General features: G+C 44.1%; 45 protein-coding genes, 4 tRNA genes and 1 rRNA gene (2 of these 50 running past the window's edge). 21 read left to right on the top strand and 29 right to left on the bottom strand.

Annotated features, from left to right (window positions below; all coding sequences use genetic code 11):
• Nucleotides 1-730 carry the 5' end (the start) of an ABC transporter permease gene (locus THEBA_RS07935; RefSeq protein WP_014731150.1) on the bottom strand. The gene continues 1,445 nt to the left of window position 1, outside the view, so only the first 730 of its 2,175 coding nucleotides appear in the window; the start codon lies at nucleotides 728-730; the stop codon falls past the left edge of the window.
• Nucleotides 723-1,391, bottom strand: coding sequence for an ABC transporter ATP-binding protein (locus tag THEBA_RS07930; protein WP_014731149.1), 669 nt, complete (start codon nucleotides 1,389-1,391; stop codon nucleotides 723-725). Before THEBA_RS07930 ends, THEBA_RS07935 begins: the two co-directional genes overlap by 8 nt.
• Before the next feature lie 194 nt (nucleotides 1,392-1,585).
• Between THEBA_RS07930 and THEBA_RS07925 the strand changes: the two genes are divergently transcribed.
• The 6 genes from THEBA_RS07925 (at nucleotide 1,586) to THEBA_RS07895 (ending at nucleotide 9,783) form a co-directional block, all read left to right on the top strand.
• The gene (locus tag THEBA_RS07925; protein ID WP_014731148.1) at nucleotides 1,586-2,155 is read left to right on the top strand and encodes a 5' nucleotidase, NT5C type; all 570 of its coding nucleotides are present in this window, start codon (nucleotides 1,586-1,588) and stop codon (nucleotides 2,153-2,155) included.
• A 19-nt stretch (nucleotides 2,156-2,174) separates the two neighbouring features.
• A complete protein-coding gene (locus THEBA_RS07920) occupies nucleotides 2,175-4,685 on the top strand; it encodes an alpha-amylase family glycosyl hydrolase (protein WP_014731147.1) in 2,511 nt (836 codons plus the stop codon).
• A gap of 38 nt (nucleotides 4,686-4,723) precedes the next feature.
• Nucleotides 4,724-5,059: a DUF4258 domain-containing protein gene (locus THEBA_RS07915; RefSeq protein WP_014731146.1), complete on the top strand. Its 336-nt coding sequence runs from the start codon at nucleotides 4,724-4,726 to the stop codon at nucleotides 5,057-5,059.
• 100 nt (nucleotides 5,060-5,159) lie between these two features.
• Nucleotides 5,160-6,740: a tetratricopeptide repeat-containing diguanylate cyclase gene (locus THEBA_RS07910; RefSeq protein WP_014731145.1), complete on the top strand. Its 1,581-nt coding sequence runs from the start codon at nucleotides 5,160-5,162 to the stop codon at nucleotides 6,738-6,740.
• 14 nt (nucleotides 6,741-6,754) lie between these two features.
• A complete protein-coding gene (locus THEBA_RS07905; protein WP_014731144.1) occupies nucleotides 6,755-8,320 on the top strand; it encodes a tetratricopeptide repeat-containing diguanylate cyclase in 1,566 nt (521 codons plus the stop codon).
• A gap of 626 nt (nucleotides 8,321-8,946) precedes the next feature.
• Nucleotides 8,947-9,783 (top strand): MBL fold metallo-hydrolase, encoded by an 837-nt coding sequence (locus THEBA_RS07895; protein ID WP_006487176.1) that lies wholly within the window; start codon nucleotides 8,947-8,949, stop codon nucleotides 9,781-9,783.
• A gap of 547 nt (nucleotides 9,784-10,330) precedes the next feature.
• Here THEBA_RS07895 and THEBA_RS07885 read toward each other — a convergent pair.
• A complete protein-coding gene (locus tag THEBA_RS07885) occupies nucleotides 10,331-11,533 on the bottom strand; it encodes an alpha/beta hydrolase family protein (protein WP_236609124.1) in 1,203 nt (400 codons plus the stop codon).
• 154 nt (nucleotides 11,534-11,687) lie between these two features.
• Between THEBA_RS07885 and THEBA_RS07880 the strand changes: the two genes are divergently transcribed.
• Nucleotides 11,688-14,459 (top strand): HD domain-containing phosphohydrolase, encoded by a 2,772-nt coding sequence (locus THEBA_RS07880; RefSeq protein WP_014731142.1) that lies wholly within the window; start codon nucleotides 11,688-11,690, stop codon nucleotides 14,457-14,459.
• 302 nt (nucleotides 14,460-14,761) lie between these two features.
• Here THEBA_RS07880 and THEBA_RS07875 read toward each other — a convergent pair whose 3' ends face one another.
• The 6 genes from THEBA_RS07875 to THEBA_RS07850 all read right to left on the bottom strand — a co-directional run bounded on the left by THEBA_RS07875 (nucleotide 14,762) and on the right by THEBA_RS07850 (nucleotide 23,394).
• Nucleotides 14,762-15,766, bottom strand: a complete 1,005-nt coding sequence (locus THEBA_RS07875; RefSeq protein ID WP_014731141.1) for an alpha/beta hydrolase family protein — start codon at nucleotides 15,764-15,766, stop codon at nucleotides 14,762-14,764.
• Complete coding sequence (locus THEBA_RS07870; protein ID WP_014731140.1) at nucleotides 15,757-17,103, bottom strand: ATP-binding cassette domain-containing protein; 1,347 nt, start codon at nucleotides 17,101-17,103, stop codon at nucleotides 15,757-15,759. Before THEBA_RS07870 ends, THEBA_RS07875 begins: the two co-directional genes overlap by 10 nt.
• Nucleotides 17,104-17,198: 95 nt before the next feature.
• Complete coding sequence (locus THEBA_RS07865) at nucleotides 17,199-18,245, bottom strand: hypothetical protein (protein ID WP_014731139.1); 1,047 nt, start codon at nucleotides 18,243-18,245, stop codon at nucleotides 17,199-17,201.
• Between the two features lie 8 nt (nucleotides 18,246-18,253).
• Nucleotides 18,254-22,492, bottom strand: coding sequence for a PolC-type DNA polymerase III (locus THEBA_RS07860; RefSeq protein ID WP_014731138.1), 4,239 nt, complete (start codon nucleotides 22,490-22,492; stop codon nucleotides 18,254-18,256).
• Complete coding sequence (gene ruvC, locus THEBA_RS07855; protein ID WP_006487163.1) at nucleotides 22,489-22,995, bottom strand: crossover junction endodeoxyribonuclease RuvC; 507 nt, start codon at nucleotides 22,993-22,995, stop codon at nucleotides 22,489-22,491. Before ruvC ends, THEBA_RS07860 begins: the two co-directional genes overlap by 4 nt.
• A 321-nt stretch (nucleotides 22,996-23,316) precedes the next feature.
• Nucleotides 23,317-23,394 (bottom strand) — tRNA-Asp (locus tag THEBA_RS07850).
• Nucleotides 23,395-23,865: 471 nt separating this feature from the next.
• Here THEBA_RS07850 and THEBA_RS07845 point away from each other — a divergent pair.
• From THEBA_RS07845 to THEBA_RS07835, 3 genes are all read left to right on the top strand, one after another.
• A complete protein-coding gene (locus tag THEBA_RS07845; RefSeq protein WP_014731137.1) occupies nucleotides 23,866-24,294 on the top strand; it encodes a hypothetical protein in 429 nt (142 codons plus the stop codon).
• A 25-nt stretch (nucleotides 24,295-24,319) separates the two neighbouring features.
• Nucleotides 24,320-25,606, top strand: a complete 1,287-nt coding sequence (locus tag THEBA_RS07840) for a peroxiredoxin (protein ID WP_014731136.1) — start codon at nucleotides 24,320-24,322, stop codon at nucleotides 25,604-25,606.
• A gap of 359 nt (nucleotides 25,607-25,965) precedes the next feature.
• Nucleotides 25,966-26,042 (top strand) — tRNA-Cys (locus THEBA_RS07835).
• On the opposite strand, the gene THEBA_RS14045 is transcribed toward THEBA_RS07835, so the two are convergent.
• The gene (locus THEBA_RS14045; RefSeq protein WP_014731135.1) at nucleotides 26,021-26,539 is read right to left on the bottom strand and encodes a nucleoside-triphosphatase; all 519 of its coding nucleotides are present in this window, start codon (nucleotides 26,537-26,539) and stop codon (nucleotides 26,021-26,023) included. The genes THEBA_RS07835 and THEBA_RS14045 overlap by 22 nt on opposite strands.
• A gap of 483 nt (nucleotides 26,540-27,022) precedes the next feature.
• Between THEBA_RS14045 and THEBA_RS07830 the strand changes: the two genes are divergently transcribed.
• On the top strand, nucleotides 27,023-28,030 hold the full coding sequence (locus THEBA_RS07830) for a glycosyltransferase (protein WP_014731134.1): 1,008 nt from the start codon (nucleotides 27,023-27,025) through the stop codon (nucleotides 28,028-28,030).
• Nucleotides 28,027-29,037 (top strand): lysylphosphatidylglycerol synthase transmembrane domain-containing protein, encoded by a 1,011-nt coding sequence (locus THEBA_RS07825; RefSeq protein WP_014731133.1) that lies wholly within the window; start codon nucleotides 28,027-28,029, stop codon nucleotides 29,035-29,037. Before THEBA_RS07830 ends, THEBA_RS07825 begins: the two co-directional genes overlap by 4 nt.
• Here the strand turns inward: THEBA_RS07825 and THEBA_RS07820 are convergent.
• The gene (locus THEBA_RS07820; RefSeq protein ID WP_006487151.1) at nucleotides 29,021-30,178 is read right to left on the bottom strand and encodes a glycosyltransferase family 4 protein; all 1,158 of its coding nucleotides are present in this window, start codon (nucleotides 30,176-30,178) and stop codon (nucleotides 29,021-29,023) included. The genes THEBA_RS07825 and THEBA_RS07820 overlap by 17 nt on opposite strands.
• Nucleotides 30,179-30,236: 58 nt before the next feature.
• On the opposite strand from THEBA_RS07820, the gene THEBA_RS07815 reads away from it, so the two are divergent.
• Nucleotides 30,237-30,311, top strand: a tRNA-Gln gene (locus tag THEBA_RS07815).
• Between the two features lie 15 nt (nucleotides 30,312-30,326).
• On the opposite strand, the gene THEBA_RS07810 is transcribed toward THEBA_RS07815, so the two are convergent.
• The 7 genes from THEBA_RS07810 to surE form a co-directional block, all read right to left on the bottom strand.
• A complete protein-coding gene (locus THEBA_RS07810) occupies nucleotides 30,327-30,956 on the bottom strand; it encodes a ComF family protein (RefSeq protein ID WP_014731132.1) in 630 nt (209 codons plus the stop codon).
• On the bottom strand, nucleotides 30,956-33,508 hold the full coding sequence (locus THEBA_RS07805; protein ID WP_014731131.1) for an ATP-dependent DNA helicase: 2,553 nt from the start codon (nucleotides 33,506-33,508) through the stop codon (nucleotides 30,956-30,958). The genes THEBA_RS07810 and THEBA_RS07805 overlap by 1 nt, the downstream gene beginning before the upstream one ends.
• 42 nt (nucleotides 33,509-33,550) lie before the next feature.
• Nucleotides 33,551-33,639, bottom strand: a tRNA-Leu gene (locus tag THEBA_RS07800).
• Nucleotides 33,640-33,706: 67 nt separating this feature from the next.
• The gene (locus tag THEBA_RS07795; RefSeq protein WP_006487148.1) at nucleotides 33,707-33,922 is read right to left on the bottom strand and encodes a heavy-metal-associated domain-containing protein; all 216 of its coding nucleotides are present in this window, start codon (nucleotides 33,920-33,922) and stop codon (nucleotides 33,707-33,709) included.
• A gap of 2 nt (nucleotides 33,923-33,924) precedes the next feature.
• Nucleotides 33,925-34,857 carry a methionyl-tRNA formyltransferase gene (fmt, locus tag THEBA_RS07790; RefSeq protein WP_014731130.1) on the bottom strand — a complete coding sequence of 311 codons (933 nt, stop codon included), beginning with the start codon at nucleotides 34,855-34,857 and terminating at the stop codon, nucleotides 33,925-33,927.
• A complete protein-coding gene (gene def, locus THEBA_RS07785) occupies nucleotides 34,858-35,349 on the bottom strand; it encodes a peptide deformylase (protein ID WP_014731129.1) in 492 nt (163 codons plus the stop codon).
• Nucleotides 35,350-35,351: 2 nt separating this feature from the next.
• Nucleotides 35,352-36,110: a 5'/3'-nucleotidase SurE gene (surE, locus tag THEBA_RS07780; protein WP_006487144.1), complete on the bottom strand. Its 759-nt coding sequence runs from the start codon at nucleotides 36,108-36,110 to the stop codon at nucleotides 35,352-35,354.
• 96 nt (nucleotides 36,111-36,206) lie between these two features.
• Between surE and THEBA_RS07775 the strand changes: the two genes are divergently transcribed.
• Nucleotides 36,207-36,866 carry an HD domain-containing protein gene (locus THEBA_RS07775; protein WP_006487142.1) on the top strand — a complete coding sequence of 220 codons (660 nt, stop codon included), beginning with the start codon at nucleotides 36,207-36,209 and terminating at the stop codon, nucleotides 36,864-36,866.
• 6 nt (nucleotides 36,867-36,872) lie between these two features.
• Here THEBA_RS07775 and THEBA_RS07770 read toward each other — a convergent pair whose 3' ends face one another.
• The 4 genes from THEBA_RS07770 to THEBA_RS07755 all read right to left on the bottom strand — a co-directional run bounded on the left by THEBA_RS07770 (nucleotide 36,873) and on the right by THEBA_RS07755 (nucleotide 38,521).
• The gene (locus THEBA_RS07770; protein ID WP_006487135.1) at nucleotides 36,873-37,139 is read right to left on the bottom strand and encodes an acylphosphatase; all 267 of its coding nucleotides are present in this window, start codon (nucleotides 37,137-37,139) and stop codon (nucleotides 36,873-36,875) included.
• Nucleotides 37,136-37,777 carry a lactate utilization protein gene (locus THEBA_RS07765; RefSeq protein WP_006487134.1) on the bottom strand — a complete coding sequence of 214 codons (642 nt, stop codon included), beginning with the start codon at nucleotides 37,775-37,777 and terminating at the stop codon, nucleotides 37,136-37,138. The genes THEBA_RS07770 and THEBA_RS07765 overlap by 4 nt, the downstream gene beginning before the upstream one ends.
• Nucleotides 37,778-37,855: 78 nt before the next feature.
• On the bottom strand, nucleotides 37,856-38,206 hold the full coding sequence (locus THEBA_RS07760; RefSeq protein ID WP_014731128.1) for a hypothetical protein: 351 nt from the start codon (nucleotides 38,204-38,206) through the stop codon (nucleotides 37,856-37,858).
• The gene (locus THEBA_RS07755) at nucleotides 38,207-38,521 is read right to left on the bottom strand and encodes an SCP2 sterol-binding domain-containing protein (protein WP_006487132.1); all 315 of its coding nucleotides are present in this window, start codon (nucleotides 38,519-38,521) and stop codon (nucleotides 38,207-38,209) included.
• A gap of 90 nt (nucleotides 38,522-38,611) precedes the next feature.
• On the opposite strand from THEBA_RS07755, the gene THEBA_RS07750 reads away from it, so the two are divergent.
• Nucleotides 38,612-40,861, top strand: coding sequence for a glycoside hydrolase family 31 protein (locus tag THEBA_RS07750; protein ID WP_014731127.1), 2,250 nt, complete (start codon nucleotides 38,612-38,614; stop codon nucleotides 40,859-40,861).
• On the opposite strand, the gene THEBA_RS07745 is transcribed toward THEBA_RS07750, so the two are convergent.
• Complete coding sequence (locus tag THEBA_RS07745; protein ID WP_014731126.1) at nucleotides 40,850-43,318, bottom strand: gluzincin family metallopeptidase; 2,469 nt, start codon at nucleotides 43,316-43,318, stop codon at nucleotides 40,850-40,852. The genes THEBA_RS07750 and THEBA_RS07745 overlap by 12 nt on opposite strands.
• Before the next feature lie 121 nt (nucleotides 43,319-43,439).
• Here THEBA_RS07745 and THEBA_RS07740 point away from each other — a divergent pair, with 121 nt between their 5' ends.
• Nucleotides 43,440-44,369, top strand: a complete 930-nt coding sequence (locus THEBA_RS07740) for a DMT family transporter (protein WP_014731125.1) — start codon at nucleotides 43,440-43,442, stop codon at nucleotides 44,367-44,369.
• The gene (locus tag THEBA_RS07735; protein ID WP_006487125.1) at nucleotides 44,366-46,390 is read left to right on the top strand and encodes a glycoside hydrolase family 13 protein; all 2,025 of its coding nucleotides are present in this window, start codon (nucleotides 44,366-44,368) and stop codon (nucleotides 46,388-46,390) included. The genes THEBA_RS07740 and THEBA_RS07735 overlap by 4 nt, the downstream gene beginning before the upstream one ends.
• 53 nt (nucleotides 46,391-46,443) lie before the next feature.
• Here THEBA_RS07735 and THEBA_RS07730 read toward each other — a convergent pair whose 3' ends face one another.
• From THEBA_RS07730 to THEBA_RS07705, 6 genes are all read right to left on the bottom strand, one after another.
• Nucleotides 46,444-48,216 carry a glycoside hydrolase family 36 protein gene (locus tag THEBA_RS07730; RefSeq protein WP_014731124.1) on the bottom strand — a complete coding sequence of 591 codons (1,773 nt, stop codon included), beginning with the start codon at nucleotides 48,214-48,216 and terminating at the stop codon, nucleotides 46,444-46,446.
• A 197-nt stretch (nucleotides 48,217-48,413) separates the two neighbouring features.
• A complete protein-coding gene (locus THEBA_RS07725; protein WP_014731123.1) occupies nucleotides 48,414-49,556 on the bottom strand; it encodes a trans-sulfuration enzyme family protein in 1,143 nt (380 codons plus the stop codon).
• Nucleotides 49,557-49,563: 7 nt separating this feature from the next.
• Nucleotides 49,564-50,565 carry a Gfo/Idh/MocA family protein gene (locus THEBA_RS07720; protein WP_006487120.1) on the bottom strand — a complete coding sequence of 334 codons (1,002 nt, stop codon included), beginning with the start codon at nucleotides 50,563-50,565 and terminating at the stop codon, nucleotides 49,564-49,566.
• Nucleotides 50,566-50,638: 73 nt separating this feature from the next.
• Entirely contained in the window at nucleotides 50,639-51,742 is a 1,104-nt protein-coding gene (gene galK, locus THEBA_RS07715) for a galactokinase (protein ID WP_236609123.1), read from the bottom strand.
• A gap of 111 nt (nucleotides 51,743-51,853) precedes the next feature.
• On the bottom strand, nucleotides 51,854-52,093 hold the full coding sequence (locus THEBA_RS07710) for a glutaredoxin family protein (RefSeq protein ID WP_006487118.1): 240 nt from the start codon (nucleotides 52,091-52,093) through the stop codon (nucleotides 51,854-51,856).
• A gap of 117 nt (nucleotides 52,094-52,210) precedes the next feature.
• Nucleotides 52,211-53,812: a DUF2207 family protein gene (locus tag THEBA_RS07705; protein WP_014731122.1), complete on the bottom strand. Its 1,602-nt coding sequence runs from the start codon at nucleotides 53,810-53,812 to the stop codon at nucleotides 52,211-52,213.
• 61 nt (nucleotides 53,813-53,873) lie between these two features.
• On the opposite strand from THEBA_RS07705, the gene THEBA_RS07700 reads away from it, so the two are divergent.
• The 4 genes from THEBA_RS07700 to THEBA_RS07685 all read left to right on the top strand — a co-directional run.
• Entirely contained in the window at nucleotides 53,874-54,662 is a 789-nt protein-coding gene (locus THEBA_RS07700) for an HAD-IIA family hydrolase (protein WP_014731121.1), read from the top strand.
• Nucleotides 54,663-54,686: 24 nt separating this feature from the next.
• The gene (locus tag THEBA_RS07695) at nucleotides 54,687-55,250 is read left to right on the top strand and encodes a LemA family protein (protein ID WP_014731120.1); all 564 of its coding nucleotides are present in this window, start codon (nucleotides 54,687-54,689) and stop codon (nucleotides 55,248-55,250) included.
• Nucleotides 55,251-55,255: 5 nt separating this feature from the next.
• Nucleotides 55,256-56,263 carry a M48 family metalloprotease gene (locus tag THEBA_RS07690; protein ID WP_014731119.1) on the top strand — a complete coding sequence of 336 codons (1,008 nt, stop codon included), beginning with the start codon at nucleotides 55,256-55,258 and terminating at the stop codon, nucleotides 56,261-56,263.
• 193 nt (nucleotides 56,264-56,456) lie between these two features.
• A 16S ribosomal RNA gene (locus THEBA_RS07685) occupies nucleotides 56,457-57,671 on the top strand; it runs 314 nt beyond the window's last position.

Genomic DNA, 57,671 nt, shown 5'->3' with positions numbered 1-57,671 from the left:
AACCGGAATAACTTCTTTCGATATTCTCTCTTGAAGAGATGGGACCTTGAACCCCTACTTTGAGTTCTTCACCGGCTATTCTTGACCTCAACTCACTTTCGACCGCTATTGAAAAACCTCTTTCCGAAAGCACTATGAATCCATAAGCGCCTTTTCCTCCTGAAATCCCGGACGGACCGATTCCAAAAACCGAAGGGCCTTTAAGTGCAGCAACAACATTATACAGCCCTGTGCTCGCCGTCTCGAAGATCTCCTCGTATACTAGTCCTATGCCGACTCCGGAGGCCTTTAAGAACGAGTCGGAAACCATTATTTCATTTGTTTTAGGGGAGAAAATCCTTCCGTCGACTATGTAAGACTGGCTCACCTGCAAAATCCGTGCAATGTCGGTTTGCTTTATTCCGTAAACAGGAAAATTCGCTCTCGCGCTTCCAAAAAGATTGTAACCAAGATAAGCGATATCTACCTGGATCACATCTGAAATGCCAGATACGTCTGCAAAAATCTCTTTGAGGCTGTCATCGATCTCTTCTTTTCTACCGGTATCGGAAAGGTACTGCACAGTAATCCAGTTTTCGTTGATCTTCGAGATCCTGCTTCTGGTCTCTCCAAAAGATAGAAATATCGAGCTCAAAACGATACTTACAGCGACTCCTAAAGCAACAACAATTATGAAGACTAGAATTCTCCCGGGCCTTCTCCTGAAATAAAGCCAAATGTACTTAAGCATTCACAGTATCCTCGTATACCTGCCCGTTTTCAACTTTGATCCTTCTCTTAAAATCAGCGATAATTTCCGCTGAGTGAGAGACCAGGACTAGAGTCGCTCCTGATTTCGAGCAGTAAGATCTCAACAGGTTGATTACTTTTCGACCGTTTTCATCATCGAGTGAAGCGGTCGGTTCATCGGCAAAAACGACCTTAGGATTTCCTATCAAAGCTCTCGCTACAGCTACCCTTTGGCTCTGCCCCACTGAGAGTTCATAAGGAAACCTCTTCAGCAAGTCTTCAAGTCCAAGCGCAGTAGTAATCTCCTCGACTCTCCTTTTGATTCCTCGTTTATCTCTTATAGGAACCAGGATGTTTTCTCTCACAGTTAAATGATTAATCAAGAAGTGTTCCTGAAAGACAAAACCAAACTCCTTCCGCCTTAGTTCCGCCTTCGCCGATGGAGTAAGAGCGGTAATTTCCTTACCTTCATATTTAACTTCGCCGCGACTTGGCTCTTTCAGAGTACTCATGATGAAGAGAAGGGAAGACTTTCCTGAACCGGAAGGGCCGAAAACTCCTACCTCTTCTCCTTGTTCTATAATTAGGTTTGTTGATTTTAGCGCTGCCAGAGCTTGTTTCTTTGTTTCATATATCAGTGCGACTTCCTTGAGTTCGAACATTCTTCTTCCTCCTTGAGAGAAGACCTTGTCTTGATTATCCCACAAACGTCATTTGGTGACAAAGCTTGGTGAATCCAGAATGAACGGAAACAAATTAACGGCAGGTATTGACGATTAGAGTTGCAAGAGTACTTTGGTGATTACTAGAACAGACACTTGAATGATATATACTTTTTCTATGCGGAGGTGAAGCGATGAAAATCATGATAGACATAGATGATATTCTCACAAACTTCAATCTTGCATTTCTTAGAATTGCCCATGAAATGTATGATGAAGTACCGATAGAAGTCGAAGTCAAGATCTGGGATTTCTGGAAAAGCGTGCCCAACTTGACGCTTGAAATGGAAGAAAGGGTCTGGGAAAGGATTAGAAACACACCAAACTTTTACGAATCACTACCTTCATACGCAAACGATGAGGATCTTAGGAGATTAGGAGAACTAATAGGCGAAGGTCAGCATGAGGTCTATTTCATTACTTCTCGCTTTCCCACCAAAGGGAGAAATGTTCAGACCCAATCTCAAAGATGGATTCAGGAAGAGATTGGTCAACCAGTTTCGGTAATAGTCAGTTCAAGAAAGGGCGAACTATGCGAAGTACTTGGCATTGAATTCGCGGTCGACGACGCCCCCCATCACATAGAGAACCTACTTGATCACGGGATCAATACGTACATAATGGACTGGCCGTACAACAGACATATAGACCACAGACTCCGGGTCAAGAGCCTTGGCGAATTTCTCGATAGCGTTTTGATCTAATACTCAGGAGGTTAAGTGTATGAAGAAAGTATTCATCGCTCTTCTATTAATGCTTTTCGTAACACCAATCTGCCTTTCGTCAGCTGTCTGGGAGGATCAAGTAGTCTATTTTTTAATGATTGATCGGTTTTCAAATGGTGACCCATCCAACGACGACATGGGATTAGGAGAGGCTGGTAGTGATAACTCAAGATACAATGGTGGGGACTTGAAGGGAATAATCGATAAGCTAGATTACATCAAAGGACTCGGTGCGACTGCAATCTGGATTACGCCTCCTGTTGCCAACCAGTGGTGGAATCCTTGGGTCAACTACGGTGGCTACCACGGTTACTGGGCGAGAGATTTCAAAAGGATCGATGAACATTTCGGCGACATAGCTCTATATAAGGAGCTGGTAGAAAAAGCCCATGAGAAAGGTCTGCTAGTAATACAGGATATAGTTCCTAATCACGTGGGTGACTATTTTAGATTCGTGGACGGCGAATTTGAAATGAATTCGGGAAGCGTTCCATCGGATTCTCCGGAGCAATACCCTTTCTCTCTGAACAATTTTGTGGAGCACAGAGACGAGAACATTTATCACTGGACACCTGACATATCAAATTTCAACGACCAGGATCAGAAGTTCAACTATCAGATGTCGGGACTCGATGACTTGAACACGGAAAACCCTTCAGTAATCTCTGCGTTGAAGGATTCTTATACTTTCTGGATAGATGAGGCTGACATCGATGGATTCAGAATAGACACCGTGATCTACGTGCCCCACGAATTCTGGAGGGAATTCTTGAATGGAGAGTCAGGTGTTTACGAAATCGCCAGCAAGAACGGCAAATTGAACTTCCTGACATTTGGTGAAGCCTGGGTAAGAAGCGACCCATTTGAAGACACTGGAGAAAGAGTTATTGGGGAGTTCTTCGAATCTGGCATGAATGCAATGCTCGATTTTCCTCTGAATATTGAGCTCCGAAGTGTTCTCAAGGAGGGAAAACCTACTGCCAATTTAGGGTACAGACTCGAGACAAGGCAGAGTTATTTCGACCATACTAGACTCTTAACCTTCATAGATAATCATGATATGGAGAGGTTTCTTAAGGGAGCGGGATTAGCAAGCCTCAAGCAGGCGCTGGCCTTCATCTTCACTGTTCCTGGGATACCAGTTGTATATTACGGTACGGAACAGGGCTTCGTTGAAACAAGAGCGGCAATGTTTGAAGACGGCTTCCAATCTGGCGGACTGAACCACTTTGAAACGCAATCTGAGTTGTATAAGTACACGAGCGATTTGGCCAAACTCAGGCTTGAGCATCCTGCATTAAGATACGGAAGAGTTGAAGTCCTGAAATCAGATCCCAACGGGCCGGGGATCTTTGCTTACAGCCTGGAGCATGACAACGAAAAAATCTACGTCATAATGAATACCGCTGGTGAGCGGCGGATTCTAGCAAACATGGAGTCAGGCTTGGCTGAGGGTCAGGTAATCAAGCCAATTTACACCTTCAACTCACTTTCGAAAAGTTATCCGGTAGATGAGGACGGAAAACTCCTAATGACAATGAATCCCCGCTCAGTATATGTTGGCGTGGCTTCAGAGGAATATCAGTCGGTTGAATCCCCCGAAATCCAGTTCATTGCCAATCTAGAATATGCTCAGAAGATTGCTTCGACATATACGATCACAGGAACTGCCTCAGGAGCTTCTTCTGCAAGGATAATCTTTGATGCAAGGATTGAGGAGGCCGAAGATATAGAAATCGAAGATGGACAGTGGTCTTACGAGTGGGACATATCGAAGTTCGATCCTGGAATTCACTCGATTCTCTTTAAAGTTTACGGAAGAACGAAAAGGGAGTCAATTTACAGTGAAGACTATACAGTTGTCCTCGACATACCGGAATTGCTCTTGTCTTCGCTTTCCGATCCAGAAGGAGACGACAAAGGACCGGAGGGAAGATACGAGTATCCAACGGATATCTCTTTCAAGAATCAGATGGACCTGTTGGGAGTTGAATTGAGACAGATAGGAGCATCGCTTTCTCTTAACATGAGAATCAAGGACTTGACTGACACGTGGGGACCACAAAACGGATTCGATCATGTCACTTTCCAGATATTCATCGATGATCCCCACAAAACCGGCTCAACGGTCCTACCTTTCTTGAATGCAACTATGCCAGCAGGACTTGACTGGGATTATTTCATTTTTGCAAACGGTTGGTCGATTGTTGCGTATTCTGCAGAAGGAAGCGGCCCCAAGTCATTCGGCACAGCAATATCTCCAACTCCTCTTGTACAGACAAATAAGATGAAGAGCGAGGTAGTACTAAGGATTCCCGGTGAAACCATCGGGAGACCAGAAAGCCTAAATGGATTCAAAGTATACATAACAACCTGGGATTTCGATGGTATCGAAGCCGTTTACCGGGACATCTATCCGGAACCTAAAAGCTACCATTTCGGAGGCGGTAGTAAGGAGGATCCGTATATAATGGATGACATACTTCTAAAGATTGGGGAAAGCGACTAGATCTAAAAACCACAGAGCAGAACATCTTGGAGGCAGATATGTTCTTCACCTTAGCGGTGATTATTGCGGTTGTAGTTGTTGCATTTCTCATAAAAGGTTTAAGCGAGAAAGATGAAGTAGCAAAGAGAGAAGAGGAACGGGAAATCTCTTTCAGTCAGCATGCCGTTCAAAGAATGGATGAAAGAGGAATCGAAACGGATAGGGTAATTAGAGTCCTTGAAGAAGGCATAAGGGTACAGATAGCAAACTACAACAGACTGAAAGTGTCGGACGATGAAATGACGGTTATACTGGAAAAGAGGCTTGATAATTTCGAAGTGATCACGGTATATTGGAATGATGATGATCACAAAGATGCGGACTTAATTCCTTGATTAAGCTTCCACTTACCATATTCAGGGAGGCGCTTTAGCTCTATCTCGTGAATAATTAGAAGCACTTAAATCCAGAGAAATACAAGAAATGGAGACAGTGATGGAAGACAATACGGAAATCAAAGATAGAGTTGTTGAGTTGCTGACGGAATACATGTCGGTGCCAGAAAGCGATCTTTCCCTAAAGATAACTTATCTGAATAAAGCTATCTCCAGCCTTAATCACCAGGGAAATACACTTGCCGCCCACGGAATCGTTGAAAGGGAGATAAGAAGATTCGATAATTGTGATTCTTTGGAAATGGCAGTGCTTTTGAACTCCATGATTAAACTGAGTGCGCTTGTAGGAGATTTCGCGGGCGCAGTCGAGTATTCCAGAAGGGCTCAGACAATCTGCAGAGAAAAAGAGGAAGAGGGATTGCTAACCAGAGTCTTGATTAACACCTCAGGGATCTACTTCAAAATGAAAGAGTATGATAAGGCTTTTTCGAATGCGAACAAAGCGCTGCAAATGGCCAGAAAAAATGGTGACGAGACTAATACAGCCTGTTGTTTGAACAATATTGCGGTGATTCTTGAGAACTCGGAAACTGATAAATCCGGCATTCCGTATCTTGAAGAAGCGATTTTAATCAAAGAGAAGAACAACATGAAGGATGAATTGCCCAACAGCTATTTGAATCTGGCAGAGCTCTATTACAATTCGGGAAAGAAGAAAGAGGCCTCTGAATTACTCCAAAGAGCAACTACTATGGCAAGGGAAAACGGGGATGAGCGAGCTCTGACAGAGACAATGAAGTACAGGGCACGCTTTTTGAAGGCCGAAGGTGAGCTCTTCTCAGCACTGGAGCTGTTGACAGGAGTAAGCGAGTATCACCAAAAAAACGGAAACAATACGGAGCTGCTAGACATACTGAATGAGATCTCTTCAATACATGAGTTAATGGGTAATGCGAATGAAGCTTTGCAAACATTCAAACTGATAACGGAACTGAATCGTACAATATTCAAAGAAGAACAAGCGCGTTCATTAGCACAACTCGAGTCATCTTTTGAAGCAAGAGAAAACCTCAGAGAAATGCACTCTCTTCTTGAGCAGAACAGTGAACTCAGAAGAGTAAATGAAGAAATATCAGAGAAGAACAACGAACTGCATGACATGAAACGCAGGCTTGAGAAAACCAATAAGCTTCTCGAAAGGCAGGCCGAAACCGATTCGCTAACCGGTTTGCTTAACCATAGAAAGATGCGGACTACAGTGGAAAACGAAATCGCAAGAGCAGAGAGATACGGCACTCCTCTTACGATGATAATGATCGATCTGGACAACTTCAAATTCGTGAACGACTCATACGGTCATCTAAAGGGTGACGAGGTTCTTTCGGAAATTGGAAGAATCATCAAGTCTTCTATTAGAAAAAATGATTTTGCCTTCAGGTATGGAGGAGAAGAGTTCCTCGTTCTGCTGCCGTTAGCTGATCTAGACAAGGCAACCGAAGTCTATTCAAGGTTGAAGGAATCCTTTCGGGAAGAACTGGAGATAACGGTTTCATTCAGTGCAGGTGCTAGAGAGTGGAATGGCGAGTCGGCAGACAAATACATTGCCGTTGTGGATAAGCTACTCTATGAAGCCAAAACAAAGGGAAAGGACAGATTGGAAACAAGCCAGGCTACTTCTTGAAAAGGGTGGATGAGATGGATCATATAAAACAGGAAAAGAGTTTTGCAGACTTGTATGAAGAATATCTGTCCAAAGATGAATCGGAGTTTGATTCGAGAATTTCGTTTCTCAAAAGGATTCAGAGATCCCTCGTTGATTCTGGAGAAACCCAGATTGCTTTTGAAATTGTTGGCAGAGAGTTGGAAAAAATCGGAAATCAATGCAGTTCTGAACTTGGCTTTGTCTATAATTCAATGATAAGAATTAGCTGTCAATCAGGCGAGTTTTCGAAGGCTCTGGAGTATGCTGCCAGCGCGATATCTGTCTTTGATGAGCTTGGGGATGATTCACGATTGCCTATGATCTATAACAACATTGCCGGCGTATACCTCAAAATGGGAGAATTCGAGACTTCTCTCGAATATATTGATAAAGCTATCGATCTCTCTCAGAGAAATAATGACAATCACTCTCTCGCCAAATATCTCAACAACAAGGGAATCGCAGTTGAGAATATTAAAGGTGATGGTTCAGGAGCGGTATTTATCGAGAAGGCCATTGAGCTCAAAGAAGAGAACTCACTCAAAAGCGACCTACCCAACAGCTACATGAATCTTGCTGATATTTACACATATACGGGCAAAGAGGATGAAGCACATTCTCTGCTGAAAAGAGCTAGAGAGGTTGCCAACGAGATTGAAGATGAGTTTTCTCTTGCAGAAGTCTGCCGTTATGAGGCGAACTATTACAGAGCTGTTGGTGAATTAGGTTCGGCCCTAGAGTCCCTGAACACTTCTCTCGAATATCACAAATCAAAAGGCAACAAATCGGAGATTCTTCAGAGACTTACAGTCATTTCGGAGATACAGGAGATTGTAGGTGACGTTAAAGGAGCTCTGGAAACCCATAGAGAAATATCTAAGCTGAACGCAGAGATTTTCAAAGAAGAGGAAGCGAGAATGGTCGCAAAGTTGCAATCATCCTTCTCCACGATGCAAAAACTCAAAGAAATCGAAAGTATGGCAAGGAGAAATCGACAACTCGATGAAGCGAACAGATTGATAGTCCAAAAGAACGAAGAACTATTAGAAATGCAAAGTCAGCTTTCATCTGCAAATCAGTTGTTGAAGGAAAGGGCTGAAACCGATTCGCTGACTGGGCTGATGAATCAAAAGAAGATGTTTGAAATAGTTGAGTACGAGATCAATAGAGCCAAGAGATATGGCAACAGGCTATCCATAATCATGCTGGATATTGATGATTTTAAAGTCATCAATGATACTTTCGGTCATCAGAAGGGTGATGGAATTCTCGAATCTCTTTCCTCGCTTATTATATCCAGTATCAGGAAGATTGATTACGCCTTTCGGTATGGGGGAGAGGAATTCGTTATTTTGCTTCCTTCAACAGGAGTTGAGGGAGCTTTTTCCACTGCGCAGAGAATAAGTGAGTCACTCAAGAGAACTAACGAAATACCTGTGACTATTAGCATTGGAGTTGCCGAATGGAGTGATGAATCGGTTAATGATCTCTTGCTTGAAGTGGATACTCTGATGTATGAAGCAAAGAACACAGGAAAGAACAGGATCGTGTCCCGCTGAAGATCTGAGATGCACTTTGCTTTGCGAGATGTCAAGCGAAATCTGCTTATGAAATGTCATGGTATATGGCCGGAGGGACAGAAAGTTTCATCAAAATGAGTTTTGGTTTCAACCACATAGAAAGAAGTGCATGAATCTCCTAAAGTATGAACTTGATTCTTTGAAAACCCCAGTTACCATGAAATCGGTTAGTCACTATGCATAGACGAATCGAGGAGTCTCTTAGAGACGCTTCGCTCTGATTATTTGTTCAGCTGCCGACGGTTGGTCAGTGCTGGTTATATAGATACGATTTGAAAGGCAGAGAATCTGTGAATACAACGACCAATAGGAAATCCATCGCGTAATGAAGTAAGGCTCAACCTATTCTTTGAGCCGATCGATTTCGAAGGGCCATGCTGGACATGGAGTAGCCAAAATACTGGGATCCTTTGGCGGGTCTTCTTTGACCAATCTTATGGAAAGAATCTCCTTTGATTCGAAGAAAAACCAGATGATTCCATAAGAGTGTTTATATTGCAAGCTTTTTTTGCCGGGAATGAGGTTTTCTATTCCCAATCTGTATTGGCATTTTGTTACTTATCCACAATGATAATTTTCAACAATCATCCATTTGGAGGGGAAAAATGAGAGTCCTATTTCTTGGAACTGCAGCTTATGAGGGACATCCCAACGTGTTCTGTGATTGCGACAATTGTAGAAAGGTCAGAGAGGCCGGTCCAGACAACTTCCGTTTGACCTCGGCCGTTCTTGTTAATGATGACTTGTTGATTGATTTTGGGCCAAACATTATGGCCGGCGCTCAGAAGACCGGGAGCACACTTTTCAATGTCAGAACCCTTCTAATAACTCATTCTCATTCAGACCATCTATATCTGCCTAACTTTGGTTACAGAATGGACAGATACAATGCTTCGTATGAAAGACTTTCTCCGATGAGTGTGCTAGCGAATTCGACTGTTCTGTCGTTGATTTCGGATTCAGTGTACTTTGATCCCGACAAAACTATTTTGTTAATGGCAGAAGCTTACAAAGAAACTGTGCTTAACGATTATAGCGTGATACCTATTCCAGCTGTCCACAAAGTGAAGGAAGGTGAACAGGCTCTGTTATTTTTGATTAAGAAGAAGGGTAAATCCTTCTTCTATGCCACTGATACAGGTCCTTTAGATGAGTTTTCACTAAAATTGATAAAGAGTTTCTTAGACTCTCCTTTGGATCTGGTAGCGATAGACTCAACTCTGGGATTCATGAAAGAGGTCACATTCCCATATCATCAAACTGCAGAACAGGTGGTCTCGACAGTGGAAACAATGAGAAAAAACGGAATAATGGACGACACAACCAAGATTTACGCGCATCACTTCTCCCACTATCCTAATCCAACGCAGGGTGAACTCGAACGGTTCTACGTCCGCTTCGGAATTGCTGTCGCATATGATGGTCTTTCATTGGAAATATAGACTGTATGTCCAAAGAATCACAGAAGATCTCTCATATCATTCCGTTCTTTCAATTTAGATAATGCTCAATCTGTTCAGCTTATACGAAAGAAAAGGCCCTCTGGTAAAGACTTCGAGAGAAGTCGAAAATCCAGGCCTTTTGCCAGCTTTCCCGAGACTTCTCCTAGCAGTATCTGTAACCTCCTGTCAGGGAGTGAATCTAAGAAAAGTGACGGTTGTCATCGACCCCGAGATCGTGAATCAAAGCTAAGCGGAACATAATAGAAGAGGAACTACCTCCTGACATTGCCCGAAGCTCTCCTTGCCCAATGCTTGACTCCTCAATTAACTACGCAAATGATCCAGTACAATATAAGTTTTTTGAAATAAACGCAAAATTATGTCCCGCAATTCTTTTGGACACAGTTGACTCTTCGACGGAATTTGGCTCTCAAATAACGTGCCGCTGAGACTTCTCTCTTTCTAAGCAGAATGCTCTCAACGGGCACGATAGTGAATACAGCAATCACTATTTCAGTCGTACCTTTGATGCTAAAAGAGGAAAACATTACCTAGGGATCTCATGGATCCCCTTGAATACTCTCACATCATCCCTTTGAAGAAGTCTCGACAGTAATTCACTTTCACTCAAATTGCCAAATGTATATTCGAGGAAGCTTTGAATAATGTCGTAGAGATAATATTCGCCACCGCTCTTCATAAAACTACCAGTGAAGTCAAGAAAATGAGCTAACGGCGACAGATGATCTAGCATTGCAAAATCCGGGTGTCTGGCTTCAGAGATCTTTATATGTAAGGGAGGAAAAACGCTGCTTTCAATCAGATCCGATATCCTTCCCGATTCTTCTCGGAATTTCCACTCATCGGTTTCAATAATAAGTGAAGGTATTCCAATACCCTCTTCAATCTCATTATCATTGAGCATGAAAAGCGCTGGATCGTATGAAAGCAAAGCCTTTATTCGACTGTCATCATTTGATGCGAAGTGAACAACTCCGCCACCTCCAGAGTGACCAAATGCAGCAACTCTGTCAAGATCAAATATACCCGCCAGCTGATGTCCACTTTCGTTCAATTTAGACAAACTGTCTATTACAAAAGACAGATCATCGGCCATCAACTCCATTGAAAGCCTAGCACCTTCTTCAAACGTCTCAACTCCAGGAAGATCGAGCACTCTATCTTTGTTGAAGTGAAACTGACTGCCGTCGGAAAATTCCACGACTGATGCGGCATACGGATGCTCAATACCTACCACGACAAAACCTCTGCTAGCCAAATACTCCGCAAATGAAAAATATAAGGGAACTATAGCCGGCATCCCTGGAGATAAGATTACTACCGGTAGATTATTTGCATTGGCCGAAGGAGCCGCGCCAATAAATGAATTAGTTTTGACGGCTCTCAAATGCTGAAACAGCATGGGTGGAAGATTATAATTATCGGCCAGGCTGTTCACAAAAAGCGAATGGCTCCTGAACCATGGGCTTCTTCTCTTACCCGATGTATCATCCGAGGGATACCATATATCAATCACAAGCCTGCGGATCATTTCTCCGTCGGAAAATGGATCGATCCTGCTGTTATCATCCAGCTCAATAATCTCGACTCCGACTTCGTACTTACCACCTGGATCGGGAATCTTAGCGGTAGGAAAGAGGTATGCAAGGCTACCAATCAGCACAAGTGAGAATAATCCAATAATCAAACCTATATCTACACTTCCATGAGTTTCTCTCAAAACAATCACCTCTTTTCAATTATTACACATTGGAGGCGCCAAAACAGGCATCTCAATGTGATCGAACGATTGTCGACAAATACTCTCTTCTCTCCACATAGATTTAGGCCGCATAATGTTATAGTAAATTCTGAGGAAGATAGCCTTCTTCTGGGAGTGTGTTATGAGAAAAGCATTTTCAATTGTTTTCTTCATGCTATTATCTCTGACTTTGTTTGGACAGATGAAGTACATATTCAGTGGCGATGTCGATTACCCGCCTTTCGAATATGAGAACGAAAGAGGAATACCCGTTGGCTTCAACGTTGATATTCTTCGGGCAATATCAAAGGCCCTCGATTTCGAAATTGAAATAGAACTCAGAACATGGGCAAGCGCTAGATCTGCACTTGAATCCGGTCAAATTGACGGTTTGCTGGGAATGTACTACTCAGAAGGCAGAAATCTTCTCGTTGATTTCTCCAATCCGCACACAATCCTTCATGGTTCAATCTTTTATAACAAACGAACCGAGGGATTTTCCTCTTTAAGTGATCTAAGAGAGTCCAGGGTGGCAGTGCAAAAGGGAGATCTGATGGATGAGCTTGTAACCAGTGAGGGAGTGGGTAGCGAAGTTGTGAGGGTCGAATCTCCCGAAATTGCATTGCGAATGCTTGAGAACGGGGAGGTCGATGCTGTACTTATGAATACTCTTCAGGGATTATTTCTCATCGAAGATCTCTCGCTGAAGAACCTGATGGATTCTGAACATCCAGTCACACGTCTTGAATACTGTTTTGCCGTGAAACGGGGTGACTCCGAGCTGCTCTCTTTGTTGAATGAAGGACTCTCAATAATCTCTTCGACGGGCGAGTACAGGCAAATCTTCAACAAGTGGTTCGGCAATATTAATGCTGAAGACAGTAGCGGTGATATGCTCTATTGGCTCTTCTTTGCAATTCCCGTGGCAAGCGTTGTTTTCCTGGTGCTGATTTTAATGTACTTCTGGAACAGAACTCTGAGAAGACAGGTAAAGGAGAAGACCGCTTCTCTGAGTGCGAAGCTTGAAGAGGAAAGATCTGTAAAAACCCAGCTATCACTTTCAATGGAAAGATACAGATCGATGTCGGAGACGATTTCCGATTACTACTACGAGACTGAGTTCCCGAGCGATGGAAAGGATCCTGAGATCTGGAGAAGTGAATCATATGAAAGGATTAGCGGATACAGCCTTGATTCCCCGGAACCTAGAGAATTCAACTGGGAGACTATAATTCATCCCGAAGACCTGGATTGTTACAAACAGCATTTGGAAAAAGTGAGGTCGGGCAAAGAAGAAAGAATAGAGTACCGAATTATTAGAAGAGACGGAGCTCTGAGATGGGTTAGCGAGTTTTCAAAGCCGAAGTACTGTGGCGGAGGATCGAAAATTAAAGGGATCTGTGGAGCAGTTAGAGACATTACGGATGAGAAACTGGCAAAGGAAGAACTTGAAAGAACAAAGGACAAAGTGTCGAAACTCCATTTTGTTGCCCTCAAAATGGAGAAGTCAAATGAAGAGGACACTATATATCACTCAATAATCGATGCATCGGTAAATATATTGGGCATGGAGAAGTTCAGCCTATATCTCCTATATGATCAGGAGTTAGTGACACTCGAAAGCCAGGGAGAGGTGGCGTCCGTTCAGGGATACCTTTTCAGGAGCGGGGTACTAAGAGACTGCGTTGAAACTGGCAAATCCGCCTTTATTGAAAGCTCATCTATTAGAAAAGTTGTTCCCAACTGTAAAGACTCGGTTTCAATTGTTCCGATGAAAAGCATTGGTGCCCTAGTGTCTTACCATGATTCTCCAATGAAACAGGAAGAAATCAAGATGGTTGAGACCTTGATGGCACATGCGGTTGAAGCGATTTGGAGAATCAGATCCGACAGGGAAATCCATTATGTGACATTTCACGACCAGCTTACCGCGCTGTACAACAGATCATTCTTCGAGGAAGAGATAGACAGGCTAAACGTGAAGCGTCAGATGCCGATAAGTATTGTGATGGGTGATGTAAATGGGCTGAAAATCGTCAACGATGCCTTCGGGCATCTCGAGGGCGACCGACTTTTGAAAGCGGTTGCCGACTGCCTTAAATCTTCAGTAAGATCCGACGACATCATCGCTCGGTGGGGAGGAGATGAATTCATAATGCTCCTTCCTCAAACCGATGCTCAGTCAGCAGAGTCTCTGGTTAACAGGATTAAAAAGGCTCTGGATCAGGTAACTGGTTTCAGTCTTCCAATCAGTGTCTCCTTTGGCATAGGAACCAAGTCCGACATCGACCAGGACTTCAGCGAAACCCTTGTGTCGGCAGAAGAAAAAATGTACAGGGATAAACTCCTGAACAACATATCGATGAGGAACAAGACAGTTGAGGTCCTTGAGAGGAGTCTTCTCAACAAGAGCTATGAAACGGAAGAACGCACTGAGAGAATTAAGACAATCAGCAGAGACTTCGGAAAGTCTATCGGTTTGAATGAAGCTGAACTTGACAACCTCTTGCTCCTCGGCGCCCTCCATGATATTGGGAAGATTGCAGTTCCCGAAGAGATCCTTACCAAAGCCGGAAGTTTAACGGCCGAGGAATGGAAGAAGATTAAATCTCATCCGGAGGCTGGATTTAGGATAGCTCTTTCCTCACCTGAACTTATCGGGATAGCGGATGAGATTCTTAGTCATCATGAGTGGTGGGACGGTTCAGGTTATCCCAGGGGTCTTAAGGGTGAATCAATTCCACTACTCGCCAGAATAATCTCCATCATTGATGCTTACGATGTTATGATGAGCGGAAGACCATATAAGCATCCCGTTTCCTCTGAAGAGGCCATTGAAGAACTAAGAACGTGCGCAGGAAAGCAGTTCGATCCCAATCTTGTAGATTCTTTTGTAAGTTTCTTGGGCCTATAGAAACAGATTTCGATTAGCTGTTCGAAAGGAATCTGTCATACTGAGAAACAAGACTGATTTATTGTCCTCTTCAAGGCGAAAAAGTGAGTGTGTAGGTAATCCGACTGGAGTGAAAAAGAAGCATCAGATAGGTCATCTGCTACTGCCAGTTAGAAGGTTTGAGTACTCTTGAATTAGTTGAAGAGTTCAAGGAAAATACAGTTTAATCGCTCGCTGCTTGGCAAGAGTAGTTAATTAAAAGTATCGGCTTTGGCCAGGAAAAGTTGAGTAAGAAGAGAAATTGTTTTCCATTTGCCTGGCGACTACTCCATAGTTGGCTTAGTACTTTCCAAGAGCCTCAAGTTTCTTCTGGCCTCCTTTATTCCCAGTTTTTTCAGTATGAACTTACCAAGAGCATACTCAAAGGGAAACCAGGATACATGTCCTACAGGCACAATATACCTCTTTGGTCTTCCGAAGGCTTCCCAAAGCTGTTTTCTAGTTTCTATGGGAAGAGTTTTGTCGAAGAGAGCCTCGATCATCGTTACTTTCTTTCTGTCATTGAAACGGGCATAGGCGAGAGGATCTATCTTAAACAAAGGATGAAGATCGGACTCGATCAGTTCATGTGCACTTTTTATAAGTTTCACTGCACGAGCATCCTCTTCGAATCTAGCATTTAACTTCACTTCGTCGTTTAGATAGCCCTCCTTTCCCGAGCCGCTCCTAAGTGAATCACGAATTGATTTCAATACCGGTGACTGCCATATTATTTTCGCAATGTTACCTCCAACGGTCATCAATATCATGTCGTTTATTCTTTGATCGATAGCGTTCACGATCGTAGAGATCATTCCGCCTAGGCAGTAACCAAAAAGGCAGTTGTTATCCCACCAGAGTTTCTCTTGTTGAAGGAGATCGATGGTTGTCATTGTATCCACAACTGCCTGCTCCCAGAAAACAATCAACCTTCTGAGATCAGGAGAAAAGAAATCTTTTCCACTAGTTGAACCGGTTGCCGTTCGTGTGTAATTTCCCGGAAGGATCATCACAGAAGCCTGCAAACCGGCACTTGCAAGATGGCTTCCCATCCAGAACAAAAATGGGATATTTACCGTTCCCAGTCCATGAAGAATGATTATCGAGCCTACAGCTCTTTCTCTTGGTGAGAAATTGTAGATTTCAACGTTTTCTGTTCCCCTGATCTTGTTCCTGTAGAAAGATGGATACTTGATAATCGAACATCTATAGTGCTTCCCTTTGAAAATGTACCCGCTGGAAAACTCAATCTTCTTCTTCTCGTAAGAGAAATCAGGGTTCAATTGCATTTGTTCATTATCCTTGTGCAAAGCTTGCGGCTCATGATTTCGTCGGAAATTACCACGGCGGCTTTGGAACGGTCAGCAATCTCCTGCAGAACCTCTGCGAGGGCTCTCGTCGAAACTGGGTCCAGTCCTATTAAAGGTCTAATAAAGATAAAGAGATCGCAAGCATCGAATCTCAAATGCGAAAGTTTTGTATCGTCATCGCGCATTAGACCGGAGAAACCGGGAGCTCTTCCCAGCCCAGCAAGAAAACTCTTCACGGAAACCAAGCTTTCTTTGTTTAAAATGAAACTCTTTTTCAGTGATCTATTTGAGGTGAATTTACGGGACTTTTTCAACATGATTTGCGAAACAAGACCGGTGTTCTTCACATTAGAGGAGAAGTATTTTTCGGCCTCGCTAGAATGACCTCTGGAGGAGAATCTTTCAAAGAAGTTCTTCGCCTCTCGAAGCATTGCCACAGAGTTCTCGGAGAAAGGGTCCTGCCTTGTAAGCGCTCTTGTGAATTCTCTAACCGAAACTCCATTGTCACAGGAAATACAGAGAACCTCTCCCCTTTTCAACCTCAGATCGAGTCCGGTATCTGCCAGGTTTTCTATGTCGATTAACGGTTCACCTCCAACTGGTGCTACTGAGTACTCAGGTGAGACACCCAGCATCTTCCATATATCACTTTCCTTAGTTTGCAGTGGAAGAGGTTTGATGCCAGAATAATCCATAAAGAATAGACGATCGCCCAGTACCATTACTTCTGGATCGGACGTTGTGACTAGAACGGCCACTCCTCCTTTTTTAAATGAGTCTATCATTTCAAGGAGTTTCACCCGGGTTGCACCACGTACAAAAGAAAAGAGGTCATCCAAAATGAGAACCTTCGGCCTGGAAAACGCTGCAACTGCAAACTCGAGAAGAACCTGATCATCAGATGAAAAAGAAGAGACTTTCGAGGAAGGATCGAACTCCAGGCCAAGCTGCTCAAGAAAACGCGAGACTTGATCGTTCATCTTCCTTCTGCTAATCGTGAATTTGTCACTCCCAAGTAAGATGTTTTCAGCGACCGTGAGATCCGGAACTAACATGTATTCCTGATAGATGGCACTTATGCCTAGACGTCTTGCCTCGGCGATCGATGTCAAATCCACTGGAGAGCCTTCAAATATTACCTTTCCAGAATCGGGCAGGATGTCACCGCTGATTGTCTTTACAAGAATAGATTTGCCGGAACCGTTAATCCCTCCAAGAACTGTAAGCAGCCCACTCTCAAGTTCTATGTCAGCGTTCCTAAAGACGTTGTTTTCACCAAAGTTTTTTCCAAGGCCTTTCGTTTCAAGAATCCCCATATTTTTCAACTCCGACTTTTGAAGTACCTTCTTGAATTTCGCTGAACATTAGTGAATCCAGTCATATCAATACTAACAGATGCAGATATAACATATCACTTAATAAGGGGCACCATAAGGTACATCTTGCTCTTTCTTCCCACCATAAGCAGATTCCCCTTTCGTGTTACCAGACGAATCTTAGAATCTTTTATCCTTGAAATAACAGACTGCAGCTTTCTCGGATCTACCTGCGCAACGAATTCATCACCAACAAAATCACACACCTCGCATTCATAACGGAGAGCACCGGCCTTCAGAAAGAACTTCAACTTGCTCTTGTCAGAAATCATCAGAACCGAAAATCCATGCTTTGATAACCGTGTTATCTTTCTGAGAGCGGAAAGAAAGGCCTTTCTCTGTACGTCATTTCCATCATCGGTGTCTCCGAAAAAGAAGGATGGTGGTTCGGAGAAATCCGCTTCATCAGTACATATTGAAAACAATAGAGGACCAATCTTCAGCCCCAGCTCGGAAATCCCTGTTCCAGCATAGAGTTCTTCCGATGTGAGCAACTCTAAGGCCTTCACCAGATGCCTAACGGTTACATATTGAAGAGAGTAACGGAACTCGGTTTTTGGCTCGTATTCAAGAACTGAAACCAATACCATTCTGTTCGCCGATGAGGCAAGAACAGTCTCGTTCTTCTTTGAGAAGATCTCGACAGTTTCTCCCTCAACAGAAGCAGATGAAACAAAGTTCAAAGAACTACTGAATTCCTTCAGGGGAAAACGCGAGAAGAACTCAAACTTTCTTTCCATAGCCGGAAGAGTGCTGCTGCGGGCCTTTTGTAAAGTAAGCGTCTCTGAGGCCGTCCTCAGCTCTAGGTCTTCTTCACCCGCAGAAAAGCAAATTAATGAGGTTGGGTCAGAACTCTTCAAAGCTCGAGCGTAATCGATCGGTACCGTATAAACTCCATTGAAAGGTGAGGTAGCAACGCCGGAGGAAAACTCAAGCTTCATGCAACCATCAGAAGCAAAAAACTTCAGTCCTCTCTTGTAGTAGATCTGAAAGTATCTGTAGGAGGGTTCCAGAGTACCGGATACTCTTCCAAAAAGATCGATCAGCTTTGCATAATCTGAAGCGCTTATTTTGAAATCCATTTTCGTCCTCAGAACAGTCTGATCTGTTCTTTCTCGGCCAGATTCTTCAAAGCTCCGTATTTTCTTAACATCTCAACACTTGTCTTGTTAAGAGCAGTTCTGCGGATCAAATCCTCAACCGATGAAAACGGCCTTTTCTCTCTCTCAACTTCAACTGATCTTGCCGCTTTGTCGCCCATGTTTTGAAGCCTATTAAGGGGAATTCTTAGTGAATTCCCCTCAATCAAGAACCTCGTAGGGTGGGACTCCATAAGATCCACATTGAGAAAAGAAAATCCTCTCAGTTTCATTTCCATAACAACTTCAAGAAGTGTCTCCTTCGCTCTGTCCTTGACATTTCTATCTTGATCGGACCTTAATCGAACTATCTCTTTCTTGATTGAATTTATGTCGGAAGTACAGATGTCTATATCAAATTCCCCGCCCTTGATCGAAAAGTAGGTGCTGTAGAAGGCAAGAGGAAAGTGCACCTTGAAGTAAGCGACTCTGTAACCCATGCTCACGTAAGCGGCGGCATGCGCCCGGGGAAAGAGGTACTTGATCTTCTTACACGAATTCATGAACCATTCAGGAGCACCGCAAGATCTTACCTCTATTTCATCTTCCTTGCTGAGACCCTTACCCTTTCTGACCTTTTCCATAATCTTGAAGGCCTCTTTTGGCTCCATTCCCTTGCCAATTAGATAATTCATGATGTCATCCCTACAGGCAATAACCTGCGACAATGAAGCATGTCCCGAAGTGATGATATCCTTCGCGTTGTTAAGCCAAACATCAGTCCCATGAGACAGGCCCGATATCCTTACAAGCTCGCCAAAAGTAGAGGGTCTCGTATCTGAAAGCATGCTTCGAACAAAGGTAGTACCGAATTCAGGGATCCCAAGTGTCCCCACATCCGTTCCAAGCTCGTGAAATCGCAAGCCAAGAGGCTTCAGTGAGGAAAAAATCCCAAGGGTTTCCTCATCGTCCATCGGAATTTTCTCGGGATCCACTCCCGTGATGTCCTTCAGCATTTTTATGAAGGTGGGATCGTCGTGTCCCAGTGCATCTATTTTGACCAAATCGTCGTGGATGACTTCATATGCGAAATGTGTGGTTAGTATCGAGCTTTTTGTATCGTTTGCGGGATGTTGTACAGGGGTAAAGTTATGAACATCCATGTCTTTAGGAACGATCATCAATCCACCGGGATGCTGTCCGGTCGTCCTCTTTACTCCAACTATTCCACGGGCAATTCTCTCCTGCTCTGCTCTCCGTAGAGTTTTGCCGCTCTTCTCCGAATAAGCCCTGACAAAACCGAAAGCCGTTCTCTCAGCAACTGTGGATATTGTACCGGCTCTGAAAACATGGTCTCTGCCAAACAATTCTTCAATGAATGAATGGGCCTTCTCTTGATACTCCCCGGAAAAGTTAAGATCGATATCGGGAACCTTGTCTCCTTCGAATCCGAGAAAGGTCTCGAATGGTATGCTCTGACCGTTCTTCAACATTTCATTTCCACATCCAGGACACTTCATAGCGGGTAGATCATAACCGGATTCCAGATCGGTTTCCGGGAATACTGATTTACCACACTCGGGGCATAGATAATGTGGTGGAAGAGGGTTAACCTCAGTAATACCGATAACATTGGCCACGAGCGAACTCCCCACCGACCCTCTAGAACCAACCACATAGCCATCCTCATTAGATTTCTTGACCATTTTCTGCGCGATGAGATACAGAACGGCATAGCCGTGACCAATTATCGCCTCAAGCTCCCGATTCAGCCTCTTTTCTACAATATCAGGTAAAGGCTTTCCATAAAGCCTTTCTGCATTTTCAATGGCCATCTTCCTTACTTCTTCATCGGCGCCTTCGATTACGGGTGGGTGCAGCTTACCCTCAATCGGGACAACGTTTTCGATTTGCGAAGCGATTAATCTCGAATTATCGACAACGATTTCTTTAGCGATCCCCTCGTCTTCAAAGATTTCCAGAGCTTTGCCAATCATCTCTTCGGTAGTGTGGAGATAAAGAGAAGGTTGATTCTGAAAGTTGTCATAGTCCTGGGCCGCGTTTATTGCTGCTCTATAAATATCGTCATGTGGATTGACAAAATGTACGTCACCGGTCATCACAACTGGGATATTTAGTTTTTTCCCAACTTTATAAAACTCTCGATACATCTTTATCAGCGTCTCTTTAGACATACTAGTCTCGCCCTCTGATGTGTCAATATTATCGAGCGGCATGACTTCAATGTAATCATAGAACTTTGCGATTTCCTCGAGCTCATCTACACTCGCACCACCTATATATGCCTTGGAAAGCTCTCCTGAAATACACGCACTACCTATGAGAAGACCTTCTCGGAAATCAGTAAGCAAGCTCTTTGGTATCCTTGGCTTCATGTAGAAGTACTTGGTGTGTGATGCAGTGACCAACTTGTAGAGATTTTCAAGACCTTTCCTGTTCTTTGAAAGAATACTTATGTGAACAGGCTTCAGCGAGTCGAGATTCTGGTTCTTTCTCAGCTTTTCCAACTCGTTAACCTTCTCGACTCCTCTCTTCTTTGCTTGCTGAAGGAATTTCTTAAGGACCTCTGCAGTAACCTTCGCATCCTCATAAGCTCTATGGTGATCGAAATGTCCCAGTTTAAGTCGCTTCACTACGTTGTCCAGAGAGTAACTCTTGGCTCTGTAAAGGCTCTTTGCAAGGGCAAGGGTGTCGATGCACGGCATTTCCCAGTCGCCTCCGAAGTATTTCTTTACTGAGTTGCGGATAAAACCATAATCAAAAGAGGCATTATGTGCAACTAGAATGCCTCCTTCAGCAAATTTCGTGAATTCAGGAAGAACTTGCTTGATTGTTCCTGCGCCTGAAAGCATATCTTCAGTTATCCCAGTCAGGCTTGTTATTAGAGACGAGAGTTCTTTCTGAGGTTTCACAAAAGAAGAAAATGTCTCGAGAATTTCGTTGCCTTTCATCTTTATTGCACCGATTTCAATTATCTCGTCTTCCTTAGGATTAAGACCTGTAGTTTCAAGATCAAAAACAATGAAGGTCGCACTTTCCAGAGGCGAGTCCTCTTTTTCCAGATTCATTGATATCTGTTCCGAGTCCTTTATCATGTAACCTTCCATACCAAAGATAGGTTTTATTCCTTTCTTTTTTGCCGCAAAGTAGAACTCCGGTATAGACTGAACAACGCCGTGATCAGTCACTGCAGCGGCATCGTGGCCCCAATCTTTAAGAGTGTTTACCAAATCGTTTACATCTACTACAGAATCCAGAGAACTCATTTTGGTGTGAAGGTGCAGCTCGACGCGCTTTTCCATCGCATTGTCCATGCGTTTCGGCAGTTTAGTTCTAACGATATCCCTCGGGATCAGAATCTCTTCTTTCATCCAGCTATCAGTTTCCATCTTCCCCCTGATCGTTACTTCATCGCCTTCGCGTAACTTTTCGGAAAGAGAGCGCGCATTCTCACCGATAAGTTTGACTGTGAGGGAATCCGTATAGTCAGTCACGTTGAACGTTAGAATCGAAAGCTTTCCATTCCTGTACTCGAGTCCAAAGATCCTCCCGCTGACAACAAGATTGGTTTCATTGCCAAGAACTTCACTCATCTTCACAGAGACTGCCCTGATCGATCTACCCATCAAGACTGAATCCGATCTTTCTTCCAAATGCTCCGTTTCTCCATTATCTTCTCTATCGAAAGAGACTTCCTCAACTGGTGAGTCCTGATCCTCTGAAATGTCCAGTGTTATCTCAAAAGGAATACTTCTCTTGCAGACCTTATCTATTGCCTTTCGTAAGTCATGCTTCTTAGAACTGATTCGTTGAAATGAGAACTGGTCGTGAACTGAGATAGTTATTTTGTTGTCTTTGAACTCCATTTCCGAGGATCTAAGATAAGAAGATGCACCATTCGTAAGCTGGAGTATCTCTCTAAACTGAGACTCGGTAACTTCCATTGCGTCTTCGTCAGGTATTTCACCCTCGCTGGTTAAAGTCTTAAACGAAAGAGTCACGGAAGACTCTAGAAGTCGAGAAGCCTTCTCACAAAAGACAGATTCAAGAAACTCCTTTATCTCGTTGCTAACCTCACATTGGAAAGCTAACTCGATCTCTTTAGATTTACAGTCCACAGATATATCGGAAATCTCTATTCCTTCACACTCGAAAGATGAGTCGATGCTCAAAGCCTTCGAAAGAAGCCTCGATAAAGGGAGTCCCACATTTCTCAAGAATAGTTTCATGCCTTTCGAACACCTCCGGGGAATTTCCTTGAAGTCAAGTGACACCAGGCTACTGCTAGCGCATCGGCCGCATCATCGGGTCTGGGGTTAACTTCCATTCGGAAGAAAGTTTTCAAAGTCCTCTGAACCTGCCCCTTTTCGGCTCTTCCGTAGCCAGTAACGGCAAGTTTTACTTGATGGGGTGTATATTCAAATATCGGTACTTCGTGTCTCCTCATTGCAAGAAGTATAACCCCCCTCGCCTCGCTCACCTGAATCGCCGTCGTGACATTTCTGAAGAAGAAAAGTTCTTCGACGGCAGATTCATCGGGGCGAAACTCGAGTAGAAGTTCTTCAAGCCGATCATGAATCTTTAGAAGTCTGTCAGGTATAGGTTCTTGCGGCTCAGTTCTGATCGCTCCGTATGAAACGAGATCGATCCGCGACGATCTCATCTCGACTACACCATATCCAACCGCTCCAAAACCTGGATCGATACCTAGAACCCTAACACAGGCAGGCAACTATGAACACCTCCAGAACTCGGTAGAAACCAGTCTATTACAAAACACTCATCACCCTAAGTCCAGCTCAAAGAAGTCAAAAGTCTGAAAGGCTTCGATTCTTGACAGCAACGACAATGGTCAAAACGACCCGACGGGAATTAATCTTTAAGTCACAAGGACACTGTATCGAATACATTCACTCTGAAGATATTGTAACCGTCCTCAACCTGAAAGAAGTTAAGTAGATATTGACCGGAAGAACTTGCTTGTCATCTTGAGTGTGAGAATTGTCTGAAGCTTCCAATATGCAAAAAAAGGAGAGCCCCTAAGGACTCTCTCTGGCGGGGACGACGAGACTTGAACTCGCGGCCACCGGTGTGACAGACCGGCATGATAACCAAACTTCACCACGTCCCCAAACATAAAAGATTCTACATTACTCGAATCTATCTGTCAATAGCCTGATATGCCATGATGATATTGCTGTTCATATAGAATACCGTGTGATGACTACCGGCAAATGAAGTGATCCGTCGTAAATGATCTAGAGCAAACCTGAACATGGAAGAACTTATCATCACCGGGAGGTACCACCAAGTTCTGGAGAGAACTACATATAGCCTCATATGTCTTTTTATGATTCAATACGTACACGCGTCGCGTACACTACATTTTATCGTGTACTTCTCTTAATAATCACGGTCATATTACAATATTACTGTGAAAATCTGCGATTTAGGTAACACAGGACAGCTGTTCACGAATATTTAGCGCTAAGCATATCTGATTTTGTTTATTCCTATTTTTCTATATGACATATATGGTGATATTATTTCAGTACCTTAACTAACTAGAAAGGAGAGAACTCTGATTTTTAAAAGGTGTTTTTTGATTTTTTCTTTCGTATTCCTGTCGATTTTGACATTTGGACTGACTGGTGGCGTGATCACAAGAGTGGAGGACCCAGGTTGCTATTTGTATGAATGCAATTGTTTCTTGTATTCAGAATTTTCTTACAGCAAAGAGTTGATAATTAATACGAGATTTGTACCCTACGCAGTATATTGCTGTATTTCTACAGAAGCACGTCATTACGACGCAAACAACAACCCTTTGAGTGTATTTGCAAGCGCTTGCGGAGAATGCAGATACTCGATTGACGCAAGTCCGTGGAGCTGGGAGTACGTGGATGTTGACTGCGAAGGATTTGGTGTAGCCAGCTGCAACAAATGCACAATAATGTTCTATTTCTTTCAAATCGAAGATGATTTTGAAGCCGAAGCTGTGAGTGAAAGTTGTTTTTGCTCTGATCTTTGACATATGAATTGAGGAGGTGATTCGTATGGCTAAAAAGGTAGCGATATTGCTTGTCGTTTCGTTGATTTCGTCGGCGATGCTTTTTTCCGGTACTCTGTCCGGTTATCTTACGGAACGGATGGGCTGGACATACATCGCGAGCGGAAGCGATGTCGAAATGAGTATTTATCCACCGGAAGGAGTCAGCGCAATCGCAGATGAGCGTATTTTCTACGGACAAATCACAATCGGGGATTCAACTGTCAACATAGCGATCATGAACGTCGAGCCTCCGATCCTCTGGATCGACAGCGATTACGACGGCTGTTTCCTAAACAACATTCCGATAAAGGGACAATATAGAGGGACCGTTATCAATGAAAGCCGTGCCTATAAATTCAGTCAACAGTTAAGGGTCGAATATCTTTCCAACGGGAATTCATCTTACATGACCCAGGATCTTGAAATTCACGCGATCCTTCCAAAAAAGGAAGGCGTCGAAGTCGACTACTTGCTCATGAGTAGAAGAGAAGGTTTGCTGGAAGTCGACGGAGAGCTTATCGAAATCGCCCTGTTTCCTACCGCGCCCGATGGCCTGGCCGATAAGATAGACGAAGTCTTCATCGGAATAGATCTGGACAGAGATGGAACTATAGACATGGTTCATAAGAATCACGAGCTTTTCGAAGCGACCAGCGTCATAAGAATCAACGACAAGAACTACAGAGTAAGCGAGATCAGCAGGGATGGCAGAAAAGTCACATTCGAGCAGGTCGATGAAGATGCCCAGAACAGGCCTCTGTTGAAAAAGGGTTCGATCGCACCTCTGTTCGAAGCCAGAGACGTATTTGGAGAGACCTTCTCTATGAGCGATTATCTCGGAAATCCCATCATCGTAGTCGTGACTTCAAAGACACCGCTTGAAGTTTTCAACGGCGGATTTCCATGCGCTACAGGTGATTGCGAAGATACTGGCAGAGAAGAGAAGAGGCTGAGAAGCCTTTTAAACGAGCTTGTCACATGGAACGAGTATTCCGCAAAACCAGAAATTGAGCTCTTATGGCTTTACTCCGGCGACGAAATCACTTCTGCAGACTCTCTTGAAGAATACTCCTGGTTACACCTGATTGCCGACAAATCGGCAGTGGAGCTTTACAGCACACCGTTGTCGAACGGCATGTTCCTGATCTCTAAGGACGGTAGGATCGAGTATCTTGACGATTATGTCCTTCAGGCGGGAGACGGTCCGATTCCCACATATCCAGTTTTCAGAATTCCCACTTTCGGGCTTACCAGTTATATTTGGTTCAGGGAACTCGTTTTTGACAAATGATTCATGCCTGTTTATTCAGCAGAGAATATTCGAAAGAACTCTGTCTTTCATGGTAATTTCCAGATATTACGGGTGCAAGAGAATAGAGCATACTTTCAAATTGGTGTTCATAGTGTAGATAAAGAGTGCTAAATCACTTTGCTCGTTTCAGGTCGGATAAATTCGCATTTGGTATCGGGTAAGCAACGATATATCATTGAGATGCAAAGGATGTCCCCGCGTCCTGTTGCGAGTTGGTTCCAGACCCAAGGAACTAAGGGAGCCAACCTCCCTCCTGAAGAATTTTCCACCCCGAGGGCCGCCAATAGCGGCCCTTTTGTTGAAATGATCTCATTTACATGCTAGAATAATTCTCGTTGGGCGACGTAGCCAAGGGGTCAAAGGCGGAGGTCTGCAAAATCTCTACTCAAGGGTTCAAATCCCTTCGTCGCCTCCAGGAGAGGGTAGATTTGCCCTCTCTTTTTCTATCTCTCTTACAACCCTACCGAAGACGTCCTCACGGTTCGCCTCAGTAAGCTCAATGCTACCGATTCCCATCGATCGCTTCAAGTGGTCAATAAATGAGAAGTTACCCTTTCTTAGAACGCATAGACAATGCTTTGCACGTCTTAAAGAAGAGACAACCGCTTGCTGAAACTCCGGAGAATCTTCTTCAAGAAAGCCAATTTCGTCCATTATCAAGAGATTGTCGTTGGGTATGTCAAGCGAGCCCAGAAGCTTTGTGGCAAATAAAAACCCTTCTTCTACAATTCTTAGTCGTCCTCTTTCCCTTGTTCCTATAAGAAGTGAGTCCCCTTCGTAGAAATTCATGTATAAATTTTCCAGATCATTATCAAAACGTGTTTCGAAGCCTCTATACTTAACGACCGGTTTTATTCTTTCCACAAGATAACTCTTTCCGACATTCCTTTCTCCGGTAATGAAGAATTTCATTGTGACTCCCCCATATGAAAAATCAATCAGTTAGTTGAGAAAACTCAGTTATCTTGGCAACTCGCTTTTGTGTTCCTTCACTCAGTATAATTTGATTGACCACGATAGTCAATTTCCTCAAAATGACTGAACACTTAATTGTTATTTTCCAGTATTTAGACTCTTGTAAGCTCTTTCAGTTTCCCTTAACTGAGCCTGAAGAAAAACAAAGGAGGGGACTTAGTTTCCCTGGATACTCTGATTAGTGTGTCAAACATTGATAGGAGGCAGTTCAAGTGATAAATATTCTTAGATAGGGTAGAATAGTCGTTGAAGAGAGTGAGAAGGCCACTCATGTCTGAACTGTTTTCTAACATAAGGAAAGAAGTAAGATTTTCTTTTTGACGTTTCTGTAGACAATCCTTTCTTGTTATAGATTTCAGCAGGCATTTTCTTGTCGAAATCGACTGCGAAGATCTACTAACAACTGTCCTGGAGGTAAAAATGAGAGTCCTTTTGTATTCCGAAGGAAAGAAGCTCTTCAGTAAGTCAGGCGTGGGAATCGCATTGAAGCACCAAATGTCGGCTCTTGAGAAAGTCGGTGTGGAGTATACAACAAATGAGGAAGACCGTTTTGATGTTGTCCACATAAACACGGTGGGGCCCGGAGCGGAGAGGATTCTTAAGAAAGCGAAGAAGTCCAACATTCCCGTTATCTATCATACACACACAACCTATGAGGACTTTAGAAACTCGTTCACTCTGTCAAACGCGATCGCACCCTGGCTGAAAAAAAGATTGATAAAGCTCTATTCATCAGCAGATTTTCTTATTTCACCTACGGAGTATGCCAAAAATCTCATCAAGAGTTATGGAATCGATCTCCCAATCAAAGCCGTTTCAAATGGCGTCGACAATACAAGATTTTCAAAAAACAAAGTACTGGCCGAGAAATTCCTTTTGGAAAACAACATTCGAAAGCCCCTGATTGTCTCAGTTGGACTCCCTTTCGAAAGGAAAGGAGTAATAGATTTCTGCGAAATAGCTGAGAAGAGGACTGATTTAGTTTTTTACTGGTTCGGAGCAAAAATCAGCAGTCTTCTGCCTTCCAAAATTCGAAGGCTTTTGAAAAATCCTCCAGACAATGTGAAATTTCCCGGGTTCATTCCGCAAGAGATGATTATCGGCCCTTATTCGGCTTGTGATGTCTTTCTTTTCCCGAGCTATGAAGAGACTGAAGGCATTGTTGTCCTGGAAGCCCTGGCTACAGAAGCCCCGATCGTTTTGAGAGATATACCTGTATACAGTGATTGGATGAAACATGAAGAGAACTGTCTGAAGGCAAAAAACAACAAGGAGTTCATGGAGAACATAGATAGATTACTTCACAATGAAAGTCTGAGAAAGAAACTATCGGCATGTGGAAAGGGAACTGCGCTGGAAAAGGATCTGTCGATTATTGGTCAGGAACTTAAGAAAATCTACCTAGAGGTACTTGACAGGAAAAAATGAAAAAATCAACCAGAAACTTTATGATCGCGATTTCTCTCAGTTTGCTGATTATTCTGATAGTTCTTTTTGCGACCGACTTCAGCAAATCGATTTCTTACCTTTCTGCAGCCAATCCCGGATGGATATTTCTGATATTCTGTCTAACGTTCGGTACTTGGTTATTCGAAGCAATCACCCTTAAACTGTTCGCAGCCATGCGGAATCTGGCGATTCCCTTCTTATTTCTTTTTAAGATTACGGTTATTGGAACATTTTTCAATGGTATAACGCCTTTCTCTTCGGGAGGACAGCCGGCGCAGATAGTCTTTATGCAGAGAAGAGGTATCTCGATAGGTGAATCAACTGCGATGCTCGTTTCAAGATTTCTGATTTATCAAACCGTAATCACATTGCTTGGAGCTGTAGCCGTTTTCAAGGCCTACCCGCTTGTTTCACAGAAGATTTCTAATCTCGCCGTGCTCTCTATTTTCGGATTTGCGCTGAACAGTGTAGTTCTGGTAGGACTTGTTCTATTTTCGCTCAGTCCTAAGCTAACTGATAAGCTCATCCACTTTGTGATCAGCTTTCTTCACAAGATCAGAATAGTAAAAGAGAAAGAATCGTTAATAGAGAAGGCAATGAGAGAGCTACGCTTCTTCCATTCTTCAATGAAGGAATTGGTCAGGAGACCCTTTGTCCTTACTAGTGCGTCTTTGAGTACTCTTGCACAGCTGATTTGCATGATATCCATCCCGTATTTTGTTGCCCTTTCAATTGGAACGCCTGTAAACTATCTCGAAATCACGGCCGTTCAGCTGATTTTGTTCCTTGTAGTCTCTCTTATTCCAACACCAGGAGCGAGTGGAGTGTCTGAGGGTGGGTATGTGCTATTTTTTAAGTCTTTTTTTGGCGAAGGAATTGGAGCTGCGCTTCTGATCTGGAGATTCTTCAGCTACTACGCAAACATCATTTTCGGAGGATTACTTTCAGCTCATGAAATAGGATTCAAATCTAGATCTCGTTCTTGACAACTCTTTCATAAAGATTCACTGTTCTCTCTACATTAGCTTCAGCGGAGAAGTCCTCCGAGATCTCAACTGAGCGTTTTGCCATTCTTTCTCTTAGGCTATGATCACTCAGCATTTGAATAGCCGCATTGGATAACTCATCTTTCGAGGAGCACATGAAGCCATTTTCTCCATCCAGTACCATATTTACTATGCTATCGTCCTTATATGCCACGACCGGCAATCCCGAGGCCATCGCTTCAAGGGTAACAAGGCCGAAAGTCTCAGTGTGAGAAGCGATCATGAATGCATCGCTGCTTTTGTAGGCTAACGATATCTCGTCGGGCCATCTCAAGAATCCCGTGAAGTGGACCTTCTCACCGACCCTCAGACTTCTGGCTAATTCCTGCAGCTTACCCTTCAGAGGACCATCTCCAACTAGCAGCAAATGGGAGTCTGGTAAAGCTTCGGAGACTCTTGCGAAATTCTCTATAAGTTTGTCTATGCTCTTCTCTTCTCCAAGCCTTCCAACAAAGATGAGCACTTTATCGTCCTCTTTTATCTTGTACTTCTTCCTGAATGCTCTTTTCTCTTCTCTGCTGAAGCTTCTCTTAAATGGAGTAAGATCGACCCCGTTGGGAATTACCTCTATATGTGAAGAAACTCCATAAGAAAGAAGCAGCTTCTTGATTTTTATCGAAGGAGCAATTACAGCCCTGTGCTTATCACAAAATCTTCTGTCCTGAGCTCTGATGTAAACTCTCAGAATGGGTTCCATGAATGGGATGTAGTGAACGTACTCTTCCATCATTGTGTGATAAGTCGTTACTCCTGGAATGTGCAAATTCGTTAGAACATAACTCGCCAGATACCCAACGATTAGTGACGTGTGCGAGTGAATAATGTCTATCTCGAGATTCTTCACGATCTTTATTAGTTCCTTGAAGTTTGTGGGCAAACCTATTCGGTGTTGCTTTTCCCATGGAAATTTAAGAGATGGTATACGATAAACATTCTCCTGGATGCCTGCTTCGGGGTGGTCAACCGTAAATATATATACGTTATGGCCTCTCTTCTGAAGATTCTCTTCAAGCATCTTGATCATGGTCACCACCCCGTTGACCTGAGGTGAATATGTGTCACTGAACATCGCTATGTTCATCCTATGCCTCCAAACGGCTTGACACCTCTTACCTTCTGCTTTATAATCTTTACTGTCTTGGGAGATCGTCCAATTGGTAGGACAGCGGACTCTGGATCCGCCGATGGAGGTTCGAGTCCTCCTCTCCCAGCCAGGGGCCGCAAGGCCCTTATTTTTTCCCCCCGGCAATCGCCAGCAAAGTGATTTCCTTAACGCCGCCTTCCTTAAGAACTCTAGCACACTGGCTTGCAGTTGCGCCAGTAGTAACGACATCATCGAAAAGAATTACTGACGTACTCCTAGGACTTCTCTTCAGATAGAACTTATCCTTTACATTCTGGAATCTATCTTCCATCTTAAGCCTTGACTGAGGAATAGACTTACCTGCTATTGTCAACACATTGTCTATTCTTATGTCAATAGTCTTAGAAAGCCTTCTCAGAATTCTGAGATTTGTGTCGAAGCCTCTCTTGACAAATGCTTGAATGGAAGTGGGAACAGGAACTATCACATCGGCGGCCGGAGAAAACGTATTAATCATTTCGAAGAGCATCTCTGAAAGGAGAGAGGCTATTCCGGGTCTGTCTTCAAACTTATAGGCACGTATGAGTTCCTTTAATGGGCTTTCATATTTCCAGTACGAAAAGGCCGAATCAACAAATTTAAGCTCAAATGGAGTCATGATTGGCCCCTTGATTGATCCAAGACAGTCTGCACACAAATACTGGGCTGGATCTATCTCCTTTTCACACACTAGACAGTGGTTTGGGAAAAAATGAGAGATCAGCTTCTTCATCATCACAGCCATCTCTCTTTCTTCAGTCTTCTAAGCTCTCGAAGTATCTGGTTGCTGTTTATCGCTTGAATATTCGTTCCAGGAGGGAGAGATGCAATCAACTTCTTAGAATATACCCTTGCCGGATCGATGATTCTCCTGTCAAGTACGATTACAACCCCTCGATCGTTCCTGGTTCTTATAAGTCTACCAAGCCCCTGCCGGAAGGCAGTTATCATTTTTGGATAGTAATACTTGTTCATTCCTTCGGCAAAGCTCCGCTTTCCATAGTGCTTGATTCTTGCTTCAATTAGTGGTTCGTCCGGCCTTTCAAAAGGCAGTTTGTAGACAATTAACAGCTTCAGCTGTTCTCCGGGGAGATCGATTCCCTCCCAAAATGCTCGGGCACCAAATATTACGGATTTCTCTGAATTCCTGTGCTCAGAAAGAATTGTTGTTAAGCTATCGTCTCTTTCCTGGATTCTTAGAGACAAGTTGTGAAGTTCACCTCGAATCTTCGAAAGAGTCCATTTCATGTCTTCGTAAGAGGTGAAGAGAACCATGGACCCTCCCCCGACTATCTTCAAAACGTCTTTTGTCAGTTTCGATGCACTTTGCATGTATGGAAGGGAATTTGGCAGATAGTCGGGAATGTCTGTGGGAACGAAAAATCTCAGCTGCTGAGTATAATCGAATGAGGTTCCAAGCCTTACGGCATCGGTCTCTTCGCCGGCTCCGAGTATTCTTCTCGCATAGTTGAAACCATCGCTACCTCTGCTGTAGACCCACAGTGTTGCAGATATGAAGATCTTTACGCCCACATCCGGGAAAATCGAGGACATCAGAGTGTCGTTTTCGACTGGAGAAGAGACTATACTCAAACTTTCAATGCATTGTTCGTTCCTGCTCACAAAAACTACCCTAGAATCTCTAGAAGCGGCAATTCCCGCGATCTGCTTAAGCCATTCTTTTATTTCAGCCAGAACCCTAGCAACTTCAAATTCTAAGCCGTCAATTTTCAAGTCCCTTTCTTCAACATCATCCAGCATTTGTACTGTTTGTCCGCCCACATAGATATGCGTCTGAAGAATATCTGAGATTACGGTTAGTGCTGAGACAAGCGTTTCAAGTCCTTTTCCAGAATACGTAGTTTTCTCCCCATTACGTTCCCTATCCAGATCCACCACGATCTGTCTTATTTTCCTGTCAAGAGTAGTTGTAGCTTCTTTAAGCTTAATCCACAACTTCCTTAAAAAATCCTCATTGAAATGCCTCTTGAGAAATCCAAAGCAGTCTCTAACCAGCTTTATCAGTTTCTTAATAGTATTAGCTAGCTGATATGGTTCAAACCGGTAACTCATTGCCTGAGTCAATGAAGACTCAAGCTCGTGAGCTTCATCCACAACAAGGTATTTAAATGCCGGTAGAAGTGTTCCAATACTTTCGCCGTCTTCCGGTTCTCCATCGGAAAGCCGAATATTCGCTTCACTGAACAGGAATGAATGATTCGTGATAACTATATCGGAATTCTTTGCATTTTCCCTTTGAACATAGTAAGGACAAACCTCGAAGAATGGGCAGAGTCTTCTGGTGCAATCGAACCTGTTGCCCGAGAGCATCCTTCTCAACTCATCACCCAACGGTAAGTAATCAAGATCTCCCTCTCTCGTGAACATTGACCATAGAATCACACCGGCAAGTTCTTTCGACGAACTTTCATCGAGCATCTTATTGAGAGCCATGTTCAGAACTTCAAATAGCTTTCTGACACATAGATATCTTTCCCTTCCCTTAATTACAGACACTCTGAGATTATCGAGGTTCGGTAAGGTCTTTAGAACCTCCACATCCTTTTTGAACAGTTGATCCTGGAGGATTCTCGTTCTAGTCGAGATCACCGCTTGATGCATCTTGGAAACACAAGCATATGCTACTGGAGCAAGATATGCTATGCTTTTTCCAGTCCCCGTTCCAACCTCAATCATGAGATTGCCACCTTTTTCTACAGATTCAGCAATTTCGAGAGCGGTCATGAACTGCTCCTGCCTGAATTCATACCCTTCCATTGAATCCTGTAAAAGCCCCCCCTCACTAAAGACAAGCCTGACTGCCTTCTTAATGTCAATTCTGGAATTCCCGCTTTCTCTTCTTTCACTCCTGGTAAGCCCCGAGAGTAAGAAGTCTTCCCAAGGATCGACATTCTCACTCTGCTTTAACACAAAAAGGAGAAAGTTTCTAAGTCCTCTGTCAGGAACGATTTTCTCGATTAATGATGAGAGTCCAATCGGTAACTTCTTAATGACTCTTATATAGTTATCTATACGGCTTTCAAGATCTCTGGATTCAGGTTGGTAGACGAAACTATTCAAAAACCTTTCATCTACGGCAATCTCACTTAGATACACCTCCTCTACAGAAGCATCTATGAAGAGGCAGTCTTCGTCTCTTTCCGAAAAAAAGGAAGGAAGATCCTTTATATTAATGGAAACAAATGAAGCGCTCTCAAAGAGACGCCTCAAGCCTATCTTAATTTCATTGTTCCTTTTGAAAACCTTACCAAGTAGAATTTCTCCCAAGCAGCACCTCGAAAGAAAAAACCGGGCTAAAACCCGGTTTAGTGGTGCCGAGGGCGGGACTTGAACCCGCATAGGCTAAACTGCCCACATGGACCTCAACCATGCGTGTCTGCCAATTCCACCACCTCGGCAACGTCACACGTCAGAAATTATAACTTGACCGGATTCCTTTGTCAAGAAGCAAATCGCGAGAATGGTTTATATAAGCATATCAAAACCGAGCTTGGACAGCTCTTCCTGAATAATGTATCTGTCGATGATCGCGTTCTCATATTCCACCTCAACGACACTACTTGCAACATCAACCTGGGCCTTTGTTATGCCGTCGAGGGACTTCAGTCTCGAAACAATTCGTTCGGCATCGGAATCCGTAATCTCGTTCCTAATTTGAAATAGCCTGATCACCCTGGGCATTTCTATCCCCCCAAAATCATCCCTTCACGAATCAGCCAGCCACTTACTGCATCTTTAGGGCTCATCGGCCTCTTTCCGGGTAACTGTACTAACGATATAATAACATTTCCGGTGCCACAGCTTAAAACCATACCGTGGTCTTCCACTTTCACAATTTCTCCATCCCTGCTCTTTCCATAACTTCGATCTGAAAAAGCTGCCCCAAACAGTTTTACCATCTTCCCGTCAAGGGATGTTCTTGCCCCAGGTTGAGGATCATAAGCTCTCACTTTGTTCAAAACATAAACTGCATCCGAAAAATCCGAAATGACCAGGTCCGAGGCCTGGACCTTTGGCGCGTAAGAAGGTGCTCCCTCCTGTTTACAAAGCTCGATTCTCCCGGCCTCAGCTATCTTCAAGAAATCAAGCAAAGCTTCCCTTCCGAGTCTCTCAAGCTTTTCATAGAGCGAACCAAAATTGTCTGAAATCTCTATCTCGATCTCCCTCCTCAAAGCTATTTCGCCGGTATCCATTCCTTCGTCGATCTTGAATATGGTTATACCGGTCCTCGTTTCCCCGTTTTCGATTGCTCTTTGAATCGGAGCGGCTCCTCTGTATTTCGGCAAGAGTGAGGCGTGGACATTGAAACAGCCTAAAGTTGGAAGGTCAATAACACTTGATTTGAGAAGCTTTCCGTACGCAACAACCACTATTAGATCTGGAGAAAGTTCTTTGAGTTTTTCCAATCCTTCTCCAGAATTGACTTTTTCGGGTTGAAAGACTGGCAATCCGTAGACTTCTGCAACTGACTTCACAGGAGTAGGATAGACTCTTCGTCCCCTTCCTTTAGGTCTGTCGGGTTGCGAAAAGACACCTATTACCTTAACACCTGACTCAACAAGCGCTTTCAAATGTGATGCAGCAAACTCCGGCGTACCCATGAAGACAATATTCATCTATCCAACGCTTTCCTTAATTATTTGATCAAGTTTGGGTTTCAAGATTGCCCTTTTTGCTGACGAGAGATAGTCGACGAAGAGTATCCCGTCCAGATGATCGGTTTCGTGTTGTACTATCCTTGCGGGATAATCAGTGAGGTCGTCTTCATGGTAATGACCATACTCGTCCTGATAACGAATTCGAACGGAGGCCGGTCTGACTACATCTGCGTAAATTCCGGGTATGCTTAGGCAACCTTCTTCTATCTTGACCTTCTCATCACTTCTAAAAAGGATCTCGGGATTTACTACAACCCTTAGTCCGTCGCCGGGGTCGTAGACGAAGAGCCTTCGCGATATCGCTACTTGCGGTGCTGCAAGACCAACTCCGTCTTCTACATACATCGTCTTACTCAGTTCATTCACGAACTGTCTGAGTTCATCGTCGAATACCTCTACCTTCTCCGAAACATCTCTCAATATAGGATTTCCTATGTAAATCACTTTCACTCTTACCACCCTCTTGAAATCTCTTTCAGTTTCTCAAAGTAATCATTATCTGTCATTATTGCGTGGAGAGGGGTTATCGATACGAATCCAGACTTTACGGCATTATAATCGCAATCGGTTGAGCACTCATCTTCAACTACCTCTCCGAATATCCAGTAGTAGTTATTTCCGTATGGATCTTTTCTCTTTTCGAAATAGTCCTTGTATCTCCTTCTGCTCTGCCTCGTCACCTTCCAACCCTTGAGCTCCTCAGATTTGACAGAAGGGACATTTATATTGAGGGCCGTGAAGTCTGGCATCATCTTAACATCAAAGACTCTGAGAAAACTTACCATAAACGCTGCGGCAGTCTCGAATTCCGGATTACTCCAGTCACTACTTGAAACTGCAATCGATGGAGTATCCATTACGGCGCCTTCTAGAGCACCTGAAACCGTTCCCGAATAAAGGACATCTATACCCATGTTCTGACCCTTGTTTACACCACTGATGACCAGATCGATCTTCTTTTCGGAAATTGCCAGAAGTCCAAGTTTAACACAGTCGGCAGGCGTACCGTTTATGGCATATCCGATGTTTTTGTTGCCAACTTTTACTTGCTTGGCCCAAAGCGGGGTTCTGATTGTTATTGCATGCCCAGTTGCACTTCTTTCAACGTCTGGAGCAACAACTAGGACATCATGTTCTTCCGAAAGCGCTTCCGCGAGTTTTATAATTCCGGGCGACATTATTCCATCGTCATTTGTAACCAGGATATTCAATATTTGTACCTCCTCTTAACTGTTCGAACTAATCATCTTGTATACTTATTCTACAATATTGAGCGCAACTTTTCTTTTTGACTCAGGGGGCATCCTGTGGACTTTGACCGACTCATCAACTGCATACCGCACATAAAAGAAATTTTGGGCGTTGTCGAGAAGGCTTTTGAGAATTACGACGACCCGGCTCATGACATCTCTCATGTTCTACGAGTAACTGAAAGTGCGAGTGAAATAGCCATCCGTGAAGGGGCAAACCTCGAAATTGCGGTCATTGCTGCACTTCTTCACGATATTAAGCGACCCGAAGAGGATTTCACTGGAATAGATCATGCGGAGAGCGGAGCGAAATATGCGTTTCAGCTTTTGAATGAGATGGGTTTCGAATCTCAATTCACTTTCGAAGTCTCTGAAGCAATTAAGGTGCACCGATATTCTTCTGGATTAAACCCTTCCAGCATGTCGGCAAGAATACTGCAAGATGCCGATAGGCTCGATGCAATAGGTGCTATTGCTGTCGCAAGGGTTTTTTCATTTTCGGGAAAAACGGGAACTCCTCTTCATTCACCAAAGCTCAAGCCAGGTGATTCATACAAAGGGTACTCAAGTACTGCCATTAATCATTTCTTTGAGAAGATATTGAAGATAACTCCGGAGAGTTTCTGGACGAAGACCGCAAAGGAAATCGCAGAAAACCGCTACAGATTTGTCGTGCAATTCGTGAAACAGTTTCTTTCAGAATGGGGTGGGATCTGAACTTCATTATCTGATTTCAAAATACTCGAATCTCATGAAGGGTAGCTCTTCAATTTCCGTCTTGGTTACATTTGCATACGTAGGGCCCCGATCAATGCTTTCAATAAAAGCCTCAATATCGGGATCTCTCCCAGAGCCAACTATCTCGACGCTCCCATCGGGTTCGTTCCTGACATAGCCAGTTATGCCCAGAGACCTGGCGGTGTACAGAGCGTAATATCTAAACCCCACTCCCTGTACGCGTCCGTAGACTCTAATCCTCACCGTCCTCATAAGCCCAGTTCTTCACCGACCAGAATAACTGTGTATCTCCAGGGTCTTCTTCTTGAATCAACAATTATCGAGTATATTTCACAAATCCTTTCATCGCTGTCGCAGTCGGTACAGAGACCGCTTTCAGCACAGGGAGTATGCAGATTCAATCTTTTAGCGTTCATCGGTGCTATTGATCTAATCCTCTTGATTCCAGCGTCTAAATCGCTGACAACCTTGTTAACTCCAGCAATTAGAATCACTTTGTCGGGCCCGAAGGTAACGGCGGCAGCCCTGTTACCGTTGCCATCAAGCAAAAGTATCTCGCCACTTTCAGTAATGGCATTTGCACTGCAGAAATAATAATCGGCCTCAAACGCACTGATCATTATCCTCTTCTTTTCCTCATTACCAGAAACAGAATCTCTATCAAGAAAGTTGTACTTTCCAGACTTCAGAAGGTCGGATACCCCAGTTTCCTGAAGAGTAAGGGAACCTCCCGCACTCACAGTTGCTTCGTCAGGAACGAGCTTTGAAACCGCATCTACGACCATCTCTTTATCGGGGAAGTACATGAATTTTATCGCCTTACTCTCGAAAACTTTCGCAAGTCTTTCAGAGAGTTTCTCGTTCTTCCAACGCCTTAGACTGTTTCTCATAAAGGACTCCTTTCCTAAGAAAAAAATATTCTGATCTGCTCTACTTCGTGGTGTCACGGGCAAGCTGCGTTCAATAGACTAAAAGGTAATTATCTCCGCTCCCCTCTCTACATAAGGAGCCAAAGGCACATGGTTCTTCATACTTCCATTTAAGGGAAGACCTTCCTTCTCCACTATCTCAAGCACACCCATCAACTTGGAACAACCATAACAAACGGCCTTGATCAAACCTTTCCTCTTTGCCTCGCTGTAAAGCCCATGTAGAGCATCCGTTTCGTTTACAATTTCCTTCAAGAGACTGGGTGATTCTCCCTCCATCACGATAGCCACTTCGATTCCCTTTTCTGACATGTCCAGTGCATTTAGGAGCGCATGTAAAAAACAAGCTTTCTTGCCTTCAAAGGCAAGTATCATCACTTCAGCCGACATCTATTCACCTCCAAGTAGCTTGTTCAATTTCATTGCGAAAGTCAGATCTCCGGAAATCTTGAGTTTTCCGCTCATAAAAGCAGCAAAAGGATTGACAGCTCCTCCGACAATTCCTTCGAAGGTTTCAAGATCAGTACTTATGGAACAATCCGAAGGTTTGTCTTCCTCGTACACTTCAAGTCTTCCATCCAAGATTTCGACAGCGAATTTTGATGGTTCCCCACCCGCGATGAAAAACATATATGTGCCGCTGATTTCTGAAAGCCTTTCGGCTCTCAGGCTCTTTATCTTACAGACTGCCTCCCTTACGGTCATCGATCTACCTCCTGCTTTTCAAAATACATACAAAGTCTACCATCTTGCTGTACAATGAGAACGATATTTCTAAGAACCGGGGGTGACGAATTGAAGAAACGCTTCTTTCGTTATTTGAATTCTGTTGTTAAGGTCAGTGTTGTGAGAGAGGGAAAGACAAAGCTGAAGAGCGGCGCGGTGATAATTGAACCCGAAGAGGAACTTGACGAGCTGGGTGCATGTCAACTTCTAGGCGTATTAGATCTTGGACAGGCTAGAACATTTGTTTCAAGAGCCGGTAATGAGATGAATGTCGCTGAGAATGACGCCGGTTATGTTGTGAACATCACGCTCCAGAAGAACCAGGCTGTCCTAGGGCTAGGAGAGACAATGGGACCTTTGAACAAAAGAGGCAGTATCTATGAGATGTACAATACCGACGAACCTGATCACTCGCCATCAAAGAGGAGACTGTATTCATCTCTTCCCGTTTTCCACATTGTTTCCCCCGAAGAGCAGTTCGCTCTTTTTCTTGACCATCCAGGTTATTCGAGTTTTGACATTGGATTTGAAAATAGAGACACAATCAAAATAAGCATTGAGGGGGACGGTTTCGATCTTTTCATTTTCGTTGGGAGTCCTTCTGATACAATTAGACGCATCTTCAAGCTCACAGGGAATCCATTGTTGTTTCCTGCCTGGTCCTTAGGTTACCATCAGTCTAGATGGTCATATGCAAACGAAGAAGCGGTTTTAGAGATTGCTGAAAATTTCAGGAGACGCCGCATTCCGTGCGATGCAATTCATTTGGATATTGATTACATGGATGATTTCAAGGTCTTCACGTGGGACAAAAATCGCTTCCCTAATCCTTCTTCCTTGACGGCTAAGCTGTCAAGCATGGGGATCAAGACTGTTGCAATAATCGATCCGGGGGTCAAAGCTCAGGACGGGTTTGATATTTACGAAGAAGGGCAGAAGAAAGACTTGTTCTGTTTGAGAAAGGACGGTAGCCCATTTAGAGCTGCTGTCTGGCCTGGAGAATCGAGGCTCCCAGATTTTCTAAACTCTGCCGCAAGAGAGTGGTGGGGACAACACTATGATCGTCTTATAAAGAATGGAGTCTCAGGATTCTGGAACGACATGAACGAACCTGCTATCTTCTATACACCGGAATCTCTTTTAGAACTTAAGCTTATGGCCGAAGAGCTTCATGATTCTGGAATCGAAACTGAATTCCTTTTTGGAAAGATTATTTCGAAGAAGAAGTATTACGATCACGGAGTAGATTTCGTTCAAAAGGATGACGATGGGAACACTCATTCTCATAGAGAGGTAAGAAATATCTATGGCTTCAATATGGCTCGTTCCGCATACGAAGGAATCAGGAAGAGCAAGTCTGATCTGAGACCGTTCAATATAACCAGGTCTTCGTATCCTGGAATACAACGTTATGCAGTCCTGTGGACTGGTGACAATGCAAGTCAATGGGAGCAGCTTCTGAATGAGATTAGGCTGATTCAGTCTATCTCCTTAGCAGGAGTTAGTTTCACCGGATGCGATGTCGGAGGGTTCGGTGACGATTGCTCCGGAGAATTGCTAGTTCGTTGGACACAGTTTGGGGCTTTCCTCCCTTTCTTCAGAAATCATAGCGCCATAGGGACAAGGAATCAGGAACCCTGGGCCTTCGACAAGGAAGTTGAGGAACTTGTAAGGGAAGCGATTGAGCTACGATATTCTCTTCTTCCATACCTGTATTCGGTACATAAACAATCTGCAAACGGGGAGATGACTATGGTTAGACCGCTCGCTCTGATTTGGCCCGGCGATAGCGAAACGTATTATGCCGACGACCAGTTCATGATCGGTCCTTCGATAATGGTAGCTCCCGTTTATCAAAGAAATTCCGAAGGAAGGCATGTTTATCTTCCAGGCGAAGAGTGGCTTGATCTCAACACCAGAAAAGTGGTCAACAGCGGTCATTCATGGGCAAAAGCACCTCTCAACATCATTCCTTACTTTTTGAAGAAAGACTCGCTCATTGCCATGACGGACGGTCTGCAATTTGTGAAAAGCGGCTCCTGGAAAACTCTGAAGTTCTTGGGCTTTGTTAAGGATAGGGCCGAATTCTACCTATATGAGGATGATGGTCTCACAGAGGCATATAAGAGAGGCGAGTATTCATCAAAAACAATCATAGTTGATAATACTTCAAACGGGCTGAAGGTTGAAGTCAAACCCCAAGAAGGTAGCTTCAAGTGTGATGAAAGAAGGATAGAGTTCGAAATACACGATGGAAGAAAGCTTTATAAAAGATCGATTATAGATTCCCCGGATGGTTATGAGTTTCTAATATATTAGCTCAAAATCCAGATAAGGGAGCAGTCTAGTGTTTTCAAGCATGATTCCTGCTTTTATGTGCATGGGATAGGCTGCGTACAGGAAGGCTGTTTCAAACTTGTAGATAGCTATTCTCCAGGAAAACCGACTACCGATCAAAAAGTCGATCTTTCCCCCAATACCTTCCTCTGAGAAATGGACGAGATTCATCACATTGAGACCCCTTCTCGAAATGACATAATCCGAGTCCAGGGAAAAGCCGACAACAATGTTAGTGTCGTCTCTAAAGCCCCAAAGTTCCACCGGGACTATGGAAGGCTCTTCCCCGAAAGTAACTCTGGAGTAAATTGTCGAATCTATAGTAAATCCGTGCTTATTCCAATCGAAGTCTACGTTTATTCCAACATCTACGAGATTAGAAGTCGCCGTCTGAGTGTCTCGAACATTTATCAGTGTATTGAGCGAGGCCTGACCTCCGTACAGTGCTGAGGAATCCTCAAGGGCCGCGTCGAGGGAACCGGCAATTCTCAAAGGATACTCAAGCGAAGCTTTCCAACCGAAAGAAAGCTTGGGATTGATCCTGTAGCGCCTGTAAACGTTTAACAGAGCTTTCGGCTCAAGATTGGCATATTCGAGCGACAGAGAGAAATCCACCGGCAAATAGTCTTCGCTGAAGAGTTGAACATTGATTCCAGGCAACATCGTCTCGAAGTCGAACGACACCCCTCCAAGAAGCTTGTTGCGAAAAGTTAGGTCGGAAAAGAGCACCGAAATCCCCTTAAAGGGAAGTAGCGAAACGAATCTCCAGTCTGAAAAGCCGTTGTAAGCGACTCCCTCTATTTCTTGAGGAGGACTCAAAATAATTTCTTTGCTCTCCAAACTATAATCGGTTGGTTTTGTGTTGGAGGAGAAGAGCAGCTTCCTTCCCTGAAGCTGGCCTACGGCAATCACGCCGTCTGCAATCATTACTGGTTCCCTAACATATCTTGAGAAGGAGCTCTTTCCGATCATCTCACCTTCAGATGTGACAACATAAACATCGCTGCCGAACTCGTTCTTAACAGAAATTAAAAATCCCTCGGAAACCCAACCACCAATCGAGAAATCATTCGTAACGTCAAAAAATCCAAACTTTTCGGTGCTTGAGTTATAAATCGCCAGTGACTTGTCGCCTTTATTGTTAATTCTGAATGCAATTAAACTGCCGTCACAAGATACTCTTATATTGTCAATTTGAGTCGAAGGATCAAGTGGCGTGAAGATCCTGGTTACCCTTTCCGTTCTCAAAGAAAGGATTTCTATCGAAGAAATGCCGAGATTGTTTCTCACAACAAGAAGCCTATCCTTGCCCAAATAATCGATTTCACGAAGATGAGCCGTTTTTGTTCTCTCTAACTTGCCTTCCCTAAAGAAATACAATCTGGTTTCGGATTGCTCCTCTTCAAAGAGGATAAGCGCTATTTCGCTTTCAAAGACTGCGAAATCCACAATCTCCATTGTAGAATTAAATATCTCAACGCCTTCGATGTTGAGAGAATAACATTTCATCTGCCTATCAAGAGAAAGATAGTAAAGTTTCCCGTCATAAATCTTTGGTCTGAAATGATTGACGAATTCGCCAACGCCACGTGAGAATTCGTAAACGAAGGGTACTTCCGCAGCTTCCCATTTCTTGATTTGATATTCTATGAACTCCCCTTTAAGCTCTTCATAGCTTTTTCCATATACCTTCTTTATCGCAAGCTCTATCCCCGTGAGACCAAGAAGTCCCCTCTTCACTTTCACAAGTTCCAGTAAGCTTTCGATTCCGTAAGTCTCGGAAAGATAAGAAAGAAAAGCATAGCCGTAATTGTAGTAAGACTCTCCGCCTATTCCGCTGAACCCTGTTACTACAGTCTCCTCCGAAAATGGCTCATTTTCCATTAATTGATCTAGCAGAAAAGGCAATCGCCTGTAGTCGTACTCGTAAAGATCTCCGATTAGTTCACTTCCCAATTGAGCAAAGCCTTCAGTAAGCCACATAGGCTGAAGTGCATTGGGCAAATAGGCTTTGGAGACATAGTTTCTCAGTATGTTTCCAAATTCAGTGACCGAAGTGATCTGAAACAGGTGAGTCAGTTCGTGAGTGATCACCTCTTCCAGCCAAAAACCGTCGTTTCTATATGGGTAGTCCATTCCAACTGTCATTATATAAATCGATTCAAGAACTGGATTTGCCAGCCCATTAGAACGATCTTCATAGCCACCGATGATCACAGTTATCTTCTCTTTAAACGGATTGCCAAACAACTCACTTAGAGTATCAAAGGCATCTTCCGCCAACGCCTCAACCTGAAAAATAGAGGAAGCCACTTCCTTATGGTACAAGTATACAAAGTGATCGGACTCATGCTTCAACCAGTCGAGATCCCTAAATGAATACCCGGAAAGAAATGCCGACAATAAGAGAAATGTTATCAAGAAATATCTTCTGAACAAAAAAAGCCACCGCCCTCTGAAAACGAAGCACAACTACTATTATTATAGACTATGTGTAGCAGACAACGTTCTCGGGTTGCCGGTTTGTTTTTCCCGGTGATATTATTGATTGAGGTGTTTTATGGCAGAGAAAGAAAGGGACAGACTTCTGGCCTATTTTGCTGGCATTGGTTCTTCGGTGATATTTGGTCTTTCCTTCTTGTTTACGAAAAACGCTCTTGAATATACAAATCCGATGTACTTTCTTTCGTACCGGTTTTCAGTCGCTTTCGTGACGATTTCTCTCCTGAGAGCGTTGGGTGTAATCAAAGTAAGGCCATACAAGTCTATTTTCAAGGATTTGCTTTTGCTCAGTCTTGTTCAACCGGTCATGTACTTCATCTTCGAGAACGTTGGAGTCTCACTGTCGACATCGTCCGAAGCTGGTATCCTGCTTTCGACAATTCCGATATTCGTTCTTATATTCGCCAGAGTCTTTCTTAAGGAAAGACTTGCCGCTCCTCAAGTGTTCTCAGTCTTGACCGCGCTACTGGGAATAGTTCTGATAACAGCCGGGAAGGGTCTTTCAACGGGCGGCAGTGTCCTTGGACCCATCATTCTTTTAGGTAGCACAGTTTCAGCTGCCTTCTACAATATTTTGTCAAGAAAGGCTTCTGTCAGGTTTAAAGCATGGGAAATAACATATCATATGATGACTATGGGTTTCATCTCTTTCACTTTGATCGCTGTGGTAACATCTTTGATAAAAGGAGAGTTCTCTTTCTACATTTTAGGCTTGGGTACACCTCAGGTTGCCATAGCAGCGCTTTATCTGGGCACTTTGTCATCGGTCGGAGCCTTTTTCCTCATCAATTTCATGCTTTCTAAGCTTGAAGCGTCGCGATCAACGGTATTCGTTTATCTGTCGACTGTCGTATCTCTTTTGGCCGGAGTTGTCTTCAGAGGCGAGAGATTCGGTCCACTTCAGGTAATTGGGATATCTCTAATTCTTCTGGGAGTTTGGGGTGCCAATGCCTTGGCGAGAAGAAAAACAAGGGAGGAGTCAAAATGATGTTAGTAAAGAAAATGATGATCATCCTTTTCTTAACGGTTATGACATTAGGATGCGGAGTATCTTTCTTGACCACATCGGAGAGCACACCTTCAGTAGTAGTTATGGAAAAATCAATGACACTCGAAATGATGAGACTGGAAAACGATTGGTGGACAGCAGAGGTTTCTCTTGAACCTGGTAGATACCGTTACTATTTCACCACAGAGGAATCGAGTTTCCCAGATGAAAGGAACGATGAAAAATCTTACGAGAATGAAAGAGAAATGTCTGTGATGATTGTCGAGGATTTCGAGGTCCTACATGATTCTGTCAGACACAGCGTTGGAGACAGGGATTATTTAAACCCGATAAACCATGATGAATACTATTTTGCAGTCTCGGCTCCGACCGATGTCCCTTTTGAAGCCAAAATCGTAATTGATGGGGAACGCTACCCGCTTGAATATCTACGGGACTTTGGAAATCAGAGCTTCTACCGCACAGAAAGATTAAGCGTCGAAGAACTTGAATACTACTTCGAAATACAGACCGATTCTGGACTTGTCTTTCTCGACTCTCTTGGACTCTGCAGAAAACCCCGAATTCCCTACTGTTTTTCGAAAGAGAGCCTTCCGATTTCCTACTTCGACCTCCCTGATTGGTCAAAGGGAGCAACATACTATCAGATATTCCCGGAGAGATTTGCCAATGGAGACCCGAGAAATGATCCGCCAAACGTTCAGGAATGGAATGCCGATCCCGATTACGCAAATCTTGGAGGAGACGGTTTCTTTGGTGGCGATCTCAAAGGGATTTTGGATCATTTCGATCACTTACTTGAACTGGGGGTAGATGCAATATACCTCAATCCCATTTTCGAGAGCCCCTCAAGCCATAAATATGACACCGAAGACTATCTGAAAATCGATGACAATTTCGGAGACGACCAGCTCTTCGAGGAACTTCTAACCGCTGCCAATGACAGCGACGTAAAGATCATTCTCGACGGAGTGTTTAATCACACTGGATACGACTTTTTCGCCTTCAAGGATCTAAGAGAAAGGGGAGAAGAATCTCCCTACGTTGACTGGTATTTTGTGAAACGCTTTCCGATAAGAAAAGTTCAGGACAGGGCAATGACATATGTTGGGTGGAACGGCTACGCATATATGCCGAAAATAAACGCTCTTAACAAAGATTGGCAATCATACGTTGAGAGACTGGTAAGGAAATACGATTGCGACGGAATTGGCGGTTGGCGTTTAGACGTCGCAACAGAAGTAGACCCACTATTCTGGACCGACTTTTTCAGACCGCTTTTGAAAAGCTTAGACGATGAGATGATACTTGTCGCTGAGTTTTGGGGTGACGCTAGATCTCTGCTAAGAGGTAAGAGTTTCGATTCTGTCATGAATTATCCTTTCAAGGATGCTGTTGTAGAATACGTGTTCAGAGCCGGAAATTCCGCAGCTAAGTTTGCTGCTATGACAAATCTGTACCTGAATGCTTATCCACCCCAGACTCTTCATTCTCTATGGAATATTCTCGACAGTCACGACACCGAAAGAATCCTTACTCTTGCTTTCAATCAGATCGACCTTATGAAGATCGCTGTGGCTCTCCAGATGACGTTCATTGGCAGTCCAGTGATCTACTATGGAGATGAGATAGGAATGAAAGGAGGTCGTGACCCTGAAAACAGAGCGCCAATGATCTGGGATGAAGAGCGCTGGAATCATGATGTTCACGATTTCTATAAGGCTTTGTTAGATCTTAGAAGATCGCACGAATCGATCCGCACTGGCGAGTATGAGGTCATTGCCGCTGAAGGACCGGTTTTCTCTTTTAGAAGATGGAAGGCCACTGACGAAGTAATAGTAATAACCAATCCCTCACGAGAGGCTGCATTCTTCAGCCCTTCGATGGAAGGTGAATTCACAGAATACTTGACTGGAGAGACTATTTCATTTTTTGGTGGGGAGATCAAAGTTCCTCCCCTAACGGTGTGGATTCTTACTCCAAGAGACAGCGTTAACTGATTTCATTTGAAGTTCGCGGTATCTTCCCGTTGTTACTTTATATAATTTTCGTACTAGATATCACATGAATCACTTTTTGCTATCCATATGCTTTTTGGTGGAAGCTCGACTTCCTTAACCGGAGGCTTAACTCCTGACCAATTTTCATACATCTCTTTGAGCTTTATGGAGTGTCTAGGCGTGTCAGTAAGATTGACAAATGAAGTCACATTGCAGTAATTGGCCTTTCTAGTGCAAGTGGCAAAAACACTATTCATTCCGTCAAGGAAGACACGAGGTTCTCCTCCTTTTAGCATTATCGCTTCTTTTAGAAGTGAGATTCCCTGTGAATCAACCAGTTCCATATCGTCGCTGTTTATCATCATTCCATCAAGCAGTCCCACGGACAAGGCGAAGATCCTCTTCTCTTCTTCAGTCATTTCGCACTTTCTCAATATGACCGTGTCGGGATCATTAAGCCAAAGTCTTCTATGCATAAATGCTCTTGTATAAGCATTTCTTAGTGAAAACCTTGCACTGGGAATACCGATATCCATAGCTTCACCGTTCCATTGTGGAGAGGTATCAGATCCAATCCTCATACCATCCACAAATCCTACCGAAGGGAGAAGCGGCGCGCCGCAACCAAGAATGAAGCAATCTTTTCCGGCGGCATCTCTTATAGCCTTCATGCCTATTCTATAAGCCTCGATCGGACCGCAGTCCTCTCTGTATCTCCTTCCGGGAATGGCACCGGCGAAAAGAAAGTCGATCTTCAGATAATCAAAACCAGATCTCCTTATCGAGACAATCAAATCTCTCAGGTGTTCAAGCACCTTGGGATTCGTAGTATCCAGGGAAAATATCTTCTTTCCCCAGTTCCTGTAGGCAATTCTCGGTGAGCCGTCTTCGTTTCTCACGAACCAATCCTGATGTTCCCTGAAGACTTTCGAAGTTTCAGACGCAGAAAACGGTGCAATCCAGAGACCCGCCGAAAATTTCCTCTTTCTTATTTCGGAAGCGATTTCCTTCAATTCAGGAAATTTGGAGTTTGTTTCGAGCCAATCACCAATATCCTCCTGGTATCCGTCGTCAAGCTGAACCAGTCTATAATCGATTTTCTCTCGATCTCTAATTTCCGCGAGCAGCCGAATATTCTTTGACAGTTGTTCAAAGGTGATGTCTGAGAAGTATTGATACCAACTACACCACCCGACACCGCTGAAATCGTTGAACTCGACCTTGTTGCTTTTCTTGATAAGACTTGCATAATTCTCTAACATACTCCACAAACTGTCTTTGCCAAAAATCACCATCTTCTCGAGCTGAACTGATTCACCTGGCGCCAGTTCAGCCCCAAAGAGATCTGCCGAGCCGCGTATATTGCACTGATCGTCGTTCCAGAGAAAGTATTGATGCGAGAATCTGCTGGATAGAAATCCAACAACCAACTCATCAGTGGCAATGAAGTAATCGCTTGGTCTTCTTCCCTCCCTCAAGATTTCGGGAATAGGTGTTGCTGAGAAGAGACTTATCTCATGTGAATCGGCGTACTGAACGAAAGGATCCACAATCGGTTGTTCCCAGTAAGCCTTGAATGGTAGCCATGATTGCCAACCATTGTAATATACGGGTTCGCTAACGTCCTCTATTTCAAGAAGATCTATCTTTCCGACTTTCTTCGGAGCATCAGATCTATTCACTACTGAAATCCGGAGGAGAATCCCCGGCGAATCGGTAAGTCTCTCGAAGTCGTATATATAAACAAAATTGCCTGCCTCCATTTTGAATTCCTTTCTGTCCGCCAGAAGGAACTCCTCGATACTAGAGACCCTTATTTTCAGCACTTCATATCACCTCACAGCTTGTTGACAATTATAGACGGGTGAAGAAGTAAGTTGAATCGCAGTCTAACCAACAGCTTCATAAGGAAAGCCGTTTATATTCTTATTCCTGCATTTCGGTTTTCTTTGCTTCTTCTCACGCTCAGTTCCTTTATTTCTCAGCTTCCGTTCTTTCCAGCAAAGAGCTGCGACGAGGCCAACTAAATTCCCTTCATAGCGAAATCTAGGTCGGACAGAAGATCCTCTAGATCCTCAATGCCGACAGAGAGTCTTACACCTCCTTCTGAAAGACCTGCATCGCGTAACTGCTCGGCAGACAAAGAAGCATGACTTGTCAAGACGGGAATGGTTGCAAGAGACTCAACACCGGCAAGACTAGTAGCTTCAAGAAACAGCTCGCTCCTTCTTATGAACGATTTAGCTGCACTCAAACTTTCCAGTTCGAGATAAACTACGCCTCCAAATCCCCTGCATTCAGAGAAACAGGCCGGTACGCTTGCCTTCAACGAAGGATAAGAAACCCGAAGTACTTTTGGATTTTTCGAGAGAAATTCTGCCACTTCTCTTGCATTTCTGTTGTGCAATTCCATCCTAGGGCCAAGAGTCTTCGCCCCGCGGCCAACCAGAAAAGCGTCGAAGGGCGCCCCATTTGTACCCAATTTGATCATTACCTTTCTTACCCTTTTTTCCAGACCACTGTCTTTGAAGGCGGCAAACCCTGCAATGACATCTGAATGCCCGTTCACATACTTGGACAGACTCTGAATGTCTACGTCTGCCCCGTATTCGAGCGGCCTGAAATTATACGGAGATAAAAACGTATTGTCTACTACGAGAACAGCTTCTTTTTCTCTAGTAATTCGAGCAATCCCTTCAATGTCTGAAAGAATCAAATCGGGATTCGACATCGACTCGACATACACAATGCCCGTCTTATCGTCAATAAGAGTTTCCAGTTCATCAATTCGTGACTGATCGAATCTCCTTATCTCAACTCCCATTCCCGGCAGATCGGAGATAAGGCTTTGCGTTCCTCCATAGATATTTCTCGAGATCACCAGGTTCATTCCGGATTTGAGAATGGACAGAAAAACAGTAGTTATGGCACCCATTCCAGATGAGAAGAAGACGCCGCCAGTTCCGCCGAACAGATCCGATAGCTTTCTTTCTACCACTCCAATAGAGGGATTTCCAACCCTTGTGTAAAGAACTTCCGAGCTTTCGTCCATGTACTTCACGTCATCTGCCAAGAAGTTAGATGTTTGAAAGATGGGTGTGCTAACCGCATCGTTTATCTTTTTCTCTTCACCAGCGTGAATTGCTCTTGTGTTGAATCCCCGCATATATATCTCAGCTTTCGTTTAGCAAAGAGTCAACTCTTACAACTCTCTTCTCTTTTGCGGAAATGAGTCCCGCTTCTATGGTGGCAAGATCCATAACTGCCTCTTCAACTGATCCCAGAGAGTTAATCTGACCCTCTAACACCCTGTGAAAATCAGTAAACTCTTCGGCAAAACCATCTGTTTTATTAAGAAAGAGTTTCTCCCTGTCGCTGGAATATATCTCAAGAGTAGCTTCGTCTTTGTCAACTTGGACTATTCCTTCTGTGCAGACTATTTCAAATCTATTTAGAGAAGCGGGGGCGCCATAGACGACGGAATAGTTACCAATCACATTGGAACCCAGAGTCATATTGAAGACCGCGGAGTTTTCAGCACCAAGATAGTCGAAATTCTTCTCCGAAAAGCCGCTTACTTCCTCAACGTTACCAAGAATCTTGCGAAGCGCGGCCACATCATGTACCCCTCCATCAGAGATGAATCCACCGATGTGCTGAGGCGTCTGCCTCCACTTAGTCTGAACGTATTTGTTGTCCTGCCCGAAATCTACCCACTTCAACCAGCTGAATGCCAGAGGCTTGCCAAGTCTTCCCTCCTTGATAAGTATTTCGGCCTTTCTGTAAACCTCGATATGCCTGTAATTCTCCGCTATATAAATGGGAGTATTACCTGGAAGATGCAACAATCGGATGGCTTCCTTAGTAGTGGCCGCTACTGGCTTCTCACAGATAACCGGCTTGTTTGCCTTTCTTGCCGCCTCAATCATTTGTGGATTCAAGGCAATTGGAACTGCAAGCACAACAGCGTCCACAACATCAGAATTCAGCATTTCTTCATACGAATCAAAGACCTCAACATCGCCACCAGCTATTTTGGCAAATTCCTCAGCCTTTCTTCTAGTCCTGCTGTTCACGGCCGTAATCTTGAATAACTCGGTCAGTCTTCTCAACGCGGGCAGATGGAGCTCCCTAGATGCTATTCCGGCACCCACAATACCCAAATTGACTTTCATGCAACTCCTCCTTAGAAAGAACTACAAAGAGACGGATGGAATAGTACTCTCTGCTCGACTGTCCAAACACATATTAAAGCGGGAAGGTGGCATCCACTTCTCTCGCTCCATCTGACGGTCTTACTTCATAAGAGTCGAGATCAATTCCAAATCTCTCTTTGTATCTGATTTTCATGACTTCAACTATTTTTTTCATCTCAATCTTTTCACATAAAGCGAGTACCGAACCGCCGAATCCTGCTCCTATCATTCTTGCACCGGAGACACCTCCAATTTCTCGTAGAGTGTCAACGATAAAATCAGTCTCTTCGCAAGTTACTTCATAATCAAGAGCCAGTGATTCGTGGGACTGAATCAATATTCGGCCGAGATTCTCGAAATTCGAGTTCGACATCATCTTCATGGCCTCTAGAACCCTCATATTCTCAGAAACAACATGTAGCGCTCTTCTGTAGTATAGATCACCAAGTTTACCTCTGTTAGGGAAGAGATCAATCATGGAGACCTCTCGATAACTGTTCTTCCCGAGTATTTCGAGAGCCTTATTTGCTTCGGCCCTTCGAGTATTGTAGTTACCACTGGAGAGAGAATGATGAACCTTGGAGTCGAATACGACAAATGTGTATTCACCAAGCTCTAACGGTACATATTCGTGGCGCATCTCGAGAGTGTCTAGGAAGATTGCCGTGTCCTTTTTTCCCATCACGGCTGCAAACTGATCCATAATTCCACACTGGACACCGACAAACTCATTTTCGGCCTGCTGAGCAAAACTATAAAGTTCTTTGTCCCCCAGCTTAAGTCCATACACCGAATTCAACGCTAAGATAAGAGCAACTTCAAGAGCAGCTGAGCTTGAGAGGCCGGCACCTTCAGGGATGCTAGAGCTGATTTTGATCTTCATCCCTCCAAAGTCAACGCCAAGGTTATCCTTCAAAACCCAGAAAACTCCTTTTAGATAGTCACTCCAATCGCCGGTCTTTTCTATGCTTTCCTCCCGAAATGAGACTGGCTCCCTTCCAGCAGAACTCAAAGCAATGACGCTCTCGTCTGTCCGCTCAATCGACAGTAATACATATTTGTCAATCGCGACAGGCATAACGAATCCCTGGTTATAGTCGGTGTGTTCACCAATGACATTAACTCTACCGGGCGCAACAAAATACCTCTTCAACACTACACCTCCAACATCGCACATATGTCTTTTTGCCCTATATTGAGAGAATAGCACTACCCCGGTAAAAAAACAAAGCGGGCCTAAGCCCGCAGATGGTCTGATGATTTAACCTTAGTGGATTCCCAGCAAATTATCTATCCTATTCTTATCGAACCCGACTATTACCTGACTACCAATAGTTATGACTGGAACACCCATCTGTCCGCTCTTCTTTACCATCTCTTCTGCTTTAGCTCTATCTTTGCTCACATCGTAGTCCTTGAAAGGAATCCCATTGGTTCTGAAATAGTCCTTTGCTCTCTTACACCAAGGACAAGACGGTGTGGAATACACAATTACCTTTGCGTTCATTTGATTCTTCACCTCCATTACCCCCGAGGGGTATCATAAACTAATTATAAAGGATTAGAATTTCAGTTGTCAACCCTGTTCACTTTCGGGTTAATCAGCTCAAATTCAATGTAGGAATCAAGGTCTCACCTTGTTAAAAATCATCTCGAGTCTTTGTAGCTGGCGCAGCAAAGTGAGCTGTTGATCAGATACTCTCTTCCTGTTGGAAATAATGTCCTGTAAGTGACCAAGAGCAACTAGCTTTGCAATGTCATCATTAGTCCATGACTGTTTTGAAAGAAGCTCCTTCTCGGTTTTTTTCCATTCCATGTAGAACAACCTTCCAGAAGGCGTCCACCGAGCAAAGATATTCTTTGGAAGAACGAGAAGTAGCCAGCCGAGACACCAATCGGCGTAAAGGACTATTGAAATCGCCAGCGATTCATCGGGGAAGGAGAGATAAACTTGCCAGTTCCCAAAGACGAATTTCAATATCAGTGACCATATTATTAGATACAATATAGAAAACACAGACATTACAGTTGAACCCAGATACTCATAGAACCGCCCCGACTTTACAACACGCATAGCATGCTTCCGCCAGAAACCGTATTGTTCTTTGAACTCGTCAAAAGAAAAGGCGTCGCTCTCTGCATCAGGGATCTCTATCGATCCATCCTCATTTCTTCTAAGAGATTTCAGCGTCTGCAAAGCCCATTTTTGCTGTGTCGGAATTCCTTTTTCACTTGTTTCGAAAGATATTGTGTTCTCACCAATCTGTATCTCCCCACTGTTATGCATCTCCATAATCGTAGATAGAAACCCGTTATGATCAATTTCCTGAAAGGGATTCTTGATTACAGCATTGAGAAGGTAACCCGGCACATCGTAGAGTCTGTAGCCTATTTCAGACTTCACCTGTGGTTCGATCCCGAAAAGTATGAATGTGAAGAAGATCACGAAGAAAGGAACTGCTATTTGGAAGCCAATCAAACCAGAAAGAAAGGCTTGCTGGAACATAGCGGATTCATGTTCCTTACGCAATGCACTTTTACTTATAGTTGTATTGACCGCATTTGGCATCGTATTAGCAATGCTCTTCGGAAATGAGATCTTGATTTCGCCAGAAGCATTTGAAAGAACCGACTTCATTTGCAGTTTGACAAGGTTTCCTTCAATTTCAAAACTCGCTTCCTTAAATGGTCTAACAGAAATATCATCCTCTGTAAGTCTCGAAATTATCGTTTCTGGAAGCTCCATAGCGAGAGAAATATCCCTTGTCATAGCGTCGGAATTCGGTTCCCAGAATCTATAGCTTAACACAGCTATATCCGAACCCACCTCAACGACTCCCGAAATAACGTATTCGGTATTCATGACAAACTCACTCACTTCCTGTTCAAGGAAGATCCTGGCGTCAAAACCTCCCGGAGAAGAGGAGATCTCTTTCACAAATCCAGCATCATTAGGAATTTCAACCGAATAAGACTTCAGAACCGAAGGGTAAGATAAGTGTAGTTTTTTGGATGCCGTGCGATTATTACGGGAAAGTATGTAAACAGAAAGCTCTTCAACATGAAGATCACCTTGTTCGTCGAGCTTTGCATTTATCTCGACTGAATCTATCTTGTAAGGGGCAGATTCTCTCCAGAATCCGTTACCCAGGGCAATGAATATGAAGAAGCCGCTGACCATCATGAATATTATAAAGAAATACTTTCTTTCGAATTTCCTTTTCATTTCATCTCACCCTTTGTATTATACTCTGCTTATGAAAACAACCTGAAAAACGGAGGAAGAGATGCTGACAAACAAACGGCTCTTCGTTTCGGATATGGACGGAACATTCTACCTTGGCGACGGACTTCTTAAGGGCAGTCTTGAATTTGCCAATGCTGTTCATCGTCTCGGTTCGAAACTCGTGTTTCTAACCAACAATTCATCACGCACACCTGAAGAATATATCAGAAAACTTACCAAAATGGGAGTTGATAGGACTCTTTTCGAAGTCTATACCTCCGGCGAAGCTACCATAAGCTTCTTGAAGCGAGATTTTCCAAATAAGAGAGTATTTCTGCTCTCAACGCCGTCGGTAAGGGAAATGTTCAGAAAAAGTGGAGTGAACTTAGACGATAATTCCCCGGAATTATTAGTTCTTGCATACGATACGACAATAAACTATGAGAGGATCCGGAAAGCTGCTCTCTTCATAAGGCAAGGCATTCCTTTCATAGCGACTCACCCAGATGTCAACTGCCCCACGGAGGATGGACCGGTACCTGATGTTGGAAGCTTCTTGAGCCTTTTCGAAGCTTCCACAGGTCGTCGGCCCGATAACATTATAGGCAAGCCGGATCCGACTATACTGAAAATGGTGATGGATGACTTTGGCTATGGTCCGGAGGAAACAGTGATGATTGGAGATAGAATTTACACGGACATCGAGTGCGGTCTTAGTGCCGGGGTAGACACATATCTCGTTTTGTCTGGAGAAACAACAGCGGACATGGTACCTGATTCACATAGTTACGAAGTTGTCAATAACATTGGATCGATCATAGAGATAATTGAAAGAGGCAATACTGTATAATAGCCATACGTTGGAGGTGGTTGAATGGTCATTCTTTTCATTGTAATTGGAATTATTGTTGTCTTGGCTCTTTGGCTCATCGGGGTTTACAACAATTTAGTCACCCTGAAGAAGAGAGTAGAGAATGCTTGGTCGCAGATCGATGTTCAGCTCAAGAGAAGACATGATCTGATTCCGAACCTTGTCAACTCAGTGAAGGGCTACATGAAATTCGAGCAGGAAACCCTGGACAAAGTAATTCAGGCAAGAGCAAAGGCCGTGTCCGCTCAAGGAGTTGGAGATAAGATCAAGGCTGAGCAGGAACTCGGCGGTGCGCTTGGTAGACTGCTTGCCATAGCCGAAAACTACCCTGATCTTAAGGCGAACACTAACGTCTCACAATTGATGGAAGAACTAACTACTACGGAGAACAAAATCTCTTACGCAAGACAGTTCTTCAATGATTCTGCTACCAAGTTCAATACAAAGATCGAGATCTTCCCTAATAACGTCATCGTTGGTTTCTTTGGGGGCAAGTTCGAATCCTTCCCGCTCTTTGAAGTCACAGAAGCCGAAAGAGGAACTCCCAACGTAGATCTCAATTTCTGAGGACAATGTCTTTTACTGTAGATTTCTACGAGGAAAGCAGAAAGAACGTAAGGAAGACCGTCATCCTTGTGATGGTCTTCCTTGTAATGATGATTGCATTTGGCCTGATTATTGATCTGGTGTTCGGAATACTACCCATATTTACCTTGGTTTTCTTGGCCATAGCATCTATACAGACCTTAATATCCCTGACTTCAGGAAAGGAGATCGTCCTCAGATCAGTCAAAGCTCGCGAACTCAAAGCGAACGACCCCGAGGAGCGGCAGCTCAAGAACATAGTAGATGAACTGTCGATCGCCGCAGGAATGGGAAAACCTCCCGAAGTGTACGTAATCGATGACGATTCCGTGATCAACGCGTTTGCCACTGGAAGGAAGCAGGAGGATTCAGTTATTTGTGTGACTAGCGGACTTCTGAAGGACCTCGATCGTGAAGAAACTTCCGGAGTGATCGGGCATGAGCTGAGTCACATAGTCAACAGAGATATTCTTCTCATGACGCTTATTTCCGCACTACTGGGGGCCGTTGTGATAGTTCAGCTCCTTGCATTCAGGGCCCTGATCACCTATCTCAGATTTGGCGCAATTGGTGCTGCTACGAGATCGAGACGCTCCTCCAAGAAAAACGATAATTCTGCTCTTGCAATAATCGCCTTCCTGGCGGCAGTTGCTGGATTGGGTGCGCTTTTTTCATTTATTGGCAGGCTCTCTCTGCTAGCCGTTTCTAGAACAAGAGAGTACTTCGCCGACGCGCGCGCAGTGGAGTTGACAAGGAATCCTTCGGGCCTTGCCAATGCCTTGAGGAAAATCGTTACCTCTTCGGCGAAACTTCAGACAGCCAACGTTGCCACTGCCCATCTATTCATCTCCGATCCTCTAAAGAGAGGCATAAACAACAGGACTTCATTCTTTGCATCCCTTTGGAGCACTCATCCACCAATAGCGATGAGAATTTCGATTCTTGAAAACAAGACTCTGACGGAAATTGAGGCAGAGCTGTCCGATTACCTATGATTTTCTTTTCCTTTTAAGTGAATTCACCTTGAGAAGCGAATAGAGGAAACGAACCTGTAACTTGACAATGGAAAGGGGTACTGGTAGTATAGGAATTGCTGACGCGAAGTTAGCGTTAGCGAGAAGGTCGAGCGAGGAAGAAGGGTCATTGAAAAATGGATAGCAATCCAGCGAGTTTCAAAAAAATGAGTCATGGATGGAGGGTTTGATCCTGGCTCAGGGTGAACGCTGGCGGCGTGCTTGACACATGCAAGTCGAACGGTATGTGGCAACACATAGAGTGGCGAACGGGTGAGTAACACGTGGGAACGTACCTTCTGCAGGGGGATAACTGACCGAAAGGACAGCTAATACCGCATAAGACCGAGAGGAGAAAGGTGCAACAGCATCGGCAGAGGAGCGGCCCGCGGACCATCAGCTAGTTGGTGGGGTAAGAGCCTACCAAGGCAACGACGGATAGCCGGCGTGAGAGCGTGGCCGGCCACAAGGACACTGAGATACGGGTCCTACTCCTACGGGAGGCAGCAGTGCGGAATTTTAGATAATGGAGGCAACTCTGATCTAGCGACGCCGCGTGCAGGAAGAAGGTCTTCGGATTGTAAACTGCTGTGGTAAGGGAAAAATGTCATGTAGAGTGGAAAGCTACATGGAGGGATGGTACCTTACTAGAAAGCCCCGGCTAACTACGTGCCAGCAGCCGCGGTAATACGTAGGGGGCGAGCGTTACCCGGAATCACTGGGCGTAAAGGGAGCGTAGGTGGCCTGACATGTCAACTGTGAAAACCCGGAGCTCAACTCCGGACTTGCAGTTGAAACTGCCAGGCTTGAGGACGGTAGAGGAAGACGGAACTGCCAGTGTAGGGGTAAAATCCTTAGATATTGGCAGGAACGCCGGTGACGAAGGTGGTTTTCTGGGCCGGTTCTGACACTGATGCTCGAAAGCCAGGGGAGCGAACGGGATTAGATACCCCGGTAGTCCTGGCCCTAAACGATGTTCACTAGGTGTGGGGAGCGGAAAGCTTTCCGTGCTAAAGCTAACGCGATAAGTGAACCGCCTGGGGAGTACGCCCGCAAGGGTGAAACTCAAAGGAATTGACGGGGGCCCGCACAAGCGGTGGAGCGTGTGGTTTAATTCGATGCTAAGCGAAGGACCTTACCAAGGTTTGACATGCTGATAGTAGTGAATTGAAAGAGGAACGACCACACTTTGTGTGGAGTCAGCACAGGTGGTGCACGGCCGTCGTCAGCTCGTGCCGTGAGGTGTTGGGTTAAGTCCCGCAACGAGCGCAACCCCTGCTCTTAGTTGCCAGCGGTAAGGCCGGGCACTCTAAGAGGACCGCCGCCGACGAGGCGGAGGAAGGGGGGGATGACGTCAGGTATCGTGCCCCTTATATCTTGGGCGACACAC

This window comes from Mesotoga prima MesG1.Ag.4.2, from assembly GCF_000147715.2.
Lineage (GTDB): Bacteria > Thermotogota > Thermotogae > Petrotogales > Kosmotogaceae > Mesotoga > Mesotoga prima.
Note: the sequence above shows the minus strand (reverse complement) of the source record. Positions and strands in the feature narration are given on the sequence as shown.

Bases quoted from the DNA above. Each gene is read 5' to 3' on its own strand.
- THEBA_RS07930 (WP_014731149.1), bottom strand. From the start codon at position 1,391: ATGTTCGAACTCAAGGAAGTCGCACTGATATATGAAACAAAGAAACAA.
- THEBA_RS07925 (WP_014731148.1), top strand. From the start codon at position 1,586: ATGAAAATCATGATAGACATAGATGATATTCTCACAAACTTCAATCTT.
- THEBA_RS07920 (WP_014731147.1), top strand. From the start codon at position 2,175: ATGAAGAAAGTATTCATCGCTCTTCTATTAATGCTTTTCGTAACACCA.
- THEBA_RS07915 (WP_014731146.1), top strand. From the start codon at position 4,724: ATGTTCTTCACCTTAGCGGTGATTATTGCGGTTGTAGTTGTTGCATTT.
- THEBA_RS07910 (WP_014731145.1), top strand. From the start codon at position 5,160: ATGGAAGACAATACGGAAATCAAAGATAGAGTTGTTGAGTTGCTGACG.
- THEBA_RS07905 (WP_014731144.1), top strand. From the start codon at position 6,755: ATGGATCATATAAAACAGGAAAAGAGTTTTGCAGACTTGTATGAAGAA.
- THEBA_RS07895 (WP_006487176.1), top strand. From the start codon at position 8,947: ATGAGAGTCCTATTTCTTGGAACTGCAGCTTATGAGGGACATCCCAAC.
- THEBA_RS07880 (WP_014731142.1), top strand. From the start codon at position 11,688: ATGAGAAAAGCATTTTCAATTGTTTTCTTCATGCTATTATCTCTGACT.
- THEBA_RS07875 (WP_014731141.1), bottom strand. From the start codon at position 15,766: ATGCAATTGAACCCTGATTTCTCTTACGAGAAGAAGAAGATTGAGTTT.
- THEBA_RS07870 (WP_014731140.1), bottom strand. From the start codon at position 17,103: ATGGGGATTCTTGAAACGAAAGGCCTTGGAAAAAACTTTGGTGAAAAC.
- THEBA_RS07865 (WP_014731139.1), bottom strand. From the start codon at position 18,245: ATGGATTTCAAAATAAGCGCTTCAGATTATGCAAAGCTGATCGATCTT.
- THEBA_RS07860 (WP_014731138.1), bottom strand. From the start codon at position 22,492: ATGAAACTATTCTTGAGAAATGTGGGACTCCCTTTATCGAGGCTTCTT.
- THEBA_RS07840 (WP_014731136.1), top strand. From the start codon at position 24,320: ATGGCTAAAAAGGTAGCGATATTGCTTGTCGTTTCGTTGATTTCGTCG.
- THEBA_RS14045 (WP_014731135.1), bottom strand. From the start codon at position 26,539: ATGAAATTCTTCATTACCGGAGAAAGGAATGTCGGAAAGAGTTATCTT.
- THEBA_RS07830 (WP_014731134.1), top strand. From the start codon at position 27,023: ATGAGAGTCCTTTTGTATTCCGAAGGAAAGAAGCTCTTCAGTAAGTCA.
- THEBA_RS07825 (WP_014731133.1), top strand. From the start codon at position 28,027: ATGAAAAAATCAACCAGAAACTTTATGATCGCGATTTCTCTCAGTTTG.
- THEBA_RS07820 (WP_006487151.1), bottom strand. From the start codon at position 30,178: ATGAACATAGCGATGTTCAGTGACACATATTCACCTCAGGTCAACGGG.
- THEBA_RS07810 (WP_014731132.1), bottom strand. From the start codon at position 30,956: ATGATGAAGAAGCTGATCTCTCATTTTTTCCCAAACCACTGTCTAGTG.
- THEBA_RS07795 (WP_006487148.1), bottom strand. From the start codon at position 33,922: ATGCCCAGGGTGATCAGGCTATTTCAAATTAGGAACGAGATTACGGAT.
- fmt (WP_014731130.1), bottom strand. From the start codon at position 34,857: ATGAATATTGTCTTCATGGGTACGCCGGAGTTTGCTGCATCACATTTG.
- THEBA_RS07770 (WP_006487135.1), bottom strand. From the start codon at position 37,139: ATGAGGACGGTGAGGATTAGAGTCTACGGACGCGTACAGGGAGTGGGG.
- THEBA_RS07765 (WP_006487134.1), bottom strand. From the start codon at position 37,777: ATGAGAAACAGTCTAAGGCGTTGGAAGAACGAGAAACTCTCTGAAAGA.
- THEBA_RS07760 (WP_014731128.1), bottom strand. From the start codon at position 38,206: ATGTCGGCTGAAGTGATGATACTTGCCTTTGAAGGCAAGAAAGCTTGT.
- THEBA_RS07755 (WP_006487132.1), bottom strand. From the start codon at position 38,521: ATGACCGTAAGGGAGGCAGTCTGTAAGATAAAGAGCCTGAGAGCCGAA.
- THEBA_RS07740 (WP_014731125.1), top strand. From the start codon at position 43,440: ATGGCAGAGAAAGAAAGGGACAGACTTCTGGCCTATTTTGCTGGCATT.
- THEBA_RS07735 (WP_006487125.1), top strand. From the start codon at position 44,366: ATGATGTTAGTAAAGAAAATGATGATCATCCTTTTCTTAACGGTTATG.
- THEBA_RS07725 (WP_014731123.1), bottom strand. From the start codon at position 49,556: ATGCGGGGATTCAACACAAGAGCAATTCACGCTGGTGAAGAGAAAAAG.
- THEBA_RS07720 (WP_006487120.1), bottom strand. From the start codon at position 50,565: ATGAAAGTCAATTTGGGTATTGTGGGTGCCGGAATAGCATCTAGGGAG.
- THEBA_RS07710 (WP_006487118.1), bottom strand. From the start codon at position 52,093: ATGAACGCAAAGGTAATTGTGTATTCCACACCGTCTTGTCCTTGGTGT.
- THEBA_RS07705 (WP_014731122.1), bottom strand. From the start codon at position 53,812: ATGAAAAGGAAATTCGAAAGAAAGTATTTCTTTATAATATTCATGATG.
- THEBA_RS07700 (WP_014731121.1), top strand. From the start codon at position 53,874: ATGCTGACAAACAAACGGCTCTTCGTTTCGGATATGGACGGAACATTC.
- THEBA_RS07695 (WP_014731120.1), top strand. From the start codon at position 54,687: ATGGTCATTCTTTTCATTGTAATTGGAATTATTGTTGTCTTGGCTCTT.
- THEBA_RS07690 (WP_014731119.1), top strand. From the start codon at position 55,256: ATGTCTTTTACTGTAGATTTCTACGAGGAAAGCAGAAAGAACGTAAGG.